The following is a 51,928-nucleotide window of genomic DNA, read 5'->3' on the forward strand; positions in this document are numbered from 1 at the left end:
GACCGGCCTGGCTGGAGGGCGTGCTGCGCGCGCTCCCCGAAGCCGGCGTGCGGGTGACGACGCTGAAGGGCGCGGTGGAAGCCGGACACGTCGGCGAGGCGATCGACCTACCATCGTCGTCGTGGGGGTCGGGCAAGGACTGGCGCGTCTGGGACGGCGAGCAGGTCAGGGACATGGTCGCCGCCAACAGCGCGTTGCAGGACCGGCTGCTCGACCTGGTCCGGGGGCTGGACCGGACGGCGCGGGACGTCGTCGCCGATCAGGCGGTCGCCGAGGCCATGCTGGCGCTGGAAAGCGACTGGGCGTTCATGGTCACCAAGGACTCGGCCGCGGACTACGCCCGTCGTCGCGCGGCGGTCCACACCGAACGCTTCGACGAACTGGCCGGGCTGCTGCGCCGGGGCGATCGCGCCCGGGCCGCGGAGCTCGCCGCGGCCTACCGCGCCGACGACGGACCGTTCGGGCACCTCGACGCCCGGACGCTGAAGCACGACTGAAAGGGACCCACCGGATGGGAATCCACGAAATTCCGCTCAAGACCCTAGACGGGCGGGACGGCTCGCTGGGCGAGTTCGCGGGCAAGGCGCTGCTCGTGGTCAACGTCGCGTCGAAGTGCGGCCTGACCCCGCAGTACTCGGGTCTCGAGCGGCTGCAGGAACGCTTCGGCGACCGGGGTTTCTCCGTTGTCGGGTTCCCGTGCAACCAGTTCGCCGGCCAGGAGCCAGGTAGCGCCGAAGAGATCCAGACGTTCTGCTCGACGACCTACGGCGTCACGTTCCCGCTGTTCGAGAAGATCGACGTCAACGGCGAAGGCCGGCACCCGCTCTACGCCGAATTGACCGAGACCGCCGACGCCGAGGGCGCGGCGGGCGACGTCCAGTGGAACTTCGAGAAGTTCCTGATCGGCGCCGACGGCGAGGTCCTGGCACGGTTCCGGCCGCGCACCGAGCCCGAGGACGAGACGGTCGTCAAGGCGATCGAGGCCGCCCTGCCGGCGTGACAGCACGGCGGGGGACGCCCGTCCCCCGCCGTGGCCGGATTTCACCGGATCGATTGAAAACGGCGGCCGTTCAGGTATCACGCAAACGCAACCGAAAATGATTGTCGTGAGCCGGACGGTCGAATTCCGGGTGATCAGCCTGCCATTTTCCCCAGGTCGCACCGAATAATTCTTCCGACGCCATTCCGGCGTCGTCTCGGGCGAGAAGGGATCACCGATGAGCACAACCAGGCACCGGGTCGCACTGGCCGCACTCCCCGTGGCACTCGGACTGCTCCTGGCCGGCCCCGCGGCGGGCACGGCGTCAGCCGCGCCGCGATCCGGCGCGGACGTCCAAGCCCGGCACTGCCTTTTGGTGTGCACCGGCCACCACCATCACCACGGGCACATCCACATCCTGGGCCTTCACCTCTGGTTGCACCTGTAGGTCCCGACCGTGCCGGGGCGGCCGCCGCCCCGGCACCTTTCACGCATTACGGAAATTCTCCAGCGATACGACTGCCGTAGCCGAAATCACGACGAGCCCAGCTCGATTACCGCTCGCACGCACTTCGCGACCACCCCCGGGTCCACCTTGACCACGCGGCGGTCGTAGGTGAGCAGCCCGTTGACCTCGTTTTCGACATCCGTCGTCTGTGTGTAGACGGCACCGGACAAACCGCGCTCCGCGACGACACGTTCGAGGGCGGCACTCACCTCTGCGTAGCGCTCGGTGAGCCGCTCCCGCGTCGGCGTCATCTCGTACGCGTTCGGCGGGCCGGGCCAGCGGTGGTCGTCCAAAACCAGACCAAGGCCGCCGTACTCGCCGTCGACGATCGCGCGGCCGTCGCGCACCGACGGCGCACCCGGGCCCACGTATGTGTGGTCGTCGTAGACGTCGCCCGCACCACTGTCCGGCCGCGAGAAACAGCAGTTGACGCCGCTGTTCGCGATCACCAGCCGCGTCGGGTCGAGGGTTTTGACCAATTCCGCGACACGGGCGGTGTCGAACTCGCCCCAGCCCTCGTTGAACGGGACCCAGCCGATGATCGACGGGACCGCTCGCAGCTGCGTCACCATTTCGGCGAGCTCCGCCTCGAACCACTCGCGCGCCTGCGGGACCGGGTCCGGCGCGATCCCGGGCGGGCCGTCGAACGACACCGTCAGCGACGGCATGTCCTGCCAGACGACCAGGCCCAGTGTGTCGGCCCAAAAGTACCAGCGGGCCGGCTCGACCTTGACGTGCTTGCGGACGAAGTTGAAGCCCAGCTCCTTCGTCTTCTCGAGGTCGAACCGCAGGGCGTCGTCGGTGGGCGCGGTCGAGATGCCGTCCGGCCAGTAGCCCTGGTCGAGCGGTCCGTGCAGAAAGAGGACGCGGCCGTTGAGCGCGATCCGCGGGCGTCCTTGCGGATCCGGGACCAGGCCGATCGTCCGCAGGCCGGCGTAGCTGCCGACCTCGTCCGAAATCGAACCAGACCCGTCGAGCAGCTGGACGCGCAGCGAATAGAGGTGCGGGTCGTCGGGGCTCCAGAGGCGCGGCGAAGGAATGTCCACACGCACCGACGTCCCCGCCGCGCCCGACGCCCGCGCCACCTCGGTGCCGTTTGCCGAAATGACGACAACAACCTCGGTGCCACCGGTGACCTGCGGGAACACCGTCACGCCGGTCAGGTCCGGCGTCAGGTCCAGCCGCTCGACCCGGATCTCGGGGACCGGCTCCAGCCACACCGTTTGCCAGACTCCGGACGACGGCGTGTAGCAGATGCCGCCGGGCGCGTTGCGCTGCTTCCCGACCGGGAAGGGCTCGATGTCGGTACGGTCCTCCGCGCGGACGGTCAGCTCCTGCGGTCCCGAGGCGCGCAGGACGTCGGTGACGTCCGCACTGAACGCCGTGTAGCCGCCTTCGTGGGTCGCGACGAGCTGGTTGTTGACCCAGACCTTCGCCGTCTGGTCGACCGCGCCGAAATGCAGGAGGACCCGCGAGCCGTGCCAGCCGGAGGGGACTTCGAAGAGGCGCCGGTACCAGAGGACCTCGTCGCGTCGTCGAATTCCGGACAACGCCGATTCCGGCGGGAACGGGACCAGGATGCGCTCGGCGTAGCCGGACGGCCGTGGTTCTTCCGGCGACGACGGCCGGCCCGCGTACTCCCAGACACCGTTCAAGTTCAGCCAGCGAGGTCGCGCGAGCTGGGGCCGCGGGTACTCGGGCAGGGCATTGTCCGGAGCGACGTCGCTGCTCCACGGAGTCGGCAGTGGCGGGTCGAGCCGGCGCCAGCCGGGATCCTCGGAAGAAGTCATCCCGGTCGATGGTGGCAGAGATCGCCAGACCCATCAGTGATCGAAATCACATGTGAACACTTCGCGAGCACGGTCGCGCCGGGGCCTTCCGACTCGCGAGTAACCTCTGCCCATGCGAGTGCTGATGCTGTCCTGGGAGTATCCGCCCGTGGCCATCGGAGGCCTGGCCCGGCACGTCCACGCGCTCGCCACCCACCTAGCCCGCCAGGGCCACGACGTCGTGGTGCTCTGCCGGCACGCCGCCGGTACCGACGCCGGGACACACCCGCGCACCGACCGCGTCGTCGAGGGCGTGCGGATCGTCCGGGTCGCCGAGGACCCGATGCACGTGACCTTCGAACGCGACCTCGTCGCCTGGACGCTGGCCATGGGGCACGCCATGATCCGCGCCGCGCAGGATCTGCTGCGGACCTGGCAGCCCGACGTCGTCCACGCGCACGACTGGCTGGTCGCCCACCCGGCCATCGCGATCGCCGAGGCCGCGCGGGTGCCGCTGGTCGGCACGATCCACGCGACCGAGGCCGGGCGGCACTCCGGCTGGCTGTCGCATCCGCTGAACCAGCAGGTCCACTCGGTCGAGTGGTGGCTGGCGAACCGCGCCGATGCGCTGATCACCTGCTCCCAGGCCATGCGCCGCGAGGTCGCGTATCTCTTCGAGGTCGACGCCGACGACGTCACGGTGATCCACAACGGCATCGAGGAGCGCGGCTGGCAGGTGCCCGCCGACGAGATCGCCCGCGCCCGGGCGGTCTACAGCCCGGCCGGTGCGCCGCTGTTGCTCTATTTCGGACGACTCGAGTGGGAGAAGGGCGTGCAGGACCTGCTGGCCGCCCTCCCCCGCATCCGGCGCCGCCACCCGGGCACCCGCGTGGTCGTTGCCGGAAAAGGACGACACTTCGACGAGCTGGTCGAGCAGTCGCGGAAGCTGCGGGTGCGGCGCGCGGTCGACTTCGTCGGGCACCTCTCCGACCGTGATCTCCGCGCGGCGCTGGCCGCGGCGGACGCCGTGGTGCTGCCCAGCCGGTACGAGCCGTTCGGGATAGTCGCCTTGGAGGCCGCGGCCGCGAAGGCGCCGCTGGTGGCTTCGACGGCCGGCGGGCTCGGCGAGGTCGTCGTCCACGGCGAGACCGGGCTGGCGTTCAGTCCTGGGGACGTCACCGCGCTGGCTGCCGCGGTGACGACCGTGCTCTCCGACGCCGAGGCCGCGGCCGAGCGGGCGCGGGCCGCGCAGTCCCGGCTGGCCGCGGACTTCGACTGGGGCCGGATCGCCGAGGCGACCGCCGAGGTCTACCGGCGGGCGAAGCCGGGCGAACCGGTCGAGCTGCCCCGGCCCAAGATCGCGACCGGCAACGCCTTCGAACCGGTCCCGGCCGAAATCCCGGAAGTCTAGGCAGTTCGGCCTCTCAGAACCGGCAGGGCCGGACGCAGTCCGGACCGGCCGAGACGGTCGTGGTCGTTATTCCGTCCACGGCGAACGCGAGCGAAAACACGACGAAGACGGTGGCGACGGCAGCGCTCAACCTGCTGATCATGGGGACTCCTTGGGAAACGGCGGCGCGATCGGCGCCTCGCAGCGAGCATCCGCGCCGCGTCCCGGGGAAACAATAAGCGGAACAGCAGGGGCCGGTACGTATTCGCCGCCCGGTTCACCGGGTTCCGGTCAGCAGCCGAACCCGGACGCGTTCCCGCAGCGGGCCGTGCGGGGCGACCGCCTCCCGGATCCGCTCGGTGAACGCCGGCCTCGCGTCGGGGCCGGGCAGCTGCTCCGGGCTCATGGCCGAAAAAACACCACCGGCCAAATCGTCGGCGCTGAGCGGGCGCGGAGTACTCGACGACCGTCGAGTTCATGGCGTACCCGGCGGCCGAGAGGGCCTTCGCATACCGCTCCTGACTCGCGTCGTCCGTGCAGCAGGTCCGGTGCAGCGGGGTGCCGAGATAGGCGGAGACGACCTCCCACAACGCGGCCGGCCACGCCGTGTCCTGCAGCCACAGCGGCTCGCCGTTGGTCACCACCGCGACCCGCCGCCGGGACGCAGCAGCGGACGGACCGCCGCGAACAGCCGCTCGTGGTCCATCCGGTGCAACGCCCACGGCCCGGGACGGCCGGACGTCGTTCCGCCGAAAGCGGACTCAGAAGATCGGCAACAGCACGCCGTGCTCCGGCTCCGGTCGCGGACCGAAGATGCGGCGGTCGGCTTCGGCGATCGGGACGTCGTTGATGCTCGCCTCGCGGCGGCGCATCAGGCCTTCGTCGCTGAACTCCCAGAGCTCGTTGCCGTAGCTGCGGAACCACTGGCCATCGGCGGTCCGGGACTCGTACTGGAACCGGACGCCGATGCGGTTGCCGCGAAAACCCCACAGCTCCTTGCGCAGGGCGTAGTCCAGTTCGCGGGCCCATTTCTCGGTGAGGAACTCGACGATCCGGGCGCGTCCGACGACGTACTGGTCGCGATTACGCCAGACCGAGTCCTCGGTGTACGCGAGCGAGACGCGTTCCGGATCGCGGGTGTTCCACGCGTCTTCGGCGGCCTGGACCTTTTGGCGGGCGGTGTCCTCGTCGAAGGGCGGGAATGGCGGGCGCGGGGTCATGGAGCTCCTTCCGGACGTGGAGAACGTTCGTTCTCCACTGCACCCGCTAGACTAGAGAACGTTCATTCTCAGCGCCAGGGCAGGTGACATGGATTCCACGGAGGCGACCGACCGGCTATTGGAGGCCGCCGAAGATCTCTTCTACGCCCACGGCGTGCAGGCGGTCGGGATGGACGCCGTCCGCGAGCGCTCCGGCGTCTCGCTCAAGCGGCTCTACCAGTGCTTCCCGGCGAAGAGTGACCTCGTCGAGGCGTACTTGCTTCACCGCGACGAACGCTGGCGCGGCTCGTTGCGCGATTTCGTCCACGCCCGCGGCGACGACCCCCTGGCCGTGTTCGCCTGGCTGAAGAACTGGTTCGGCGAGCCGGGTTTCCGCGGCTGCGCGTTCATCAACTCCTTCGGCGAGTTCGGCGAGCCCACCCCGGGCATCGCCGCCGCGATCCGCAAGCACAAGGACGAGGTCCGCGCTTACCTGCGTGACCTCGTGCCCAGCCCGGGCGTCGCCGACCAGCTGTTCTCACTCATGGAGGGGGCGACCGTGCTCGCCGCCATCACCGGCGATCCGCGCGAAGCGGAGACGGCCGGCGAGGCGGCGAAAGTCCTGCTGGCCGCTCAGGGGTAGAGCGTCAGCCTCGGATCGAGCGCGACCTCCGCCAGCTGGCCGAGGTCCAGGGGCGGCGACGGCATGTCCGGCGCGTCACCCAGCTTCGCGTCCCGGACCGTGTTCTGGGCCTCGACGATGACGCCGGTGCCGTCGGGCTTGGTGACGTTCGCCCGGTTGACCGTCGGGCCGCCCGGCATGGTGAACGTGTCTTCGACGATCGTCTCGCCGTGGGGACCAGTCCGGCGGTGGCACGAGCCCTGTGTGTTCTCGGGGGCCGGGCTGCACTCGGTCGCCGGGGCGGCGTTGCCGCCGAGCCGGGTGACGATGGCCCAGACACTGCCCTTGTGCGCTTTTTCCGACGTCGAGGCCGCGGCCATGAAGTAGTCCTCGCCGCCACTGCAGGTGCTGTCCTTCTCCACCAGCGCGGAAAAGACGTGATAGAAGGCCAGCGGCCCGTGCTGGGTGCCCTTCGGATACTGCCCCAGCGTGTGGTCGCCGAGCGTCGTACCCGCGGCGACCCGCTGCTGGACGGCGGCGGTGAGCACCGTCGTCAGCCGGTCCGCCACCACCGCTGCCTTTTCCTTCAGCGGAGCGCCGGTCGGCCGCGGGTCGAGCCCGCAGCCGTCGGACGACGGAGGCGGCGGGGCCGCTCCCGGCTGCACGAAGCTCGGCCCAGGATCCCCCGGGGCGAGGACGAGCACCGCGCCGGCGGCCACCGCCACGACGCCCGCGCCCGCTGCGGTCCACGGGTTCGCCACGCGACGCACCCGTGCCCGACGGCGCGCGCGATCCAGTACCGCTTCTACGTCCACTGTGGACGGCGGGGCGACGCCGATCGCCGCGTCGAACTGTTCCCTGCTCATGTTCCCTCCATCAGCTCCGGCTCGCGGCGACGAGCGCGCGCAGCGAGTCGAGCCCGCGCGCGGTCTGGCTCTTCACGGTTCCGGTCGAACACTCGAGGATCTCGGCCGTCTCTTCGACGGACAGGTCGCAGTAGTAGCGCAGCACCACCGCGGCCCGGCGCCGCGGCGGCAGCGCGTCGAGCAGTTCCAGCAGGCCGAGCCGCTCGACGACGTAGTCTTCGGCGGGCAGCATCGGCGGCTCCGGCAACGTCTCCGCCGGCTCCTCCCGCCGCCAGGCCCTGGCCTTCTCGTCCAGCCACGTCCGCACGAGGATCCGGCGGACGTAGGCGTCGAGGTACGCCACCTGCCGGGCGCGCCGCCAGTGCCGGTACAGCTTGCCGATGGTGATCGACACCAGATCGTCGGCGAGGTGCCAGTCCCGGCACAAGAGGTACGCCGTGCGGCGCATGACCTCCATCCGGGTCGTGACGTAGTCGCGGTACCCCGCTTCTTCCGACCGTTTCACCAGTTCCTCCTCGTTGCCCCCACACCTGTCGAACGGGGTGCGTGGGCACGGGGGTTGCCCGGAGAGCGAAATCCGGGCAACCCGCCACCGCACGGGACCCGTTCCACGAACCGGGGGACCCGACAGGGAGGAACCATGCCATGAGAAAACCGATCACCGCGGTCATCGCGGTGACCTTGGCCGCAGGCGTGCTCACCGCGCCTGGTGCGGCGGCCGCGACGGCGGACGGACCGGCGGGGACGCCGAGCCGGATCACGCTGGTCACCGGCGACCAGGTGCTGGTCAGCGGCACGGACGTGCGGGTGCTGCCCGCCCGCCGGGACCGTCCGGTGCCGTTCCGGCAGTACACCCGCCATGGCGACAGCTACGTGCTGCCCGGCGACGCCGCCGGGTTGGTCCGCGCCGGGCGGGTCGACGAGCAGTTGTTCAACGTCACCGGCCTGCTGCGCCAGGGCTACGACGACGCCCACACGCCGCACGTGCCGCTGCTGGTCCGGCAGGCGGGCCCGGCGATCGCCGCCCGGACCGGCGTCGCCGCCTGGCCGTCCGCGCTCGGCTACTCCGCACTCGACGAGCCCAAGTCCGGCGCCGCGGCGTTCTGGAACCGGCTCGCCACGGAACCCACGACGCTCGCGGCAGGCACCTCGAAGGTGTGGCTCAACGCGAAGGTGCACGCGAGCCTCGACCAGAGCGTGCCCCAGATCGGCGCGCCGGAGGCGTGGCAGGCGGGCTTGACCGGCCGCGGCGTGACCGTCGCGGTGCTCGACACCGGCATCGCCGGCGCCCACCCGGACTTCGCCGGCCGAGTAGGCCCGAGCAAGGACTTCAGCGGCAAAGGCAGCGTCGAGGACGGCGCCGGGCACGGCACGCACGTGGCCTCGACGATCGCCGGCTCCGGCGCGGCGTCCGGCGGGAAGTACCGCGGGGTGGCGCCCGACGCGACCCTGGCCGTCGGCAAGGTCCTCGACGACAACGGCGACGGCACGCTCGGCACCGTCCTGGCCGGCATGCAGTGGGCGGTGACCGAGGCACACGCCCGCGTGGTGAACATGAGTCTGGGCGGCGGGCCGTCGGATGGGACCGATCCGGTGTCCGAAGCCGTGAACACCCTGACCCGTGACCACGGCACGCTGTTCGTCGTCGCCGCGGGCAACTCCGGCCAGGACGAATCCGTCGAAAGCCCGGCGGCGGCCGATGCCGCGCTCGCCGTGGCCAGCGTGTCGAAGAAGGACGTCCTGAGCTCGTTCTCCAGCCGTGGTCCCCGGCCCGGCGACGGCGCGGCCAAGCCGGACGTCGCGGCCCCGGGCGAGTCGATCACCGCGGCGCGCCCGGCCGGGATCCCGCCCGCCGGCGAACCCGTCGGCGACGGTTACCAGACGCTGAACGGCACGTCGATGGCGACGCCGCACGTCGCGGGCTCGGCGGCGATCCTGGCCCAGCAGCATGCCGACTGGCCGGCCGAGCGGCTCAAGGCGGCGCTGACCAGCAGCGCCACGCCCGTCGACGCCGGGCCGACCGCAGTCGGCACCGGCCGCGTCGACGTCGCCCGCGCGACGACCACGCCGGTCACCGCCACCGGCGCCGCGTCGGCGTTCCTCCCCTGGCCCAATCACGCGATGACCAAGAAAGCCACGGTCACCTGGTACAACTCCGGCGCCACGCCGGTGACGCTGACGCTCGCCAGTGACCTCGGCGGCCTGGTCACCTTCCCGGCGACCGTGACGGTGCCCGCGGGCGGCAGCACCCCGGTGGAGCTCACCTTCACCGCCCAGGACGGCGCGCCGGGGACCCACTCCGGTGTCCTCACCGCGCGCGGCGACGGCGTCGGCACCCGGACCGCGCTGTCGGTCCGGCAGGAGGGAGAGATGTACGACCTGACCATCGGCCTGATCGACCGTGACGGCAAGCCGTGGGCGCCGACCGGCTACCCGCCGGTGGCGATCTTCGAGCTCGGCACCGGCGCGGTGACCCTCGCCGAGCCGGGCACCTACCGGCTGCCGCGCGGCCGATACGCCGTACACAGTGTGATCGAGACGCCGCGGCCGGGTCAGGAGCCGTCGTACAGCTTCATCAGCCAGCCGGAGCTGGTGCTCGACCACGCCGTCATGCAGACCTTCGACGCGCGCGACGGCAAGCCGATGTCGATCGAGCCGGACAACCCCGCGGCGCGCGGCGGCACATACAGTGCCCAGCGGCTCAGCCTGATCGACGCCTGCTCCTGCGCCTTCGCGGACGGTACGGACCTCGACCCGCGCTTCCACGAAGCCTTCGCCGCGACGGTGCCGGGGACCTCGTCGGCCGCCTTCGCCTTCAGCCAGCAGCGCCGGGCCACCGAACCGGACCTGGAGCTGACCGCGAACGACGGCAAGCCGTTCGCGATCCGGGGCATGTGGCTGGAGTCGGCCGCGCCGGCCGGCAGGAGCACGCTGCCGGTGGTGTCCGGCGGGGCCGGCACACCGGAGGACCTGGCCGGGATCGACGCCCACGGCAAGCTGGTGGTCATCCAGTTGCCGGTGGGCATTTCGGTCATCGAGGCCTACCAGCGGCTCGCGAACGTCGAGCACGCCGGAGCGAAGCTCGGCGTGGTCTCCACCTCGGGCGCCGCGGCCGCGGCCACCGTGCTCGGCGGCGGTGTCCCGACGCTGACCATGCCGACGATCTGGAGCGGGGTGTCGGTGACCGGACAGCGCCTGGCGGAGCTGGCGAAGAAGGGCGGCGCTTCGGCGACGGTGGTCAGCCGTCCGTCGCCGAACTTCCGCTACGAACTCGGCGACGGCGTCGAGCGGGCAGTGACGGCCGCCCGCGTGCAGCGACCGAAGACGCGTGACCTCGCCGAGGTGCGCGCCTCCTACCACGACAACGTCGCCTCGACCATCCGTTACGTCGCCGGACGCGAGTTCTTCGGCCGGATGGTCGGCTACGGCTACACCGAACCCGTCGCCGACCAGCAGGAACGCATCGAGTACTACTCCCCCGGCCGGTGGGAGACGATATGGAACGCCCCTTACTTCGGGGAGCTGACGGAGAAACTCGACCTCGCCGCGGGCCGCAAGTACCAGCTCGCGTGGAACAAGGCCGTGGCCGGGCCGTCGTTGCGCGGGCTGACCGTGACCCACTCCGGCGAGCAGCCGCGGCCGTGGGCGTGGCGCAAGGACGGCGTCTTCGACGTGTGGCTGCCGCTGTTCGGCGACGCCGCCGGACGGCCGCGCACGCCCCAATCGTTCGCCGGGGACACCGGTTCGGTGAGCCTCACGAAGGACGGCGCCGCGATTCCCGTGTCACCGGACGAGCCGGGCCGGGCGTCGATCCCGGTACCGGACGCCGACAGCGCGTACCGGCTCGCCGCGGACGTCCACCGGCACACCGACTGGTGGCCACTGTGGACGGACGTGTCGGCGGAGTGGGGCTTCCGCTCGTCGGCCGCCGCGGACGGCAAGGCCCTGCCGCTGCTGACCGCCCGGTTCGACCCGGCAGTCGACCTCCGCAACCGCGCACCGGGCGGCCGGCTCTTCACGTTCCCGGCGTTCGTCGAGCGGCAAGGCGGTGGCACCGGCAGCAAGCTCGCCGTCGAAACGTCCACGGACGACGGCCGCACCTGGCAGTCCGCAGCGGTCCTGCGGACCGGTGATCACTGGACCGTCGTGGTGCGGAATCCCGCGAGCGGTTTCGTCTCGCTGCGGGCGAGCGCGTCGGATGACGCCGGGAACACCGTGCGGCAGACCGTGATCCGGGCCTACGCGATCTCCTGACGCGGCAATGAACCGGTCCGGTGACGGGGAGCCGCCGTCACCGGACCGGTCCGGACCCACACCATCCCAACAGTGTGGAATCCGGCCTCCCCTCGTCAGGTAGGGGAGACCGGGGCCCTGCTACCGGGCGTCCGTGAGGTACCGCGCGTAGGCACCCGTGGTGAGGAAGCTCGGCAGCTTCTCGCCCAGCGCGGTTTCGGTGAAGATCTCGTACGCGTCGGCCAGGCGGTTGCCCGTGCCGAGCTCCGCGCGGACCGACGCGAGTTCGTCGTCCAGGAATTCGACCGCCAGCTCACGGGTCAGCGCCGTGCCGTCCTCGAGCTTCGTGCCGTTGCGGATCCACTGCCAGACCTGGCACCGCGCGATCTCCGCGGTGGCTGCATCCTCCATCAGGTTGTGGATCGCCGCCGCGCCGGTGCCGCGCAGCCACGCGTCGACGTACCGCAGCGCGACGTTGATGTTCGCGCGCACGCCCGCCTCGGTGACCTCGCCGCCGGCGCTGGCCACGTCCAGGAGGTCCGCGGCGGTGACGTTGACGTCCTCGCGCAGCTTGCCGAGCTGGTTCGGCCAGCCGCCGAGCACGCTGTCGAAGACCTCGCGGCAGACCGGGACCAGGCCGGGGTGCGCGACCCAGGAGCCATCGAAACCGTCGCCGGCCTCGCGTTCCTTGTCGGCGCGGACCTTCTCGACCGCGGTCGCGTTGACCGAAGGGTCCTTGCTCGGGATGAACGCGGCCATGCCGCCGATGGCGTGCGCGCGGCGCCGGTGGCAGGTGCGCACGAGCAGCTCGGTGTAGGCCCGCATGAACGGCACGGTCATCGTGACCTGCGCGCGGTCCGGCAGGACGAAGTCGGCGCCGTGCGCGGCGAAGTTCTTGATCATGCTGAAGATGTAGTCCCAGCGGCCGGCGTTCAGGCCCGCGGCGTGCTCGCGCAGCTCGTAGAGGATTTCGTCCATCTCGAACGCGGCGGTGATCGTCTCGATCAGCACGGTGGCGCGGATGGTGCCGCGCGGGATGCCGAGTTCGCGCTGCGCCAGCAGGAAGACGTCGTTCCAGAGACGCGCTTCGAGGTGGTTCTCCAGCTTCGGCAGGTAGAAGTACGGGCCGACGCCGCGGGCGAGCAGCTGGCGCGCGTTGTGGAAGAAGAACAGGCCGAAGTCGACCAGGCTCGCCGACACCGGGCGGCCGTCGATGCGGATGTGCTTCTCCACCAGGTGCCAGCCGCGGGGGCGCGCGACGATCGTCGCGGGGTCCTCGCCGATGGTGTAGCGCTTGCCGGCCTCGGTCGTGAAGTCGATGTTGCGGCGGATGGCGTCGAACAGGTTGAGCTGGCCGTCGATGACGTTGTGCCACGTCGGCGACGTCGCGTCCTCGAAGTCCGCCAGCCAGACCTTGGCGCCGGAGTTCAGGGCGTTGACCGTCATCTTGCGGTCGGTCGGGCCGGTGATCTCGACGCGGCGGTCTTCCAGGCCCGGCGCGGTCGGGGCGACGTGCCACGACTCGTCGTCGCGGATCCGGCGGGTCTCGGGCAGGAAGCCGAGCGGCTTCTCGCCGGACTGCAGTTCCTCGCGCCGCACGCGGCGGGCGTCGAGCAGCTCGCGCCGGCGGCCGGCGAACGTGTTGTCCAGCTTGGCCAGGAAGTCGAGTGCCGCCGGGGTCAGGATTTCCGCGAACCGGCCCTCGACCGGCCCGGTGACCTCGATGCGGTAGTTCAGCCGATCAACCATGGGGTGCCTCCGCGAGCTGTGGGCAGGGAAGGAAAGAAGGGGGAAGGTCGCGGCCTGACGACGAAGGGGGTTGTCGTCGTCAGGCCGCGGCCGGGATCAGTGGAACTGGGCTTCTTCGGTGGAGCCCTTGAGCGCGGTGGTCGAGCTCTCCGGGTTCAGCGCGGTGGCGATCTTGTCGAAGTAGCCGGTACCGACCTCGCGCTGGTGCTTGGTCGCGGTGTAGCCGCGGCTCTCCGAAGCGAACTCGCGCTCCTGCAGGTCGACGTAGGCGGTCATGCCCTCACGGGCGTAGCCGTGCGCCAGGTCGAACATCGAGTAGTTCAGCGCGTGGAAGCCGGCCAGCGTGATGAACTGGAACTTGTAGCCCATGTGGCCGAGCTCGCGCTGGAACTTCGCGATCGTCGCGTCGTCCAGGTGCTTCTTCCAGTTGAACGACGGCGAGCAGTTGTAGGCCAGCATCTGGTCCGGGAACTTGGCCTTGATCGCCTCGGCGTACTTGCGCGCCACCTCGAGGTCCGGCTCGGAGGTCTCCATCCAGAGCAGGTCGGCGTACTGGGCGTAGGCCAGGCCGCGCTCGATGCACGGCTGGATGCCGTTGGTGACCTCGTAGAAGCCCTCGGCGGTGCGGCCGCCGGTGAGGAACTGCTGGTCGCGCTCGTCGACGTCGCTGGTCAGCAGGGTCGCGGCCTGGGCGTCGGTGCGGGCGACGATCAGCGACGGCACGTTCAGCACGTCGGCCGCCAGACGGGCGGCGTTCAGCGTGCGCTCGTGCTGCTTGGTCGGGATCAGCACCTTGCCGCCGAGGTGACCACACTTCTTCTCGGACGCGAGCTGGTCTTCCCAGTGCACGCCCGCGGCGCCGGCCGCGATCATGCCCTTCATCAGCTCGAACGCGTTGAGCGGGCCACCGAAGCCGGCCTCGGCGTCGGCGACGATCGGGGCGAACCAGTCGATGTCCGTATTGCCCTCGGCCCAGTTGATCTGGTCGGCACGACCCAGCGCGTTGTTGATGCGGCGGACCACGGCCGGCACGGAGTTGGCCGGGTAGAGGCTCTGGTCCGGGTACGTCTGGCCGGACAGGTTGGCGTCGGCCGCGACCTGCCAGCCGGACAGGTAGATCGCCTGCAGGCCCGCCCGGACCTGCTGGACGGCCTGGTTGCCGGTGAGCGCGCCGAGCGCGTGGATGTAGTCCTCGGTGTGCAGCAGGTCCCACAGCTTCTCCGCGCCGCGGCGGGCCAGGGTGTGCTCCTCGACGACGCTGCCGCGCAGCTTGATCACGTCTTCGGCCGAGTAGGAGCGCTGCACGCCCGCCCAGCGGGGGTCGCTCGCCCACTGCGCGGCCAGCTCCGCGGCCGCCTGCTTGGCCTGTTCCGTCATCGGTACTCCCGGTGTTGCGAAGTTTGCGATTGCTCGCCTTGCATGGCCTGACCCTGGCACGCCAGTGAAAACGAGGTCCAGTTGTCCAATTTGCCAATTTGTGCGAAGGGTCCGTACGCTCCTTGCAAAGGTTGCGAATCGGCCGATTCGCAACTGAACGAAAATCCGCGTTCTTGACCGTTCACGTAACCGTTCAGGACCGGAAACCTTCCGGGAAGAAGGGCACGGATGGAGAAGACTTTCGCCGGCGCGCGGTTGCGACACCTCCGCGAAAGCCGCTCGATGAGCCAGGCCGATCTCGCTCGTGTGCTGGAGATCTCACCCAGCTACCTCAACCAGATCGAGCACAACTCGCGCCCGCTGACCGTGCCGGTACTGCTGCGGATCACGCAGGCGTTCGGCGTCGACACCGAGTTCTTCGCCAACAACGACACGTCCCGGCTGGTCGCCGACGTCAAGGAAGCGCTGCTCGACGAGGCCCTGGGCATCGACGTCACCACCGGCGAGCTCAACGACCTGGCGACGAACCTGCCGGCGATCGCCCAGGCGCTGGTCAAGCTGCACCGCAGCTACCGCAACGCCGTCGAGAACACCGCCGCGCTGACCACGGAAAACGGCCTGGGCCTGCACGGCAGCGCCGCGGCGCCGTTGCCGCACGAGGAGGTCCGCGACTTCTTCTACGAGCGCGAGAACTACGTCGCCGAGCTGGACGAACGCGCCGAGAAGATGGCCGCGGACATCCCGCTGCTGCGCGGGCAGGTCCTCGGCGCGCTGAAGGAACGCCTTTCCCAGCGCTACGGCGTCGAGGTCACCAGCGAGGGCATCGACGAGGCTGCCGGCCAGCAGCATCGCTACGAGCCGGCGACGCGGGTGCTGCGGCTGGCACCGAGCCTGCGGGTCGGGCAGCAGGCGTTCCGGATGGCTTCGCAGATCGCCCTGCTCGAATACGACGACCTCATCACCGAGCTGGCCGACTCGTGGGCCTTCTCCGGCCCGGCCGGGCGGTCGCTCGCCCGCGTCGGCCTGGCGAACTACTTCGCCGGGGCGCTGATCCTCCCGTACGGGCCGTTCCTGGCCACGGCCGAGCGCTTCCGCTACGACATCGAACGGCTCTGCGACCACTACGGCGTCGGCTTCGAGACCGTCTGCCACCGGCTCTCCACGCTGCAGCGGCCCAAGCAGCGCGGGGTGCCGTTTTCGTTCGTGCGGGTGGACCGGGCCGGGAACATGTCCAAGCGGCAGTCGGCGGCCGGGTTCCACTTCTCCCGGGTCGGCGGGGCGTGTCCGCTCTGGAACATCTACGAGGCGTTCACCCAGCCGGGCAAGATCCTCACCCAGATCGCCACCCTGCCCGATGGCAAGAGCTACTTCTGGATCGCGCGCACCGTGTCGCGCAACATCGGCGGCTACGGCAGCCCGGGCAAGACCTTCACGGTCGGGCTGGGGTGCGAACTGCGCCACGCCGGCCGGCTGATCTATTCGACCGGCCTCGACCTGGACGAGCCGGCCGCCGCGACGCCCATCGGGATGGGTTGCAAGGTCTGCGAACGCCCGGCGTGCTCGCAGCGCGCGTTCCCGACGATCGGCAAGCAGCTCACCGTGGACGAGAACACCAGCACCTTCGTCCCCTACCCGGCGGTGCCCAAGGGCTGATCACCCGATCACGTGCGTCGTCCACTTCTTCTCGTCCGGGCCGAGCAGCGTGATCCGGTCCAGCAGCTCCTGCGAGGTGATGCCCGCGGCCTGGGGGTGGTCGATCGCGACGCATGCCTTCAGCCCGCTTTTCGTCGTGCACACGGGCTTGCCGAGGCCGTCCGCCTGCCCGCCGGGGAGGGAGACCGTGATCGTCGCCAGCGCGCCGTTCGACGAGTACTGGAGCACCGCCCGCCACGGAACGCCGTCGCTCTCCGGGCGGCGCCACAGGTTGACGTCGGCGACGCGGAACGCCGCCGGCAGGCCGGAGATGTGCAGGGGCAGGGGCACCGCGCGGTTCGCGAACGTCACCTCCCCGGCCACGCGCAGCAAGATCTGCTGCAGGTCGGGAAGAGCGAGGTAGTACGCGTTCAGCTCGGCCCAGCGGCCGTCCGCGGTCGGCCAGCGCAAGTAGCTGTTGCCCTGGTTCAGCGGGTCCTTGGCATCGACTGTGACCCAGTAGCCGTCACGGTCGCCGACCCGGACCGGGACGCGCACCGCCCGCCCGCCCATGTCGTGCCTGCGGTCCAACGGCGGTTCCTGGTCGTACACCGCGAGCCAGATCATCGGCGCCAGGTCGCCACGGCCGATGGCCAGCGCGTAGTCGCCGTGGCCGCCGACGCCGTACTCGACGCCCTTGATGGGCTCCGGCAGCCAGCCGAAGCTCGCCTTGGCCACCAGCGGGTTGTCGGTGGGCACCGCCGCGACCGGCGGCGGCTTGGGCAGGACCGCCGCCGGCGTGATCGGGGGCGTGGGCCGCAACGCCGACACCGCCGTCAGCCCCCCGGCCGTCACCACCGCGGCACACCCCACGACCAGCGCGGTGGTCCGCAAACGGCGACGGCGTCCGCCACCCCGGCGCGCGCGATCGAGGTCGAGCCGAGGCGGCGGGGCGGGTGCCTCGGCCAGTTCCTTCAGCTTGGTGGCCAGCTCGTGGTCGGTCATGCCCGTCCCTCCCGGATCGGTTCGCGCAGCAGCGCGCGGAGCGTGTCCACGGCCTTCGCGGTTTGGCTCTTGACGGTGCCTTCGGAACAGCCCAGCGCCCGCGCCGTCTCGGCGACCGGCAGGTCGCTGAAGTAGCGCAGGACGATGGTCGCGCGCTGCCGGGCGGGCAGCCGATTCAGCGCCGTCCGCAGGTCCAGGGCCTGTTCGATGTCCGTGCGCGGAGCGGGCGGGTCCTGGTCGTTTTCGCGCAAATCCACCCGCCGCCACCACGACGTCCGCTGTTCGGCCAGGAACGTGTTGACCAGCGTGCGGCGCGCGTAGCCGTCCAGGTTGTCGGCGCGAGAGGCCCGCGGCCAGTTCGCGTAGAGCCGAGTGACCGCCGACTGGACCAGGTCGTCGGCCCGGTGCCAGTCGCCGCAGAGCAGGTACGCGACCTTGCGCAGCCAAGCCGCCCGCGCGGTCACGTACTCGGTGAATCCGGCGTCCATCGGCGCCCCCCATCTCGTTCGTCACCCCTTTGATGCGCCCGGAGGCCCGGGCGGTTGCCCGGGACGCGCGAGTCGTAGATTCACCGGGGTGCACGACATCGACACGGTGACCGCGGCAACGATCGAAAAGGCCGCCGAGCGGCTGGCCGGGGTGGTGACCCGGACGCCGCTGGAGCCGAGCGCCCGGCTGTCGTCCCGGGTGGACGCGCAGGTCTGGGTGAAGCGCGAGGACCTGCAGACCGTCCGGTCGTACAAGATCCGCGGCGCCTACAACTTCATCGTCCAGCTCGACGAGGACGTCCGCGCGCGCGGCGTCGTCTGCGCCAGCGCCGGCAACCACGCCCAGGGCGTCGCCTACGCGTGCCGCCGACTCGGGGCAACCGGCCGTGTGTACGTCCCCGGGACCACGCCGCGGCAGAAGCGCGAACGCATCGCGACACTCGGCGGCGCGCACATCGAGGTCGTCGTGGTCGGCGAAACGTATGAAGACGCCTTCGCCGCGGCCAACGAAGACGCCCAGCGCACCGGCGCGACGCTGGTGCCCGCGTTCGACGACGTCCGCACGGTCGCCGGCCAGGGCACGGTCGCGTGCGAGGTGATCGAGCAGCTCGGCTTCGTGCCCGACGTCGTGGTCGTCCCCGTCGGCGGCGGTGGGCTGCTCGCCGGGGTCGGCAGCTGGCTGCGGGAGCGGCACCCGGACGTCCGGATCGTCGGCGTCGAACCCGCGGGCGCGGCCTGCATGGCCGCGGCCCTCGAGGCCGGGCACCCGGTGCGGCTGCCGCAGCTCGACTCGTTCGTCGACGGCGCCGCCGTCCGCGAAGCCGGCGCGGTCACCTATCCCCTGATCCGCGAGAGCGGCGCCGAGCTGACCGCGGTCGCCGAGGGCGCGGTGTGCACCGAGATGCTCGCGATGTACCAGTCCGACGGGATCATCGCCGAACCCGCGGGCGCGCTCGCCGCGGCGTCGCTCGGCACGGTCGTCGAGGTCGAGCCCGGTCAGACCGTCGTCTGCCTGGTCTCCGGCGGCAACAACGACGTCAGCCGCTACAGCGAGATCCTCGAGCGCTCGCTGATGCACGAAGGGCTGAAGCACTACTTCCTCGTCGGCTTCCCGCAGGAGCCGGGCGCGCTGCGGCGGTTCCTCGAGCAGGTCCTCGGCCCCGAGGACGACATCACCCGCTTCGAGTACGTCAAGCGCACCAACCGCGAGATGGGGCCGGCGCTGGTCGGCATCGAGATCGCCCGGTCGGCCGACCTGCCCGGGCTGCTGGCCCGGATGGACGCGAGCCCCCTGCAGGTCGAGCGGATCGAGCCGGGCAGCCCCCTGTTCCACTTCCTGCTCTGAGGCCGTGGTCCACTAGGCGGATGGTGAAGGTCGACGGTGTCCGCAGTGTCGAGGCGTTGCGCGAAAAAGTCCACGAGGGTGCGGAGCCCGAATACCTGCTGTTCTACGGGCACACGCCCTCGACGTCCGGGCGGGTGACGGCGAGCTGCCTGAGCCAGTGGTGGGTCGACCCGTTCGAAGCCGACGGCGCGCTCTACCCGACCGCCGAGCACTACATGATGGCCGGCAAGGCCGAGCTGTTCGGCGACCACGAGAAGGCCGAGCTGATCCGGGCCACGCCCGACCCGAAGGCGGCGAAGGTGCTCGGCCGCGAGGTCGCCGGGTTCGACGCCGCCATCTGGGAGCGGCAGCGGTTCGACATCGTCGTCGACGGGAACCTGGCCAAGTTCCGCGCCCACCGCGACCTGCGCCGGTTCCTGCTCGGGACCGGGGAAGCGGTGCTCGTCGAGGCGTCCAAGAAGGACCTCGTCTGGGGCACCGGCCTCGCGCGCGAGGAGAAGAACGCCACCAAACCGGACTACTGGCGCGGGCTGAACCTGCTCGGCTTCGCGCTGATGGAGGTCCGCGACCAGCTGCGGGCCCGCATCTGACTCACGGCGCCGGGACCGGCGCCCCCGCGCACGACGCCGACGTCGTCTTGCCCGTGTCGAAGAAAGTGACCACGGCGTCGGCGCAGGGCAGCGACGACAGCGAGCCGTGGGCGTCGTCCTCGATGCTCATCAGCGCGCCGCCGATCCGCTGCTGCATCGCGATCGCCCAGCCGATCGGGGTGACCGGCTCGTACACGTGCCCGACCAGCTGTACCGGGCTTGTCCCTTTTTCGAACGACCACGGCCGGGCGTCGAGGGGCCAGCCGATGCAGAGCTGTTCGTAGAAGCCGTAGCCGCCCGCGACCGGGAGGCGCTTCATCCGGTCGAGGCGATGCTGCCAGACCGTCTCGAAGTCACGCGGGCTCGGCGACTCGTTGCAGAGCAGCGCCGTCTGCTGGAAGTGGTTGAACGCGTGCGGCTCGCCATCCCAGGCCAGGCCGCCTGTGGTCGCTTTTTCGGCGACGGGCATTCCGCCGTCCCGGATGGCGGCGAGCTGCTTCGCCAGGCCGGCCCACTCGCGGCGGGGGTTAGCCAGCATGCCGTTCACGGTCGCGCCGCGCTGGTCCCGCAGGTCGAGCAGCGCCTTCGCGACCACGGGCTCCGTGGTCCCGAATCGGTAAATGGCGTCGTACCTGGCGATCCACGCCGCGAAGTCGTGGAAGGTGTTCTCGCCCGCGGTGGCCTGGCCGTCGTCCATCGCGGTGACGTTCAGGTCCGGGGGCATGACGGAGTCGAGCAGCATCTTGTCGACGTGCTCGTCGAAGAGCGACCGGTACTGCGCGCCGAGCGCCGTGCCCCACGAGACGCCGTAGTAGCCGATCTTGTCCTCGCCGAGCGCGGCGCGGATGCGGTCCAGGTCGCGGGCGATCGTCGGCGTGGTCAGATTCCGGACGAAGGCCGGGTGGGCGCCGACGCACTTGCGGTTTGCCTCGGCGGCGCGTTCGGCGGCTTCGCGGGCCTTCTCCTTGTCGGGGGCGCCCGGGTCCGGCTCGGGGAACTCCACCGGGCACGGCAGGTCGGCGCTGTAGCCGACGCCGCGCGGGTCGAACCCGACGAGGTCGTGGTGGACGCCGAGGCCGCCGGCGTGGCTGTCGGCGATGCTGCCCGGCATGGTGAGACCGGACTGGCCGGGTCCGCCCGGGTTGAGGAGTATCGCGCCGGTCCGCGTGCCGGACGCCCGGATCCGGCTGACGGCGATGTCGATTTTCGGACCACCGGGGTCGGCGTAGTCGAGCGGGACCGGGACGAGCGCGCATTCGGTGCGGTGGTCGTCGGGGTCCCAGCCCTTCGCGACGGTGGCGCAGAGCTGCCAGGAAAGCCCGCCCGCGGCGGCGACCGCGGGGACGGCGGGCAGCAGTGCCGCGGCGGCGAGCAACGGGACGGCGAACCGGGTGATCGACATGGGCCCCAGGCTGCTGGGGAGAGGGCGTGGCGGAGATCGGCCGATCAGCCGGTGATCACCGCCGAACGGCCCGGAACAGCCGTGGCCGATTCTCGGCCACACGCAATATCCCCAGGTCAAAGCAGCTTGCGGCGAGAAGGTCAGGGGCAGTCGCTGTCGCCGCCGCTGTGCTCGACGCAGCGGGTCGGCTCCGGGGGCGGCGGCGGGACGGGATGGGTCTCGGCCCACCGGAACGCCGCCACCACGGCGACCACGACGACGCCGACCCCGTAGAACCGGGCCCAGCCCCGGCGCCGCGTGGTCACCGCAACGACCACGCCCACGACCGGGATGCCCGCGCCGAGCCAGCTCGCCCACGTGAAGGTCGAACTCGCCGCGGCGGGGTTACCTGGCCCCAGCCCGATGTCGTACGCCCTCAAGGCGCCATTTACGAACATCAGCGGGACGACGCCCAACCACACGAACGCGCCGATCGTGAGCAAAGCGGACACGGCGACCCTGCGGGACTCCCCCATGCGACCACTATGTCGCGAAAACCGACCACGCCGCCTGAGTAGTCCTACTGCTCGCCGAGGGTCTTCTGCAGAGCTTTGTTCGCCTTGCGGGCCATGTCCGCGACGGCCTCGCGACGGGCGGCGTCGGCCGCGTAGTCCTCTTCGCGGTTACGGACCACCCGGGCCGGCGCGCCGACCGCGATCGAGTAGTCCGGAATGTCACCACGGACGACCGCGTGCGCGCCCAGCACGCTGCCGCGGCCGATCCGGGTGCCCTTGAGCACGCTGACCTTGGTGCCGAGCCAGGTGTCCGGGCCGATCCGCACCGGGGACTTCACGATGCCCTGGTCTTTGATCGGCACGTGGATGTCCGAAATGACGTGATCGAAGTCACAGATGTACACCCAGTCGGCGACGAGCGTGGCCGCGCCGAGCTCGATGTCGAGGTAGCAGTTGATCACGTTCTGGCGGCCGAACACGGACTTGTCGCCGATCCGCAGCGAGCCCTCGTGGCAGCGGATGGCGTTGCCGTCGCCGATGTGGACCCAGCGGCCGATCTCCAGCCGCCCGTAGCCGGGGCGGCAGTGGATCTCGACGTCCTTCCCGAGGAAGAGCATCCCCCGCAGGATGATGTGCGGGTTGGCGAGCCGGAACTTGAGCAACCGGTAGTACCGGACCAGGTACCAGGGCGTGTACGCGCGGTTGCGCAGGACCCAGCGCAGCGAGTCGGCGGTCAGGAACTTCGCCTGCCGCGGGTCGCGGCGGGCGCGGCGCCAGGCCCGCACCCGCGACAGCGCGGGCGCACCCCACATCGACGTCATGCCCGTGACCGTAACCTGTGTGCGGGACGGGTTCGCAGGCAAGGGGAGCGGGATGGGCACGAAGCTGATCATCGACACCGACCCGGGCGTCGACGACGCGCTGGCGATCGCACTGGCGGCGCTGTCCCCGGACGTCGACCTGCTGGGTGTGACGTCGGTTTTCGGCAACGTCCCCCTCGACCGCACGACGTCGAACGCGCGCCGGCTGCTGGAGCTCTTCGGCCGCACCGACGTTCCCGTGGCCGCGGGGGCCGCGCGGCCCCTCGTCTACTCCAAGCCGCGTGACGCGAAAGAAGTCCACGGCGGCGACGGCCTGTCGGGCCACTCCTACACCCTGCCCGAGGCGAGCCGTGCGCTGGAAGAACGGGACGCCGTCCGGCTGATGCTCGACCTCCTCGAAGCCGCCGACGAACCGGTGACCATCGCCCCGATCGGGCCGTTGACGAACATCGCCGCGTTGCTCGCGGCCCACCCGGGCGCGGCGGCGAAGATCGCGCGGCTGGTGATCATGGGCGGCGGCGTGACGTTCGGAAACAGCACGACCGCCGCCGAGTTCAACATCTGGAGCGACCCCGAGGCGGCCCGGCGGGTGCTGGTCGAGGAAGACGTCCCGGTGGTGCTCGTGCCCCTGGACCTCACCCACCGCTGCGCCGTCGACGCCGAGTGGCTGGCGAAGCTCGCGTCGTCGGGTCCCATCGGCGCCACCCTCGAGGGACTGACGTCGACCTACCGGCAGCACTACACGCGCGTGTTCGGCGAGGATCGGATGGTCATGCACGACGCCGTCGCGGTCGCCGAGGCGATTTCGCCGGGCATCCTGCACACCGAGACCTACCGGGTCGACGTCGACTGCGGCCTCGGCCCGGCGCGCGGCCAGACCCTGGTCGACCGGCGGCGGCTCGGCGACGACGATCCGCAGTTCACCCCCGGCCGCCCGATCGAGGTCGCGCTGGACACCGACCTCGACGGCCTGCGCGGCTTCGTCCTCGACCGGCTCACCGGAGCGGCCCGGTGAGCGAGGAGCCCGAGGTCGTCCCGGCCGAAACCGAGATCGAGACCGACACGCCCAGACCCCGCCGCCGGAAGCCCGTGGTGGTGATCGCGGCGGTGGTCGTCGTCGCAGGCGCGCTGGTGGCCGGCATCCTGCTCGCCCCGAAGCAGCAGGAGACCACGAACGCCGCCGCGACGGTCCCCCCGACGTCGGCCAAGCCGACGACGTCCAAGCCACCGACGACCACGCCGCCGCAGACCTCGACGCCGCCGAAGGTGCCCGAAGCGAGCGAGTTCGACGCCTGGGCGTCCAAGACCAGCCAGTGGCTCGACGTCCCGCTGCGCGCGATGGTCGGCTACGCGAAGGCGACGACGAAGCTGAGCAAGGACGTCCCCGGGTGCCACCTTTCGTGGGTCACGCTGGCCGCGGTCGGAAAAGTGACCACGGACCACGGCCGGGCGCGCGGCGGGCAGTTCGGCACCACCGGCGTCCTGGACAAACCGCTCGGCACGATCGAGGTACGCGACTTCTACAACAAGGTCGTCTCGACGGCGAACGCCGCCGGCCCGATGCAGCTCGCCCCGGCGATCTGGGGCAAGTACCAGGCGAGCGCGTCCGGCGGGAAACCCGATGTCCAAAACATCGACGACGCCGCGCTGACCACGGGCCGCGCGCTGTGCGCCGACGGCCACGACCTGTCCCAGGGCCAGACGTGGTGGAACTCGGTGAGCACGCTGCAGCCGGCGCCGCTGTTCCTGCACCGGACGCTGGCCACGGTCAACGTCTACGGCACGGTCGGCCAGGGCTCGGCGGCGCCGAACGCGGCGGTGCTGAGCGCGGTGAACTTCGCGATCGACAAGATCGGCCTGCCGTACATCTGGGGCGGCAACGGCACCGGCGGCAGCGACCCGGGCTTCGACTGCTCGGGCCTGACGACGGCGGCCTACGGGAGCGCGGGGGTCAAGCTGATGCGCACGGCCGACACGCAGTTCCGCAGCGTGCCGCACGTGACCGACCCGCAGCTGGGCGACCTGATCTTCTACGGCGAGCCGGCGACGAAGATCCACCACGTCGGTCTCTACATCGGCAACCAGCAGATGATCGACGCGCCGCAGACCGGCCAGGCGGTGCAGGTCCACTCGTACCGCCGGGACGGCGATGACTACGCGGGAGCGGGCCGCCCGACGGCCTGAACCCGGGCGAGTTCCGCAAGGTCGGCGGGAATCGGCACGTCAGCTTTCGCCGATACGGTGCTGCCGCCGTTGTGCCGCACTCACGACCTGGGGCCAGCTCGGGCCGAGACCATCCTGCAGGGTCGCGGATCGCAACTGCTGCGGCGCGATCGTGTCGAGCAGGTCGGTGGTCTCCGGTTCCCGGCGACGGGCTCGGACGACGATGGGGGCGTCCTCGCCGGAGTAGGCGCGGATGCCCGCCAGGAACAGCAGGTTCGCCACGATCAGCCAGTGGCCGGGCACGCCGATCGGATCGGGTCCAGGCCGGCTGTCCGATGGATCGGGAGCCACGAACCGGACCTGCCCCACCTCGGTGAACTCGCACGCTGCCGCACACATCGCGCACGGCCGGTGGGAGCTCCAGAGCGTCATCGTGGACAGATCCGCGCCGGTGGCAAGGCGAGCGAGCGCGTTCATCTCCGCGTGGGCGATCGGGCTGCCCTGCAACCGGTCAGCGCCGCCGGGTGGGTCATACGCCCGGTTGCGGCCCTCGGCCACCGGCTCACCACCGGGGCCCAGCACCACGGCGCCGACGGGCAGGCCGCCAGCGAGCAACGCCCGATGAGCGAGCTCCAGGCTCCGCGTGACGCCGAGACCGGCGGCACGCCAGGCGGAGATCAGGTCCACGGCCATGGCACGACATCATGCTCCCCGCAGCACTGGCCGGCCACCGGCTTACCGGGCGTCGGCAACGGCGGCGAGAGTCACCGAGCTGTGGTCGCGCGGGCGACCAAAAGGATTGGCGCGCGGTGGCCTGGGCTTGTAGCTTGCCGAAGACCGTGACACCGCCCGAGGAGGTGAGACCCATGAACGCTGGATCGACGTGGGTGCTCCCCCGCCAGTCACGGCCGGGCGATTGACGTAGGTGTCGCCGGGAGCGCCTGACCTCAAGGCACTCCCGAAAGGCACCACCCATGGACTCTTCGCCGTCCACCACCGAGCCGTTCGACGTGATCATCGCCGGCTGCGGGCCCACCGGTGCGACGCTGGCCGCCGAGCTGCGGCTGCACGACGTGCGGGTTCTCGTCCTGGAACAGGACACCGAACCCGCGTCGTTCGTCCGCATCGTCGGGCTGCACATCCGCAGTCTCGAGCTGATGGCCATGCGCGGCCTGCTGGACCGCCTCCTCGAACACGGGAGGCAGCGGCCGGCCGGCGGATTCTTCGCCGGCATCCCCAAACCCGCGCCGCGGGACCTCGATTCCGGGCACGCCTTCCTGCTGGGTATCCCGCAGCCGGTCATCGTCCGGCTCCTCGAAGAACACGCGATCGATCTGGGTGCCGAGGTCCGGCACGGCGCCGCCCTGGTCGATTTCGAGCAAGACGGCGAGGGCGTGACCGTCGAACTGGCCGACGGCGGACGGCTGCGGGCGCGCTACCTCGTCGGCTGCGACGGCGGGCGCAGCACGGTCCGGAAGCTGAGCGGCATCGGCTTCCCCGGCGAGCCCTCGCGGACCGAGACGCTGATGGGCGAGATGGCGGCGACGGCGCCGCCGGCGGAGATCGCCGCCAAGGTGGCCGAGGTCAGTGAGACCCATAAGCCGTTCTGGCTCCGGCCGTTCGGCGAAAGCGTCTACAGCGTCGTCGTTCCCGCCGCCGGCGTCGGCGATCGCGCGGCGCCACCCACCCTGGACGATTTCCGGCAACAGCTGCGGGCCGTCGCCGGGACCGACTTCGGGGTGCACTCCCCGCGCTGGTTGTCCCGGTTCGGGGACGCCACCCGGCTGGCCGAGAACTACCGCGTCGGGCGGGTGCTGCTGGCCGGCGACGCGGCGCACATCCACCCGCCCACCGGCGGTCAGGGTCTCAACCTGGGCGTCCAGGACGCCTTCAACCTCGGCTGGAAACTGGCCGCGCGGATCCGCGGCTGGGCGCCGGAACCGCTGCTGGACACCTACCCGGCCGAACGCCGTCCGGTCGCCGAGGCCGTCCTGGACAACACCCGGGCGCAGACGGAACTGTCCTCGCCCGAACCAGGACCGCGGGCCGTGCGCCGGCTGCTCACCGAACTGATGGACCTCGACGAGGTCAACCGCTACCTGATCGGGAAGATCACCGCGATCGACCTCCGCTACGACTTCGGCGCGGGCCCCGATCTGCTCGGCCGCCGGCTGCGCGACATCGACGTGAAGCAGGGCCGCCTCTACGACCGGCTGCACCGCGGCCGCGGCCTGCTGCTGGACCGCACCGAGCGGCTGTCCGCCGCCGGCTGGCCGGACCGGGTCGACCACCTCGCGGACCCCACCGCGGCCCTGGACGTCCCGGCCGTCCTGCTGCGCCCCGACGGCCACGTCGCCTGGGTCGGCGACGATCAACGGGACCTGGACGACCACCTGGCCCGCTGGTTCGGCTCACCTCTCCGGTGAGGCCTGGTGGACGGCGTCGAGGCGGGCCAGCTCGTCCGGCGTGAGCCGGAGGCCCCCGGCGGCGATGTTGTCCTCCAAATGACCAGGGGTTCCGGTGCCGGGGATGACCAGCACGTGCGGTCCACGCCGGAGGGCCCAGGCGAGCCGGACCTGCGCCGGGCTCGCCCCGTGCGCCCGGGCGGTGGCGAGCACCTCCGCGTGCTCGTCGCCGCCCGCGCCCGCCTCGCGCCCGGCGACGGCGATCACGAAGAACGGCACGAACGCGATGCCCTGCGCTCCGCAGGTGTCGACGAACGCGTCCTGCTCGCGGCGGTAGCCGAGGCCGTAGGCGTTCTGCACGCACACCACCGGCGCGACGGCCTGTGCCTGGGCGAGGTGCGCGGGCCGGACGTTGGAGATGCCGAGGTGCCGGATCAGCCCGGCCTCGCGCAGCCCGGCCAGCACGCCGAAGTGCTCGCTGATCGAGTCGAGCCCGGCGACGCGCAGGTTCACCAGGTCCAGGTGGTCGCGGCCGAGCTGGCGCAGGTTCTCTTCGACCTGCCCGCGCAGTTGCTCCGGACGGGCCAGGGGCAGCCATTCGCCGGACGGATCGCGGCCGGGACCCACCTTGGTGGCGATGACCAGGTCGTCCGGGTACGGGGCCAGCGCGCGGTTGATCAGCTCGTTGGCCGACCGCAGCCGGGAGAAGTAGAACGCGGCGGTGTCGATGTGGTTGACGCCCAGCTCGACGGCCCGGCGCAGCACCGCGATCGCCTGGTCGCGATCGCGCGGGACGGCGTCCGCGGCGAACGCCTGGCCATTTTGCGGCAACCGCATCGCGCCGAAGCCGACGCGGTTGACCGTCAGGTCGCCGAGGGTCCAGGTGCGGGGCGAGGCCGTGATCATCAGCGGATGATGGCACCGGCTCAGCCGAGGTGGTCGTTCGCCCCGCTCACCCAGGCGATGTAGCGCTCCGCGGACCGGCGCACCGCGCCCTTGGCGTCGCCGATGACCTGGCCGCCGAGGAGGCTGTGGAGGCGTTCGAACTCATACGGCTCGAGCCGGTCCACGATCCGCTGCACCAGGCCCGCGGAGAGCGGGATCCGGTTGGGGTAGCTGCGCATGAACGTCACCCAGCCGTCGGCCGCCACCGGGATCATCGTGTCGCCGACCAGCAGGGTGCCACCCGTTTCGTTCTCGACGTGGGCGACCGCGGCGCCGGGGAAGTGCCCGCCGGCCTCGATGAGGGTCACCCCGGGCAGGATCCGCTCGGTCCCGGACCATTCCCGGATGACGGCGTCCTCGCGCTGCACCCAGCGCCGGTCGGCGGTGTGGACGAGGACCGGAACGTTCCCGAGCCGGCGGCTCCAGCTGACCTGGGAGCCGTACATGTGCGGGTGGCTGGCCACGATCACCACGGCCCCGCCGAGCTCGCCGATCTTCGCGGCCAGTGCCGGGTCGAGGTGGTTCGGCGGATCCCACAGGAGGTTGCCGCCGGAGGTCTGTACGAGGTGCGTCCACTGGCCGATCCCGAACTGCGGTTCGCGGTTGAACCCGTGCAGGCCCGGTTCGAGTGCCCGGTGCACGACTTCGTGGCTGCCGTCCGCGAGCTCGTCGAGGGTCGTCCACACCTGGCCCGAGGTGGGCACCCACTGCCGGTCGTCCGCGCAGATCGCGCAGTCGCCGGCCGGGGGCCGGTCGGTGTCGGGGTGCTCGACCCCGCAGGTTCCGCAGATCCAGATCGTCATGGCGCCAGTCTGGGAACTCGACCATGGTGGAGGTCAAGGACACCGGGATAATCCCGTGATGGACTCGGGGACCACCACGCAGCTGATCACCGTGAGCGCCACCCTCGGCGGGGTCGTGCTCACGTTGCTGACCACCACGTTCGTCGAGGGCCGCAAGCTGAAGGCGACCCACCGTGCCGAAGCGCAGAAGCGGGCGGCGGACCACGCGAACTGGCTGCGCGACGAGCGCGTCAAGGCCTACGCAAGCCTGTCGACGGCGAGTGAAGAGGCGTTCCAGCTGGTCCGGTCGGAGTTCATCAACCTGACTGAAGACCGGCCGGGGATCGAGGCGCGCTGGCGCGAACGGCGCACGGAGCTGCGCAAGGCGCACAACCAGGTGGCGCTGTTCGGCACCGAGGAACCGCGACAGCGGGGCAAGGAGCTGTGGAAAGCGGCCCGCAACGGGGTCAACGGCATCTTCGCCGAGCTGGACGCCGGAGCCGAGCAGGTGCCCCGGGAGAGTCTTGATCGGGTGCTGACCGGGATCAGCGATGCCGGGGACCGGTTCCTCGAGGCGTGCCGGGCCGACGTCCAGGGCACGCGCTGAGCGTCAGCCGCGGAGACGGCGGATCGTGGCGCGGAGCGACTCGATCTCTTCCACCATGGCCACGAGCTCGGCTTGGCCCGCCCCACTTCCCGAATTGGTTCCGGATCTTGTCGGGCGAGACCGGCAGCACGCCTGTCTCGGCCAGAGCCGGCAGGAGCGACGGGGTGCAGTCCTCTTCACCACGGACGCGATCGACCAGGGCTTGGGCCTCCGGTGTCAGCTCTACCCGGCTTCGTTCCTCCAACGCACGCATGAACGACTCGGGGGTAAAGGGTTCGGGCGGCGGCCGCAACCGGGCCGCCAGCGCGGCCAGATCCTCTCCCAGCTCCGTCAGCACTCGCAGGGCAACGCCTGCCCCGCGGTCAGCAAGCCGTAGGCCAGCTGCTCGACGGTGATCAGGCCGTCCACGCCGGGCGCGCGGCGCAGCACCTGGTCGAACGGTATGGCCTTTCCACCACGGAAGTTTAGGCCGAACCGGCCCGCGTGGACACGGTTTCCCGGACCCGCAGCGACGGCGCCAGAAAGATGATCCCGAAGGTGACCACGACCGCCGACGATAGGGCCCAGTGCAGGCCGACGCGGGTTGCGAGCGCGCCCACCAGCACCGGCTCCACCAGGAACCCCAGATACCCGCAGGCCGCGACGGCGGCGACCGCGCGGCCCGGTGCGTCCGCCTGCTTGCGGCTCGCCACGCTCCACGCGATCGGCACGATTCCGGCCACGCCGAGCCCGACGACCGCGAAGCCGATCACCACCACGAGCGGCCACGGCGCGGCGAGGACCACGGCGAAGCCCAGCACCGCGACGGCGGCCGCCACGCGGACGAAGCGGTCCGCGCCCGTCCGCGCCACGATGCGGTCGGCGACCAGCCGGACCGCGATCATCGTTCCCGAGAAAGCGAAGTAGCCGAGGGAGGCGAGCGCGGGCGTCGCGCCGGTGACGTCGGCGAGGTACACCGCGCTCCAGCTGTTGACCGCGCCCTCGGCGACGAACCCGCAGAAGGCGATCACCCCCAGCGGCACCAGCGCCCGGCTCGGCCACGCGAACGCCGCCTCGCCTTGGCCGCGGTCGGCGCCGCCGAGGAAGCGGGTGCCGACCGCCCAGAGTGCGAGGGCGAGCAGCGCCGCGCCGGCGATCGGGAAGTGCACGGTCACCGGGACGTGCGTGGCTTCCATCAGCGCGTCGACGCCTGAGCCCACGAGGCCGCCGATGTTCCAGAACGCGTGGAAGCCGGCGAAGATCGGGCGCCCGTAGCCCTCCTCGACGCGGGCTGCGTGGGCGTTCATCGCGACGTCGAGCAGGCTGTTTCCCACGCCCAGCACGACGAGCGCGGTGAAGAACACCGGCGCCGACCACGCGAGCGCGACCAGCGGCAGCCCCGCACACAGCACGACCGCGCCGAGCGCGACGGCCGCCCGGCTGCCGATCCGGGTGAGCAGCGCGCCCGCGCCCAGCAGGGCGAGCACCGAGCCGGCGGCGAGGCCGAACAGCCCGGTCGCCAGCTCGCCGGTGCTCAGCCCGAGCCGGTCCTGCACGGCGGGCACTCGGGCCAGCCAGGTCGCGAAAGCGGCGCCGCACACCGCGAACACGACGGAGACCCCCAGCCGAGCGCGGTTCAGCTCCCCCGTCACCGGATCGATCTTGGTCCCCGGCGAGGCGGCTGTCCAGGTCCCCGGAGGCCGCCTTCGGGGCACTTGATCACGACCCCACGGCCGCCGCCGCACGGCCTACGGTGGCAGGGTGAACTCTTTGAGCCACGACCGGCTGGCGGGCGCCCTCGTCACCGAGGCGGACCGGTTCGGGACGGCGATCGCGGGTGCCGCGCCGGACACGCGCGTCCCGACCTGTCCGGATTGGACACTGCGGGACCTGACCTGCCACGTCGGGGTCGCCTACCACAAGTCCGCCGCGATCATCGCGAGCCGGCCCACGGGTTACGTGCCGTTCGAGGCCGTCACGATCGACGACCCGCCCGCGTTCGAAGCCCTCGGCGGCTGGCTGCGCGACGGCGCGGAGCGGCTCGTCGCCGCGGTGGCCGAGGTCGGTCCCGAGACCCCGACGTCGACGTGGACGCCCGATCGGCGCGCCGGGTTCTGGACGCGGCGGCTGACCCACGAAACGGTCGTCCACCGCGCGGACGCCGCCTTCGCGACGGGCACGCCGTACGACGTCGACGCCGACCTCGCCGCGGACGGAATCTCCGAGGGCCTGTGGCTGGTGGCCCTCTTTTCGCGCCGGCCGCACCCGGCGCTGGACCGCACGTCGCTGCACGGCACCGGTGAGACGCTGCTGTTCCACGCCACCGAACCCGAGATCGGCTGGCTCGTCCGGCGGACGCCGTCGGGGGTCGAGATCAGCCAGGAGACCGCCGCGGAGGCCGACGTCGTCGTCGAGGGCCGCGCTGTCGACCTGCTGCTCGCGCTGACCCGGCGCCTCGCCGCGGACGACCCCCGGCTCACCGTGTCCGGGGACGCGGCACTGTTCGACCACTGGCGGGAGAACACGCGCTTCTAGGCGTCGATGGCGTCGGTCGCCCCGATGTGTAAGGCTCCTGTCATGAGTCCAGCCACGACCGGCGATCGGCCCGGCTACCTGCTCAAACGCGCCCAGCAGGCCCTGCACCAGGCGTGCACCGACCGGCTGCGCCCTCTGGAGCTGTCGATGTCGCAGTACGCCGTGCTGCGCGCGCTCGACGACCACCCCGGCGCGTCGTCGGCGGAACTCGCGCGGATCACCTTCGTCACGCGGCAGTCGCTGCGGGACGTCCTGGTCGGCTTGCGGTCGGCCGGGCTGGTCACCGTCGCCGAGCAGGCGAGCAGCGGCCGGGCGCGCCCGGTGGCTTTGACCCCGGCCGGTCGCGCTCGGCTGAGCGCCGCCGAAGACCTGATCACGCAGGTCGAAGCGCAGATGCTCGACACCCTGTCGGCCGACCAGCGGCACTCACTGGCGGACCTGTTGCGCACCTGCGTCGGCAATCTGGCTTGACGGTGGTCGTATAGTCGGTTCCGACTAATAGGGAGCGACCAGTGCCGCCACGCAAGATCCGCAACACCCTCGCGCTGGCCCTGCTCGGCCTGCTGCTGGAACGCCCGATGCACCCGTACGAAATGGCGTCCACGCTGCGCGAGCGCTACAAGGGCTCGACGTTCAAGATCAACCCGGGATCGCTCTACGACACCGTGGAGTCCCTGGCGAAGCATCGCTGGATCGAGCCCGTCGAGACGGTCCGCGACGGCAACCGGCCGGAACGGACCGTCTACGCGCACACCGAACTCGGCCGCCAGGAGTTCATCGCCTGGCTCGACGAGCTGGTCCGCGAGCCGGTCGCGGAGTACCCGAAGTTCGTCGCGGCGGTGAGCTACCTCGGCGCGCTGGGCCCGGAGCGCGCCGCCGACGCGCTGGAAGAACGTGCCCGCCACCTCGCCGAACGCATCGACGGCGCGGACACGGCGCTGGCCGAAACCGTCGGCAAGGGCGCGCCGCGGCTGTTCATGATCGAGGTCGAGTTCGTCCGGCACGCCTGGCAGGCGGAGCTCGACTGGGCGCGCCGCACGGCGGCCGAAATCCGGTCCGGCACGCTGCCGTGGCCCGAAACCTTCTGAGGGGAACCCCATGTCCGATCCCGACGTCCTCATCTCCGGCGCCGGCCCGGCCGGCCTGCTGCTCGCCGCGGAGCTCGCGCTGGCCGGCGTCCGCACCACGATCGTCGAACGCCTGCCGGAACGTCCGCCGTACTGCCGCGGGTTCAACCTGAACGCGCGCGCACTGGATCTGCTGGCCCGCCGCGGCCTGGCCGAGGGGCTGGTGGCCGAGGGACACCGGGTGCCGCACGCACCGGTCACCGGCCTGCCCGGCCCGCTCCTGCTCGACGGGGCGGCGACGGATCACCCGTTCTCGCTGGGCATCCCGCAGACGCGCGTCGAAGAGGCCCTGGAGGCCCGGGCCCTCGAACTGGGCGTCGAGATCCTGCGCGGCCACGACCTGCGCTCGTTCACCCAGTCCGCCGAGGGCGTCGCGGCCGTGGTCCACAATGGACGTTTCGGCCGGACGATCCACGCCCGCTTCCTGGCCGGCTGCGACGGCGGCCGCAGCACGGTGCGCAAGCAGGCGGGCATCGACTTCCCCGGGGTGGACGCGCGCTGGCACGCGCTGCTCGGCGACGTCGAATGCGAGCTGCCGTACGGGCCTTCGGCGGGCCCGGACGGGCGGAGCGTGTTCGTGATCCCGCGGCCGGGGTACGTCCGGATCGTGGTCCGGGAGGACGACCCGCCGTCGGACAAGGACACGCCCGTCACGCTGGAGCGATTGCAGGCGCAGGTGGACGCGGTCCTCGGCCGCCACGTCGAGTTGCGCGCGCCTCGCTGGCTGAGCCGCTTCGGCGACGCGGCCCGCCTGGCGTCGAGGTACCGCGAAGGCCGGGTGCTCTTGGCGGGCGACGCGGCCCACATCCACCCGCCGGCGGGGGCGATCGGCGTGAACGTCGCACTCGACGACGCGTTCAACCTGGGCTGGAAACTGGCGGCGACGGTGCTCGGTACTGCACCCGAGGGCCTTCTGGATACGTACCACGCCGAGCGGCACGCGGCCGGCGAGCGGATCCTGGCGAACACGCGGGCGCAGGTGGCGTTGGAGGAAGCCGGCGAAGAGCCGTGGGCAGACCTGATGCGGCGCGTGGCGGCGCATCCGGCGGGGAACCGGGCGCTGGCGGAGATCATCACGGGGCTGGACGCGTGTTACGAGCCCGGCGGCCATGCCTGGCTGGGACGGCTGGCTCCGGACGTACCACTGCGGGTTTCCGGGGTGGAGAAGCACTTGGCCGCGCTGCTGCACGCCGGGCGGCCGGTGCTGCTCGATCTGACGTCGTCGGGTTCGTTCGCCGCGTGGTCGGCCGGGATGGCGGTGGTGGCCGCCTCGAGTCCGTCCACTTCGGACGTGGATGCGGTGCTGCTGCGGCCGGACGGGCACGCCGCCTGGGTGGGCACGCCGGGTGCGGGCGATGCGGGCCTGGCGGAGGCCGTGCACCGGTGGGTCGGCGACGTTCCGGTGCCGGCGTCCGCCTGAGCCAGGTTCAGCGCGGGCGGTCCAGGACCGCCCGCTGCTCCGTCCGCCCGTCCAGGACGAACTGGCTGTGCACGGCAAACCCGAGCTTCTCCACCACCCGGGCCGAGGGCTTGTTCACCGGTTCGTACACCGCCAGCAACCGATCCGCCCAGCCCGACGCGAACGCCCTGTCCCGCACCGCCGCCGTCGCTTCCGTGGCGTACCCGCGGCCCCAGCCCGAGGGCGCGATCCACCAGCCCATCTCCACCGCCGGCAGGCCGAGCCCCGACTCCGTCGCGCTGCGCCGCACCAAAGACACCACTCCGTCGAACGAACCCGGCGCCGCCGAGACCGCGAACCAGCCGAAGCCGTGCTCGGCCCAGTGGGCGAGCGTCGCACGGTGCTTGGCCAGCGTGTACTGGTGGCTCCACGGCTCCCCCGTCCCCACATAGCGGACGGTCTCGGGCAGCTGGGCCAACGCGAACAGGGCGTCGAAGCGGTCTTCGGACCACGCGTGCAGCGTGAGCCTCTCCGTCGTGATCAGCACCGCCGCCAGTCTAGTGTTCGCCCAGCAGCACGGCGATCCCGTCGAGCTGACGCCGCAACCCGAACTCGAACGCTTCGTCGAGGTCGACGTCCTCGACGCCGGTCATCACCTCGGTCAGCGTGGGAAACCGGCCCGATTCGAGAAACCGCGTCAGCAGCGCCATGTCCGCCTCCAGGCGCTGGTCGCCGGTGATGCCCGTGTCCTGCTCGGCCTGGACCTCGAACGCGTTGCTCGCCGCCAGGCCGCCGACCCAGCCGTTGAGCGTCATGATCACCTGCAGCTTCACCCGCCGCTTCAGGCCGGTTCCGGCCAGTGCTCGCAGGGACCAGTCGACCAGGCGCAAGCCCGCCACCAGTACCGGTGGACGGACCAGGGAGTTGAGCAGGATCGGCGCCAGCCACGGGTGACGGCGGTACGCCCGCCACTGCGCGCGGGCGGCGAGTTCGAGGCGCGGCCGCCACGGCGCCGGGCCCGGCTCCGGCAGCTCCGCCTCCCCGAGCGCGACGTCGGCCATCAGCCGGAGCAGCTCGTCCTTGTCCGGCACGTGCCGGTACAGCGCCATCGGGCCGACGCCCAGCTCGGCCGCCAGCCGCCGCATCGACAGCGCGGCGAGGCCTTCGGCGTCGGCCAGCGTGATCGCCGCGCGCACCAGCGCGTCGCGGCCCAGCGGCGGCTTGGCCGGCGTCCGGTCGGCGACGACCGTGCCGCTGCCCGGCACCGCGCGCACCCAGCCCTGCTCGCCCAGCGCCGACAGGGCCTTCGCCGCCGTCGCCATCGCGACACCCCACTCGCGGACCAGTGCCCGGGTCGACGGGACGCGGTCGCCCGGGCGCAGTTCGCCCGCGGTGATCCGGCGGCGCAGGTCCGCCGCGATCCGGAGGTAGGGCGCCTCGGCCACGAACGAACTCCGTACTAGAACAGTTGTCATCAGGACCTAGAACGGTTTCAGGGTACTCCCCCAAAGTCCGCAGCAATGATTGTCGAGTGTGAACCGACCTGAATACGGTGCGGATACACCGTACGAACAGGGGGAAATGATGACGACGACCGAAGTCCGACGCCCGAAGCCGTGGGTGCGCCGCCCGTGGGTGTTCCCGCTGGGACTGCTGGTCATGGCGTTCCTGGTCTTCTCGCTCCCGCCCTACCTCGGGCTCGACCCCGCCCGGTCCCGGATCCCGGCCCCCACCGGCTGGTACTACCCGGTGCTGGTCACGCACATCGGCCTTGCGACCGTCGCCATGGTGACCTGCGCGCTGCAGATCTGGCCGTGGCTGCGGCAGAAACACCCGGCCGTGCACCGCCGCACCGGGCGCGTCTACGTCTTCGCCGGCGCGATCCCGGCGTCGATCGCCGGTTTCGCCATCGCGCTCGCGGCGCCGTTCGGTCCGGTCGGGGCCGTGTCGAACGTCCTGCTCGCGACGCTCTGGTTCGGCTGCACCGTGCAGGGCTACCGGATGGCGCGGGCGCGCCGGTTCGGCGAGCACCGCCGCTGGATGATCCGCAGCTTCGCGCTGTGCATGTCGATCATCAGCAACCGGATCTGGGGCGTGCTCTGGGCGGTCGTGCTGACGCCGCAGCTGGAAACGACGTTCGGCGGCAGCGAGATCGCGCTGGGCCAGGCGATCGCCGGGATCACGACGTGGACCGGCTGGGTGCTCCCGCTGCTCGCCGCCGAGTGGTGGCTCGGCCGGGGACGCCGTCGCGCGGCGGCCTGAGCGACGCACCGTGACCGGGGGTAGCCCGTTCGGCCGATGGTCCACACCACGATAAATGGTCTATACCAATAGGGACAGTTCCGCCGCCGCGCTCCGAGTCGTGGAGGTTCCCCATGCGTCTCCGTTTCCTGCTGGCCGCACTGGCCGGTGCCACCCTGCTGTCCCACGGGGTCGCCGGCGCCGCGGCCGGCTCGCCGATCCCGGTCGGTCCCTATGTCGACATGGGCGCCTGGCCGACGCCCAGCCTGTCGGCGATGTCGGCCGCGAGCGGCGTCAAGGGCTTCACGCTCGCGTTCGTCAACTCCTACGGCTGCAAGGCCAGCTGGTTCGACGCCTACGACCCGCGCACGGCGTGGCAGAAGGAGGAGATCGCGAAAATCCGCACCGCGGGCGGGGACGTCAAGATCTCCTTCGGCGGCGCGTCCGGCATCGAACTGGCGCAGGCGTGCAGCACGTCCGCGCAGGTCGCGGCCGAGTACGACGCCGTCGTCAAGGCCTACGGCCTCAAGTACGCCGACTTCGACATCGAAGGCGCGGCCGTTGCGGACCCGGCGTCGATCGCGCGCCGCTCCCAGGCCCTGAAGACACTGCAGAACACCAACCCGGGACTGAAGATTTCGCTGACCCTGCCGGTGCTGCCGAACGGCCTCGACGCCAACGGGCTCACCGTCGTCAAGGCCGCCAAGAACGCCGGGGTGAACCTCGACCTGGTCAACATCATGGCGATGGACTACTACCAGGGCACCGGCGACCAGGGCGCGAAAGCGATTTCCGCGGCCAAGGCCACGCAGGCGCAGCTCAAGTCGCTGTACGGGCTGAGCGACGCGGCGGCGTGGAAGAAGGTCGGCGTCACCCCGATGATCGGCGTCAACGACTCGCAGAACGAGATCTTCCTCCAGAAGGACGCGAAAGCACTGGTGGCGTTCGCGAAGACCGTCCACCTCGGCATGCTGTCGTTCTGGGAGGCGGGCCGCGACGCCAACGCCTGCACCGGCGCGCTCTACAAGTGCACCAACGTGCCGCAGTCGAAGTACGAGTTCGCGAAGATCTTCGCCGGCTACACCGGCTGAGTCACCACCGGGCGGCGTCCGCGAGCAGTGCGTCCCGCACGGCCGCGGGCCCCGCCCGGCAGGGCTCGGTCCGGGTGACCGCGAAGAGCGTGTTGATCGGCGGTTCCTCGGGCTCCAGCAGCGCTTCCAGGTCCCCCGACGCCAGCTCGGCCGCGCACAGGTACCGCGGCAGCACGCTCACGCCGAAGCCCGCCCGTACGCAGGCCAGGACTCCGCGCAGGTCCGGGACGACGACCGCCGGCCCCGCGGGCGGGCGCGTGCCCAGGACCGAACGCCAGTAGCGGCGGATGATCGGCAGCTCCTCGGCGTAGGCCACCAGCGGTGCGGTCCTGAGGTCGCCGGTGAAGCCGCGCGGGCCGACCAGGACGAACTCCTCGTCGGTCAGCGGGGTGGCCGTGAAGCCGCGACCGCGGGGGCGGATCGTCGAGACCACCAGGTCGAAGCGCCGCCGCGCGAGGCCCGCCAGGAGGTCGTCGGCCAGGCCGAACGTCACCCGCAGCTCGAGGCCGCACGCGACCAGGCCGGCCAGTGCGGGCAGGACCCGGGCCGTGGTCAGCTCGGCGGGCCCGGCCAGGTGCACCGGGACCGCGAACGGATCCGGCTGCCGGGCGACGACGTCGGTGAGCGCGTCGATGTGCGGGGCGATCCGGGCCGCCAGCTCGTCGGCCGCCGACGTCGGGGTGACGCCGCGGGCCCGGCGGACGAACAGTTGCCGGCCGAGCTGGTCCTCCAGGGCTCTGACCTGCGCGGTCACCGTCGGCTGGGACAGCCCCAGTGACGGTGCCGCGCCGGTCAGCGAGCCGGCCCGGTGAACGGCCAGGAACGTCCGCAGGAGGTCGAGGTCCAGCTCAGTCCTCGATCAGCTCGATCGAATCCACGACGTTCGGGTAGAACGCCACGTGGTCCTTGATCGGCGCGACCGCGTCGTACGGCTTCTCGTACGTCCAGACCGAGTTCTCGGCCTGCACGTCACCCACGTTGAGCGAGTAGTAGCCCGCCTCGCCCTTGTACGGGCAGTACGTCTCGTGGTCGGTCCGCTCGAGCACGCCCGCGTCGACGTCCGCCAGCGGGATGTACTGGACCGCCGGGTAGGTGGATTCCTGCAGGGTGAACGCGTTGCGGCTGTCCGCGATGACGCGCCCGCCCGCCTTGACCACCACGCGGGCCTTGGTCGGCTCGACGGTGATCGGGTGGTCCGGGCCCGGCTGCAGAACCTGCTTCGCCATCTCAGCTCCCTAAAGAGTTCTGTGTACAGGGAGCAGCACGCCGGGCCCGGCGGTTATTCCGCCCGGGGGATCAGGGCAGGTAGTACATCGGGTTCGGCAGCTTCACCGGACGCAGCGCGTAGCCGCCTTGGAGGTCGCTGAACTGGTCGCCGAGGTTGAGCACGATCTTCGCGCCGGTGGCCTCGATGTGCGCCCGCGTGCCCGACTTGTACTGGACGGTGGTGCAGGTCAGCCCGCACGGCAGGTAGTCCGGCGCCGCCGTCTTCGGCTTGAAGAACGCGCCTGCCGGGGCCGGGAAGCCCTCGTTGGCCAGGTTCTTCAGCGACTGCGGGCCCTGGAACTCGTTGCGGCCGGTCAGGAAGTACACCTTGACGCCGTGCTGCGCGGCCCAGTTGGCCAGCTCCAGCACCGGCTTGTTCGCGACGAACGTGCCGTTGTCGATCGCCTGCTGCTGCTTGACCGGGTCGAAGCCGAAGTCGTTGTCGGCTTCCCAGCCGTAGGTGATTTCGGAGGTGTCGTCGACGTCCAGCACGACCGCCGGGTTCTTCACCCGGCCCAGCTGCTGCTGCAGGAAGCGCTTCGCGTCCGAGACGATCCGGTGGGTGTCCTTCACGAACCGGCTGGTGTCCGAATAGTGGTGTTTGCCCGCGGCGTCGACGTAGTCGCCGTAGTACGCCTTGACGTCCAGTTTGACCTGGCCGATGTTGGCCGGCTCCTTCGAGCGGGCCGCGGTGGCTTCGTCGGATCCGGCCAGCGCGGTGGCTCCGGAGGCGACGGTGGCGCCGATGGCCGCGGCGGCGGCGAGCTTGACGAGACCTGACCATTTTGCGGACACGGCGATCCTCCAGTGAAACTTGGCAACCCGGGGAACCTACGTCAGGTCCACCGGGAGTTCCACCCCTCGAAAGTTTCCGTCACGTGCTGCGTTCGGCGCGGCACAGGAACGCGACGGGCGATCGTCCGATCCGCGTCAGCACGACCGACGCTTCCGCCGCACCACGCGGTTTCAGCCGCCGCCGCAGCGCGTCCGGGTCGACGTCCAGGCCCCGCACCAGGATTTCCAGCCGTCCGACGTCGTGTCGCTTGAGGACGGCCTTCAACCCCTTCTCGGTGTACGGCCCGTGCTCCAGGACGCGGAACGCCCGCACGCCCGGCGGCGGGGTGTCCCCGGTCAGGTACGCGATGCGTTCGTCCAGCTGCCACAACCCGTGCCGCGCCGCGTAGTGGCGGACCAGCCCGGCCCGCACGACGGCGCCGTCCGGGTCGACGATCCACTCCCCCGGCTTCCGCGTGGGCAGTTCGTCCGGTTCGGCGTCGGTGACCGTCCACTGTGTTCCGTCCGTGCGCAGCACGGTCGCCCGGCGGGTGACGCCGGTGCTCAGGCCCCGCCAGAGGCAGGATTCGCGCACTTGGCCGTCCAGGGACACCAGCTCGACCTCTTCGGCCCACGGTGTCAGCGCGAAGTCGAGCCCGGGCGCGCATTTCACAGACAGCGGACGTCCCGGGTAGGCCTCGACCAGCCCGTCCAGGGGCGGGGCGAAGTCGGCGGGTTTCCACGCCCGGCGTCCGGCGGAATCACGCCGGGCCGGGTCCGCGACGACGACGCCGGACCGGCTGACCGGACACAGGGCGTCGGCCCGCGCGAGTCCGAACGCGACACCCGCGGCGAGACCGTTGTGCCGCGCCATCTCCAGCCGCACCGGATCCACATCGGACCCCACGGCCAGCCGCGCCACCCGAGCGATTTCCACCAGGTCGGCGCCCACCGAGCAGGTGACGTCGTGGACGTCGAGCCCGGCGAAGCGGGCGGCCCGGTGCCGCGCCACGATCGACGCGCTCGCCTGCTGGAGCGCGTCGGACGTGAACAGCCAGTCCACCCCGGACAGCTTGCCGACGGCTTTCCGGCGCAGCAGCACGGTTTCCAGGACGGCGGCCGCGTGCTCCTCACCGGCGATGCGACGCGCGGCGGCGACGGCGGCGATCCGATCGGTCAGCGGCAGCGCCGAGACCTCGGCGAGCGCCGCCACGCCCGCGTCCGAACGCAGGTGGGCGACGTCGCCGAGGCTGAACGAATATCCCAACTCAGGACGGCCGCTTGGTCCCGGTGATCATGACGTTGTAGAACAGCTCCCGCGGCAGGATCTTGGAAAGGACCTTCTTGTCCACGGCGGACAGCCGCAGCCACAGGCGGTAGGCGAACAGCCGCCAGCGCACGGTGAGCTTCTCGGCGGGCACCGCCGCCTCGAACGTCCGGATCGGCCAGCCGGCCAGTGCCGCGGCGAACTCCTCGGTGACCGCGCGGACGTCCTGGGCGCCGGCGCCGCGGGCCCACGACTCCAGCTCCGACGGGTCGAAGGTGTGGATGTCGACCACGGCCTCCAAAGCGGCGGCTCGCGAAGATTCGTCCAGTTCCTCCTGCGGACGCCGCCAGCCGCTCAGCGCGGGCAGCTTCGTCACGCGGGTCGTCAGGAACCAGGTGAACTGGCCGAGCTTGCGGGCGTAGAAGTCGCCGACCTTGGTCGGCTCGCCGGCGAAGACGAACCGGCCACCCGGCTTGAGCACGCGCAGCACCTCGCGGAACGCCGCCTGGACGTCCGGGATGTGGTGCAGCACCGCGTGCCCGACCACCAGGTCGAACGTGTTGTCGTCGTAGGGGATGCGCTCGGCGTCGGCGACCCGGCCGTCGACGTCGAGGCCGAGCTTTTCGGCGTTGCGCAGCGCGACCTGGACCATGCCGGGCGAAAGGTCGGTGACCGAGCCCTTCTTGGCGACGCCGCCCTGCATCAGGTTCAGCAGGAAGAAGCCGGTGCCGCTGCCCAGCTCCATCGCGTGCTGGTAGGGCTGGCCGTCCTCGCCCGCGACGGCGTTGAACACGTCGGTGGCGTAGGAGATGCAGCGCTCGTCGTACGAGATCGACCACTTCTCGTCGTAGGTGCCGGCTTCCCAGTCGTGGTAGAGCACGTTCGCCAGCTTGGGGTCGGCCCAGGCCGCCTGGACCTCTTCGGCGGTGGCGTGCGGGTTGGGCGCCGGGTCGTTCACGTCGGTCAAGGCGTCATTTCCCTTCGAAAGTGGCCTTGCCGGGCCCGTTTTCGATGAACGACTTCATGCCGTTCTGCTGGTCTTGGGTCGCCCAGAGGGCGGCGAACAGGTGCGATTCGAGCTTGAGCCCGTTCGCGAGGTCGGTGTCGAGGCCGCCGTCGATGGCCGCCTTCGCCGCGCGCAGCGCGACCGCCGGGCCGTTCGCGAATTGCGCGGCCCACTTGTGCGCCGCCGCGTAGACGTCGTCGGGCGCGACGACCTGGTCGACGATCCCGAGCTGCAGCGCTTCTTCGGCCTTGACGAACCGTCCGGTGTAGACGAGGTCCTTGGTCTTGCTCGGCCCGATCAGCCGGGCCAGGCGCTGGGTGCCGCCCGCGCCGGGGATGACGCCGAGCTGGATCTCGGGCTGGCCGACCTTGACGTTGTCGCCGGCGACCCGCCAGTCGGCGGCCAGGGCCAGCTCGAGGCCGCCGCCGAGGGCGTACCCGGTGATGGCGGCGACGACCGGCTTCGGGATGTTCGCGATGGCCGCGACCGTGCCGGTGAGGGTGGCGCCGAACTTCGCGATCTCCGGATAGGTGCGAGCGGCCATCTCCTTGATGTCCGCGCCGCCGGCGAAGGTCTTCTCGCCGCCGTAGAGGATCACCGCGCGGACGTCGTCGCGCTCGGTCGCCTCTTTCGCCAGCTCGGCGAATTCGGCGGTGACCTGGGCGTTCAGGGCGTTGACCGGCGGCCGGTCGAGCCGGATGGTGCCGACCCCGTCCTTGACCTCCAGGGTTACGAACTCTCCCACGCCCATCCTCCTCATTGACGACCGGCCAACAACGGCACTTTCACGTGAAAGTGCCGTTCTTGACGCCCTGCCAGCACCCTACCGGTCGGTAAGCGTCAGCTTAGCGACGGCGGGCGAAGAAGCGATCCCCGGAACGCTCGAGCACGAGGTCCTGGTCGAACGTCTTCGACAGGTTCTCGCCGGTGATGACGTCGTCGACCAGGCCCGACACCACCGCGTGGCCGTCACGCAGCAGCAGTGCGTGGGTGAACCCCGGCGGGATCTCCTCGACGTGGTGGGTGACCAGCACCAGGGCCGGCGCGTCCGGGTCCATCGCCAGCTCGGACAGCCGCGCGACCAGGTCCTCGCGGCCGCCCAGGTCGAGACCCGCGGCGGGCTCGTCGAGCAGCAGCATCTCCGGGTCGGTCATCAGCGACCGGGCGATCAGCGCTCGCTTGCGCTCGCCCTCGGACAGCGTGCCGAAGGTGCGCTCGGCGAGGTGCCCGATGCCCATCGCGTCGAGCAGCTCGGTCGCGCGGGCCATGTCGAGGGTGTCGTATTCCTCACGCCAGCGGCCGAGCACCGCGTAGCCGGCGCTGACCACGACGTCCTTGACCAGCTCGTCACCCGGCACGCGCTGGGCGATGGCGGCCGAGGTGAAGCCGATGCGCGGGCGCAGGTCGAAGATGTTGACCTTGCCGATCCGCTCGCCGAGCAGGTCGACCTCGCCGGTGGTCGGGTGCAGCTCGGCCGCGGCCAGGCGCAGCAGGGTGGTCTTGCCCGCGCCGTTCGGGCCGAGCACCACCCAGCGCTCGTCCAGTTCGACGGTCCAGTCGAGACCGGCGAGGAGGTCGTTGGTCCCCCGGCGGACGCCGACACCGGCCATCCGGACCACGAGGTCGTCAAGTTCGCTGGGCTGGATCGGCTCGCTCACGAGGCCCATTCTGTCTTCCGTCGCGCGCACGTGCGCACCCGCCCGGGTGAGACGGCGAACGGGCAGGTCGTGGCGTGCCCAGCACGTGGAACGCCCGGGTCGCCGACGGCGGGTTGTGGCACTATCAACGGCATGTCCGCCGACGCGCCCGTGCCCCCGGTGACCCGGGGTTCGTTCTGGCGCCGTCGCGCGATCGACCTGCTCCTCGTCGCTTCGGCCGGGTGTACGCGGGCGCGGCTCCGCTGATTCCTCGCGTCCGCGGACGCGAGCGGTACCGCGCTACCCCGGCGTCCCGATACCTTCGCGTCCGAGGAGCACCCGCGTTGACCACCTCCCTGATTCGCCCGCCCGTCGAAATCCACCCGCAGCTGACCGACCCGCTGCTGCCCGAGCTGCTGCACCCGTCGCGGCTGCTCTGGACGCCGCGTGAGCTGGCCGAGCTGACCACCACCGTCACCACCGAGCTGACCGCGGGCCTGCGCGGCATCCTGCGGTTCGACGAGGACCGCCGCTGGTGGGCGCGGCTGGCGCTCACCGACGGCGTCGAGCTGTGGCTGCTGTCGTGGCTGCCCGGCCAGCACACGAAGCCGCACGACCACGGCGGCGCGTCCGGGTCGTTCACCGTCCTGCAGGGCGAGCTGGGTGAGGAGTACCGCTACCCCGGCGGCCCGATCCGGCGCCGGACGCACGCCGCCGGCGAGGGCCTGGGCTTCGGCGCCGGCCGCGCCCACCAGGTCACCGGGCTCGGCGACCAGCCCGCGGCCAGCGTCCACGCGTACTCACCGCCGCTGGTGGCGACGCGGGAGTACGCCACGCTCGCCGACGTTCCGGCGGAAATCCCGCCGCTGCCCGCTATCGTCCGGTCATGAGCGCTGTCGAATCGCTGCTGGCCTCCGCGCGGTCCGGCCTGGACCGGGTGACGCCCGTCCGGGCCCGCGAACTGCAGGAGGCCGGGGCGCTGGTGGTCGACATCCGGCCGCTGGCGAACCGCGAGGCGGAGGGCGAGATCCCGGGCGCGGTGATCGTCGAGCGGATCCACCTGGAGTGGCGGCTGGCGCCGGACAGCGAGTGGCGGCTGCCTTCGGTGACGCCCGGCTCGACGGTGATCGTGGTGTGCAACGAGGGCTATTCGTCGAGCCTGGCGGCGGCCGACCTGCAGCGGCTGGGGCTGCCCGGCGCGACCGACCTCGAGGGCGGGTTCCGCGCATGGGCTGCCACCGGCCTGCCCGTGCAGGCCGGTGGCAGCCCGGCGGTGCCTTAGCAGCCCCCGTTTTCCACGCTACCGAAGGGGACCGACAGTTCTTTCGGCCGACACTGTCCGGCCGACAGGTTTTCGGCCGACAGGTTTTCGGCCGACGCTGTCAGCCGGCCAGTGCCGGGGCGACGTGCTTGGTGAACAGGTCGATGCCCGACCGGTCGTACGCGGCCTCCGGGAAGTTCAGGATCGCGTACGACAAGCCGCGCTTGCCCAGGGCGGCGAGGTGCTCGGCGACCTGCTCCGGCGTGCCGACCGTCGGGCCGCTCGCGAAGGCGGCGACGGCCCGCTCGGCTTCCTCCGTCGTGACGTACTTCGCGTAGTGTGCCTTCAGCCAGGCCACCTTCTCCTCGGCAGCCTTCTCGGTTTCGCCGAGGACGACGCCGAGGTTGCCCGAGCGCACGATCGCGTCGAAGTCGGTGCCGACGTCCTTGCAGTGCGCCGCCAGGATCTCCGACTTGCGGGTGAACGCCTCCGGCTCGGGGAAGAAGTTCGTGTAGCGCGCGTACTTCGCCGCGATCCGGAGGGTCTTCTTCTCGCCGCCGCCGGCGATCCACAGCGGGGGCCCGCCGTCCTGCAGCGGAAGCGGCCGCAGGATCGCCCCGTTCGTCTGATAGTGCTTGCCGTCGAATGTGGACTTACCGGTCGTCCAGAGGTCCCGCATGATCTGGACGCCTTCGTCCAGCTGGCCGAGCCGCTCGCCGGCGGACGGGAAGCCGTAGCCGTAGGCCCGCCACTCGTGCTCGTACCAGCCGGCGCCGATGCCCATTTCGACCCGGCCGCCCGAGACGAGGTCGGCGGTCGCGGCGACCTTCGCGAGGTAGGCGGGGTTGCGGTAGCCCATGCAGGTGCACATCTGCCCGAGCCGGATGGTCTCCGTCGAGGCGGCGAACGCCGACATCAGCGACCAGGCTTCGTGCGTGGCCTCCTCCGTCGGGACCGGCACGGTGTGGAAGTGGTCGTAGACCCAGATCGATTCGAAGGGGCCCGCCTCCGCGTGTTTCGCGAGGCCGAGCATGGTCTTCCAGTGGTCCGCGGGGTCGATGCCGGCCAGGTCGAGCCGCCAGCCCTGCGGGACGAACATTCCGAAGCGCATGCCTACAACTTAGCTTCCCCGGCAATGCGCGCGGCGCGATTTCCACCTGGAGGAGCTCCAGGTCAGGCCAGCACCACGCGCGCCAGCTCCGCCGGCGTGGCCAGCAGCCCGTGCTTCGGCAGCACCCGGACCGTGTACCCGATCGCCCCCGGCCGCGGCAGCTTCACGCGGGCCGCGAACGCCCCGATGCCGTCGGCGGTCATCGGGACCGTCACCGGGTCGCGGAGCTCGTCGTCGTCGGCCACCCGGCCGACCACCGCCTGGATGTCCACTTCGGACGGATCGAGGCCCGCCAGGTCGATGCGGGCCCGGATCGTCACCTCGGTGCCCACCACCAGCGGTTCGGTCGCCTCCACCAGCAGCTCCGAGTCGAAGATGCGCAGCCGCGGCCACGACACCTCGAGCTTCGTGCGGTAGTCCGCCAGCGACAGGGCGCCGCGGTAGCCGTCGCCGGTGGCCGCCGCGACCGTGCGCGACGCCGGCAGGTAGCCGTTGTCGACGTACTCGCGGACCATCCGGGACGCCTGGACCCGCGGGCCGAGCGTTTCCAGCGTGTGCCACACCATCGACAGCCAGCCCGTGGGCACGCCGCCGTCCGAACGGTCGTAGAACAGCGGCGCGATCTGCTGGCCGAGCAGCTCGTACAGCGCCGCAGCCTCGAGGTCGTCGCGGCGCAGCGGGTCGGCGACGCCGTCGGCGGTGGGGATCGCCCAGCCGTTGCTGCCGTCGTAGCACTCGTCCCACCAGCCGTCGCGGATCGACAGATTGAGACCGCCGTTCAGCGCCGACTTCATCCCCGACGTCCCGCACGCCTCCAGCGGGCGGACCGGGTTGTTCAGCCAGACGTCGCAGCCGCGGTAGAGGTAGCGGGCCATCGACATGTCGTAGTCGGGCAGGAAGACGATCCGGTGCCGGACGTCCGCGCCGTCGACGAACCGGACGATCTGCTGGATCAGCTGCTTGCCGTTCTCGTCGGCCGGGTGCGACTTGCCCGCGACGACGACCTGGATCGGCCGCTGTTCGTGCAGCAGCAGGGTCCGCAGCCGGTCGGGATCGCGCAGCATCAGCGTCAGCCGCTTGTAGGTCGGGACGCGGCGGGCGAAGCCGACGGTCAGCACGTCGGGGTCGAAGACCGAGTCCACCCAGCCCAGCTCCAGCGGGGACGCGCCGCGCTGCAGCCACGCCGCGCGCACCCGGCGCCGCACCTCGTGCACCAGCTTCTCGCGCAGCTCGCGCCGCAGCTGCCACAGCTGGGCGTCGGACACGCCGTCGCGCAGCGGCCCCTCGCCGACGTCGAGGCCCCATTCGCGGCCGAGCAGCGTGCTCAGCTCGCGCGCGACCCACGTCGGGCCGTGGACGCCGTTGGTCACCGACGAGATCGGCACCTCGTCGTGGTCGAACCCGGGCCACAGCCGCGAGAACATCTTCCGCGTGACGCGCCCGTGCAGCTGCGAGACGCCGTTCGCGCGCTGCGCCAGCCGCAGGCCCATGTGCGCCATGTTGAACAGGCCGGGGTTGTCCTCGGCACCGAGCGCGAGCACCCGTCTCGGGTCGATGTCCGGCACCAGCCTGCCGTCGTTGAAGTAGCGCTGCACCAGGTCCACCGGGAACCGGTCGATGCCCGCGCTGACCGGGGTGTGCGTGGTGAACAGCGTCCCGGCGCGGACCGCGGGCATGGCCTCGTCGAACGCGAGGCCGTCGGCCTGGACGATCTCGCGGGCGCGTTCGAGGCCGAGGAAGCCCGCGTGTCCCTCGTTCGTGTGAAACACCATCGGCTGCGGGTGCCCGGTCAGCTCGCAGTACTTCCGCACCGCGCGGAACCCGCCGATGCCGGCCAGGATCTCCTGCCGCAGCCGGTGGTCGGCGTCGCCGCCGTAGAGCCGGTCGGTGACGCCGCGCAGGTCCTCGTCGTTGGCCTCGGTGTCGGTGTCGAGCAGCAGCAGCGGCACCCGCCCGACGCGGGCCTGCCAGATCTGCGCGCACAGCTCGCGCCCGCCCGGCATCGCGACGCCGATCAGCACCGGCCGCCCGCCCGCGGTCAGCAGTTCGAGGGGGAAGGCGTTCGGGTCGATCACCGGGTAGTGCTCGACCTGCCAGCCGTCCAGCGACAGGGACTGCCGGAAGTAGCCGTTGCGGTAGAGCAGCCCGACGCCGACCATCGGCACGCCCAGGTCGGACGCGGCCTTGAGGTGGTCGCCGGCCAGCACACCGAGGCCGCCGGAGTAGTTCGGCAGCGCTTCGGTGACGCCGAACTCCATCGAGAAGTAGGCGACCGCGGAGGGCAGCTCCGGGTCCTCGCGGCGCTGGTACCAGCGCGGCTCGGACAGGTACTTCTCCAGGTCCTCGGCCGCTTCGCGCGCCCGGGAGAGGAAGTCGTCGTCGACGGCGAGCTCGTCGAGCCGGGCCGGCGGCAGCGCGGTGAGCATCCGCAGCGGGTCGCGCACGGCGTTGAAGAGCTCGGCGTCCATCGACGCGAACAGGTCGCGCGTCGGCGGGTGCCACGTCCAGCGCAGGTTGGTGGCCAGCGCGCCCAGGCCGGACAGCGAATCCGGGAGACTGGCGCGGACGGTGAACCGGCGGACTGCACGCATGGGAAGCGACGATATCGGGCCGCAGGCCGCCCTGCGCAGGGAGGACTTCGGGGATAACGTGCACGCTCCGCGAATGCCCTGGGTATGGTCCTGCCCGTCGGGTAACGGGTGGGTACGAGAGCGAGTTGGACAGATGATCCCAGGGGGAGGACGGCGGGCGCTGGTCGCGCTGCTGGCCGTTGCGGCGGTCGCCGTGAGCGGGTGCACCGGCAAGGGCGGTGCGAGCGGGGACCCGGCCAAGGACAACGGCGCCGGATCCGTGTCCGGGCTGCCGGTGACGCACTTCGAGAGCGGCCTCAAGCCGGACGCGCCGACGCCGAGCCTGAACGTCCGCAACGCCGACGGCGGCGAGGACGACAAGCTCGCCACCGCCGCGATCGAGGACGTCCAGACCTACTGGGGCGAGATGCTGCCGTCGAACTTCGGCGCGCAGTTCGAGCCGGTCAAGTCCCTGCTGTCCTACGACGCGCAGACCGACACCGAGAAGACCGGCTGCGGCAGCGTGAAGAAGCTCGTGAACGCGTTCTACTGCCCGGTCGACGACTCGGTGGCGTGGGACCGCGGCGTGCTGCTGCCGATGCTGCGCCAGCGGTTCGGCCCGATGTCGGTGGTCGTGGTGCTCGCGCACGAGTTCGGCCACGCCGTGCAGTACCGGCTCGGCGACAAGGCGGGGATCGCCAAGAACACCCCGACCGTGGTCAAGGAGCAGCAGGCCGACTGCTTCGCCGGCGGCTACTTCCGCTGGGTCGCCGAGGACAAGAGCAAGTACTACCGCGTCTCGACGTCCGAAGGCCTGAACCAGGTGATGGCGTCGATGTTCCTGATCCGCGACCAGGCCGGCACCAGCGCCGCCGACAAGGGCGCGCACGGCACGGCGTTCGACCGCACCTACGCGTTCCAGGCCGGGTTCGAGAAGGGCCCGAAGGAGTGCGCGGGGATGACGGCCGAGAACATCAAGCCCCGGCTCACCGAGCGCCCGTTCGACAAGGGCGACAAGGGCAAGGGCGACGCGAAGTTCACCGCGCAGACCGTCGAGCTGCTGAAGAAGAGCCTCGACGAGGCGTTCAAGGGCGCCGGGGTGGCCGCGCCGGAGATCACCGACGGCGGCAGCTGCCAGACCACGCCGCCGGCGTCGTACTGCCCGGCGGACAACACCGTCAGCGTCGACATGGCCAAGCTGGCCCAGCTCGCCCAACCGATCGACCGTGACGCCGAGATGAAGGGCGAGGACCCGGGCGGCATGGGTGACTTCGCGGCGTTCTCGGAGGTCGCGGCGCGGTACGCGCTGGGCATCCAGAAGGGCGTCGGCGCGTCGATCGACAACGCGAACGCGGGCCTGCGCACGGCGTGTCTGGTGGGTGCCTGGGCGGCGTTCACCAACCGGCCGGGCGACCTGCGCCTGTCGGCGGGCGACCTCGACGAGGCCATCGCGGACCTGCTGCAGCCGGAGAGCCTGGTGTCGGCGGACGTCAACGGGAAGCGCCCGGACAGCGGTTTCGACCGGGTCGAGGCGCTGCGCAAGGGCTACCTCGAGGGCTCCTCGGTCTGCTCGAAGCAGTACGCCTGACCAAAGCCGTGAAGGCCACCTTCAGGAACTTGAAGTTCCTGAAGGTGGCCTTCACGGCTTTGCGGCTCAGAAGAGAGCGCTCGCGAGGTCGCGGCGGGCCTTCATCACGCGGTCGTCGGCCGGGTCGAACAGGTCGAACAGGGCCACCAGGTGCTCGCGGACCTTGTTGCGGTCCTCGCCCGCCGTGCGGCGGACGGTGTCGATCAGGCGCTTGAAGCCGGCCTCGACCTCGTTCGCCGCGATCTCCAGGTCGGCCGCGTCGAGCTGGGCCGCCAGGTCCGACGGGTCGGCGTCCGCCTTGGCGCGCGCGTCCGGGTCGGCGCTTTCGGCGCGGGCGGTGAACTTGACCTGGGCCAGAGCGTTCTTCGCCAGCTCGTTCGCCGGTTCGACGTCGAGGATGCGCTCGTACGCGGCCTGCGCGGCAGCGAAGTCGCCGCGCTCGAAGGCCTCTTCCGCCTCGGTGAAGCGCGGGTCCTCCGGCTCTTCGACCGGGCCGCCGGCCGCATCCGCGTCGCGGATACCCGGCAGCTTGTCGCGCAGGGCGTCGAGCAACGAAGTGATCCACTTGCGGATCTCGGGCTCGGGCAGCGCGCCGGAGAAGGCGTCGACCGGCTGGCCACCGGCGATGGCGACGATCGTCGGGATGGACTGCGCGCCGAACAGCTGCGCGATCCGCGGGTTGGCGTCGACGTCGACCTTCGCGACGACCCACGCGCCACCGGACTCGGCGGCCATCCGCTCCAGGACCGGGGACAGCTGCTTGCACGGGCCGCACCACTCGGCCCACAGGTCGACGACCACGAGCTGGTGCAGGGACCGCTCCACGACCTCGGCCTGGAAAGTGGCCTCGGTGACATCGATCACGGCATCGCCCGAGGCGGGCCGCGGCGGCCCGTCACCCCCGCCCGGGCCGGCGGGCGGGGCCGGCTGTCGTTGCGCCGCTTCGGCACGGGCCTTGAGCGCGGACAGGTCGACCGCGCCGGAGAGGGCGGCGGACAGGGCCGCTGACTTCGCTGCAGATCCGCGTGGTTGTGTCACGGTTCCATCCTGGCACGCGTGCCGGAGGAGTTTCACCGGGTGCCCGGCCACCCACGGCTTGGCAGGACGGCGGCGCTGAGGCAGGCTCGGCCGGGTGCACATCCGGCGTGACGTGAAGGTGGGCCTGTCGATCACGGCCGCCGTCGTCTGGATCGGCGCGGTGACGCTGCTCATCGTGCACGAGCCGGACCCGGGCGCGGCTTCACCCGCCGAACTGCGCGACCGGCTCGCCGCGGCGCTCTCCGGCCACGACGCGGACGCCTTCGCCGGCCTCCTCGACTACCCCGGCTCGGGCGGCGACGACTTCGCGAAGGACTACGTCTCGGTGCTCGCCGGCCGCGGCGCCCACGACGTGCACGTCGAGCTGAGCCCGGACGCTAACTCGCCGACCCGCGCCACGGTCTCGGGCGCGCTCGGCGACGGCACGCCGTTCAGCTACCCGCTGACGGTGACGAGCGAAGACGGCCGCTGGACGGTCGCCTTCACCCCGCCTCTCCCCTGACCTGACCCGAGCGCCCCAAGGCGGCCTTGGTTGCGTCAGACCCGGATCCACCGATTTGATTTTTGGTGATCTTGAGGCTGGGTTGTTGATCTTGTTGTGGGTGGTGGGCGTGCTGGGTCGTGCTGGCTGGTCCAGCACGTCCACGGTGAGGTCTCCGGTCGTCGG

The 51,928-nt window shown here is 71.3% G+C and carries 52 protein-coding genes (1 of these 52 running past the window's edge); 23 read left to right on the plus strand and 29 right to left on the minus strand.

The genetic code is table 11. The features are described from left to right. The 3 genes from ACLJQF_RS42290 to ACLJQF_RS42300 form a co-directional block, all read left to right on the plus strand. Positions 1 to 497: the 3' end of a 1,4-alpha-glucan branching protein domain-containing protein gene (locus tag ACLJQF_RS42290; protein ID WP_410615942.1), read on the plus strand. It extends 1,009 nt beyond the left edge of the window; the window shows 497 of its 1,506 coding nt (coding positions 1,010-1,506); the start codon falls outside the window, past its left edge; it ends in the stop codon at positions 495 to 497. Between the two features lie 14 nt (positions 498 to 511). Beyond that, entirely contained in the window at positions 512 to 1,000 is a 489-nt protein-coding gene (locus ACLJQF_RS42295; protein ID WP_410615943.1) for a glutathione peroxidase, read from the plus strand. A gap of 217 nt (positions 1,001 to 1,217) precedes the next feature. Beyond that, on the plus strand, positions 1,218 to 1,427 hold the full coding sequence (locus ACLJQF_RS42300) for a hypothetical protein (protein WP_410615944.1): 210 nt from the start codon (positions 1,218 to 1,220) through the stop codon (positions 1,425 to 1,427). Positions 1,428 to 1,513: 86 nt separating this feature from the next. Here the strand turns inward: ACLJQF_RS42300 and ACLJQF_RS42305 are convergent, their stop codons facing one another. Continuing rightward, on the minus strand, positions 1,514 to 3,277 hold the full coding sequence (locus ACLJQF_RS42305; RefSeq protein WP_410615945.1) for a glycoside hydrolase family 2 protein: 1,764 nt from the start codon (positions 3,275 to 3,277) through the stop codon (positions 1,514 to 1,516). Between the two features lie 112 nt (positions 3,278 to 3,389). Between ACLJQF_RS42305 and ACLJQF_RS42310 the strand changes: the two genes are divergently transcribed. After that, a complete protein-coding gene (locus ACLJQF_RS42310; protein WP_410615946.1) occupies positions 3,390 to 4,667 on the plus strand; it encodes a glycosyltransferase family 4 protein in 1,278 nt (425 codons plus the stop codon). Positions 4,668 to 4,680: 13 nt separating this feature from the next. On the opposite strand, the gene ACLJQF_RS42315 is transcribed toward ACLJQF_RS42310, so the two are convergent. From ACLJQF_RS42315 to ACLJQF_RS42325, 3 genes are all read right to left on the minus strand, one after another. Next, positions 4,681 to 4,809: a hypothetical protein gene (locus tag ACLJQF_RS42315; protein ID WP_410615947.1), complete on the minus strand. Its 129-nt coding sequence runs from the start codon at positions 4,807 to 4,809 to the stop codon at positions 4,681 to 4,683. Positions 4,810 to 4,923: 114 nt separating this feature from the next. Then, entirely contained in the window at positions 4,924 to 5,052 is a 129-nt protein-coding gene (locus ACLJQF_RS42320; RefSeq protein WP_410615948.1) for a hypothetical protein, read from the minus strand. A 355-nt stretch (positions 5,053 to 5,407) separates the two neighbouring features. After that, positions 5,408 to 5,866, minus strand: a complete 459-nt coding sequence (locus tag ACLJQF_RS42325; RefSeq protein ID WP_410615949.1) for a nuclear transport factor 2 family protein — start codon at positions 5,864 to 5,866, stop codon at positions 5,408 to 5,410. A gap of 88 nt (positions 5,867 to 5,954) precedes the next feature. Here ACLJQF_RS42325 and ACLJQF_RS42330 point away from each other — a divergent pair, with 88 nt between their 5' ends. Continuing rightward, positions 5,955 to 6,488 (plus strand): TetR/AcrR family transcriptional regulator, encoded by a 534-nt coding sequence (locus ACLJQF_RS42330; RefSeq protein WP_410615950.1) that lies wholly within the window; start codon positions 5,955 to 5,957, stop codon positions 6,486 to 6,488. Here ACLJQF_RS42330 and ACLJQF_RS42335 read toward each other — a convergent pair. After that, positions 6,479 to 7,333: a hypothetical protein gene (locus tag ACLJQF_RS42335; RefSeq protein WP_410615951.1), complete on the minus strand. Its 855-nt coding sequence runs from the start codon at positions 7,331 to 7,333 to the stop codon at positions 6,479 to 6,481. The two genes, ACLJQF_RS42330 and ACLJQF_RS42335, sit on opposite strands and share 10 nt — an antisense overlap. 10 nt (positions 7,334 to 7,343) lie before the next feature. After that, positions 7,344 to 7,838 carry a SigE family RNA polymerase sigma factor gene (locus tag ACLJQF_RS42340; RefSeq protein WP_410615952.1) on the minus strand — a complete coding sequence of 165 codons (495 nt, stop codon included), beginning with the start codon at positions 7,836 to 7,838 and terminating at the stop codon, positions 7,344 to 7,346. A gap of 140 nt (positions 7,839 to 7,978) precedes the next feature. On the opposite strand from ACLJQF_RS42340, the gene ACLJQF_RS42345 reads away from it, so the two are divergent. Beyond that, positions 7,979 to 11,587, plus strand: coding sequence for a S8 family serine peptidase (locus ACLJQF_RS42345; RefSeq protein WP_410615953.1), 3,609 nt, complete (start codon positions 7,979 to 7,981; stop codon positions 11,585 to 11,587). Positions 11,588 to 11,707: 120 nt separating this feature from the next. On the opposite strand, the gene aceB is transcribed toward ACLJQF_RS42345, so the two are convergent. Beyond that, positions 11,708 to 13,315, minus strand: coding sequence for a malate synthase A (gene aceB, locus ACLJQF_RS42350; protein WP_410615954.1), 1,608 nt, complete (start codon positions 13,313 to 13,315; stop codon positions 11,708 to 11,710). A gap of 96 nt (positions 13,316 to 13,411) precedes the next feature. Next, positions 13,412 to 14,692: an isocitrate lyase gene (aceA, locus tag ACLJQF_RS42355; RefSeq protein WP_410615955.1), complete on the minus strand. Its 1,281-nt coding sequence runs from the start codon at positions 14,690 to 14,692 to the stop codon at positions 13,412 to 13,414. A gap of 228 nt (positions 14,693 to 14,920) precedes the next feature. On the opposite strand from aceA, the gene ACLJQF_RS42360 reads away from it, so the two are divergent. After that, positions 14,921 to 16,345 carry a short-chain fatty acyl-CoA regulator family protein gene (locus ACLJQF_RS42360; protein ID WP_410615956.1) on the plus strand — a complete coding sequence of 475 codons (1,425 nt, stop codon included), beginning with the start codon at positions 14,921 to 14,923 and terminating at the stop codon, positions 16,343 to 16,345. On the opposite strand, the gene ACLJQF_RS42365 is transcribed toward ACLJQF_RS42360, so the two are convergent. Further along, positions 16,346 to 17,329: a hypothetical protein gene (locus ACLJQF_RS42365; protein ID WP_410615957.1), complete on the minus strand. Its 984-nt coding sequence runs from the start codon at positions 17,327 to 17,329 to the stop codon at positions 16,346 to 16,348. Continuing rightward, entirely contained in the window at positions 17,326 to 17,817 is a 492-nt protein-coding gene (locus ACLJQF_RS42370) for a SigE family RNA polymerase sigma factor (protein WP_410615958.1), read from the minus strand. The genes ACLJQF_RS42365 and ACLJQF_RS42370 overlap by 4 nt, the downstream gene beginning before the upstream one ends. 88 nt (positions 17,818 to 17,905) lie before the next feature. Here ACLJQF_RS42370 and ilvA point away from each other — a divergent pair, with 88 nt between their 5' ends. Both ilvA and ACLJQF_RS42380 read left to right on the plus strand, forming a co-directional pair. Further along, complete coding sequence (gene ilvA, locus ACLJQF_RS42375) at positions 17,906 to 19,162, plus strand: threonine ammonia-lyase IlvA (protein ID WP_410615959.1); 1,257 nt, start codon at positions 17,906 to 17,908, stop codon at positions 19,160 to 19,162. Positions 19,163 to 19,182: 20 nt separating this feature from the next. Then, positions 19,183 to 19,752: an NADAR family protein gene (locus ACLJQF_RS42380; RefSeq protein ID WP_410615960.1), complete on the plus strand. Its 570-nt coding sequence runs from the start codon at positions 19,183 to 19,185 to the stop codon at positions 19,750 to 19,752. 1 nt (position 19,753) lies between these two features. Here the strand turns inward: ACLJQF_RS42380 and ACLJQF_RS42385 are convergent, their stop codons facing one another. The 3 genes from ACLJQF_RS42385 to ACLJQF_RS42395 all read right to left on the minus strand — a co-directional run bounded on the left by ACLJQF_RS42385 (position 19,754) and on the right by ACLJQF_RS42395 (position 22,469). Next, positions 19,754 to 21,154, minus strand: a complete 1,401-nt coding sequence (locus ACLJQF_RS42385; protein WP_410615961.1) for an alpha/beta fold hydrolase — start codon at positions 21,152 to 21,154, stop codon at positions 19,754 to 19,756. A gap of 140 nt (positions 21,155 to 21,294) precedes the next feature. Next, complete coding sequence (locus tag ACLJQF_RS42390) at positions 21,295 to 21,669, minus strand: hypothetical protein (RefSeq protein ID WP_410615962.1); 375 nt, start codon at positions 21,667 to 21,669, stop codon at positions 21,295 to 21,297. A 44-nt stretch (positions 21,670 to 21,713) separates the two neighbouring features. Continuing rightward, a complete protein-coding gene (locus ACLJQF_RS42395) occupies positions 21,714 to 22,469 on the minus strand; it encodes an acyltransferase (protein ID WP_410615963.1) in 756 nt (251 codons plus the stop codon). Between the two features lie 52 nt (positions 22,470 to 22,521). Here ACLJQF_RS42395 and ACLJQF_RS42400 point away from each other — a divergent pair, with 52 nt between their 5' ends. Both ACLJQF_RS42400 and ACLJQF_RS42405 read left to right on the plus strand, forming a co-directional pair. After that, positions 22,522 to 23,484 (plus strand): nucleoside hydrolase, encoded by a 963-nt coding sequence (locus tag ACLJQF_RS42400; protein ID WP_410615964.1) that lies wholly within the window; start codon positions 22,522 to 22,524, stop codon positions 23,482 to 23,484. A gap of 74 nt (positions 23,485 to 23,558) precedes the next feature. Beyond that, complete coding sequence (locus ACLJQF_RS42405; RefSeq protein WP_410615992.1) at positions 23,559 to 24,653, plus strand: NlpC/P60 family protein; 1,095 nt, start codon at positions 23,559 to 23,561, stop codon at positions 24,651 to 24,653. 39 nt (positions 24,654 to 24,692) lie between these two features. On the opposite strand, the gene ACLJQF_RS42410 is transcribed toward ACLJQF_RS42405, so the two are convergent. Then, entirely contained in the window at positions 24,693 to 25,325 is a 633-nt protein-coding gene (locus ACLJQF_RS42410) for a nucleoside deaminase (RefSeq protein WP_410615965.1), read from the minus strand. A 281-nt stretch (positions 25,326 to 25,606) separates the two neighbouring features. Between ACLJQF_RS42410 and rox the strand changes: the two genes are divergently transcribed. Next, complete coding sequence (gene rox / locus ACLJQF_RS42415; RefSeq protein WP_410615966.1) at positions 25,607 to 27,058, plus strand: rifampin monooxygenase; 1,452 nt, start codon at positions 25,607 to 25,609, stop codon at positions 27,056 to 27,058. Here the strand turns inward: rox and ACLJQF_RS42420 are convergent. Beyond that, complete coding sequence (locus tag ACLJQF_RS42420) at positions 27,044 to 27,943, minus strand: oxidoreductase (protein ID WP_410615967.1); 900 nt, start codon at positions 27,941 to 27,943, stop codon at positions 27,044 to 27,046. The genes rox and ACLJQF_RS42420 overlap by 15 nt on opposite strands. Positions 27,944 to 27,963: 20 nt before the next feature. Beyond that, entirely contained in the window at positions 27,964 to 28,785 is an 822-nt protein-coding gene (locus ACLJQF_RS42425) for a hydrolase (RefSeq protein ID WP_410615968.1), read from the minus strand. Between the two features lie 58 nt (positions 28,786 to 28,843). Between ACLJQF_RS42425 and ACLJQF_RS42430 the strand changes: the two genes are divergently transcribed. Further along, a complete protein-coding gene (locus ACLJQF_RS42430) occupies positions 28,844 to 29,371 on the plus strand; it encodes a hypothetical protein (RefSeq protein WP_410615969.1) in 528 nt (175 codons plus the stop codon). A gap of 464 nt (positions 29,372 to 29,835) precedes the next feature. On the opposite strand, the gene ACLJQF_RS42435 is transcribed toward ACLJQF_RS42430, so the two are convergent. Beyond that, complete coding sequence (locus tag ACLJQF_RS42435) at positions 29,836 to 31,002, minus strand: MFS transporter (protein ID WP_410615970.1); 1,167 nt, start codon at positions 31,000 to 31,002, stop codon at positions 29,836 to 29,838. A 109-nt stretch (positions 31,003 to 31,111) separates the two neighbouring features. On the opposite strand from ACLJQF_RS42435, the gene ACLJQF_RS42440 reads away from it, so the two are divergent. Genes ACLJQF_RS42440 through ACLJQF_RS42455 form a run of 4 tightly spaced genes read left to right on the plus strand, consistent with a single transcriptional unit; the run spans position 31,112 to position 34,432 of the window. Continuing rightward, a complete protein-coding gene (locus ACLJQF_RS42440) occupies positions 31,112 to 31,885 on the plus strand; it encodes a maleylpyruvate isomerase family mycothiol-dependent enzyme (RefSeq protein ID WP_410615971.1) in 774 nt (257 codons plus the stop codon). A gap of 42 nt (positions 31,886 to 31,927) precedes the next feature. Continuing rightward, complete coding sequence (locus ACLJQF_RS42445; RefSeq protein WP_410615972.1) at positions 31,928 to 32,356, plus strand: MarR family winged helix-turn-helix transcriptional regulator; 429 nt, start codon at positions 31,928 to 31,930, stop codon at positions 32,354 to 32,356. A 41-nt stretch (positions 32,357 to 32,397) separates the two neighbouring features. Next, positions 32,398 to 32,973: a PadR family transcriptional regulator gene (locus tag ACLJQF_RS42450; RefSeq protein ID WP_410615973.1), complete on the plus strand. Its 576-nt coding sequence runs from the start codon at positions 32,398 to 32,400 to the stop codon at positions 32,971 to 32,973. A 10-nt stretch (positions 32,974 to 32,983) separates the two neighbouring features. After that, positions 32,984 to 34,432 (plus strand): FAD-dependent monooxygenase, encoded by a 1,449-nt coding sequence (locus ACLJQF_RS42455; RefSeq protein WP_410615974.1) that lies wholly within the window; start codon positions 32,984 to 32,986, stop codon positions 34,430 to 34,432. A 7-nt stretch (positions 34,433 to 34,439) separates the two neighbouring features. Here ACLJQF_RS42455 and ACLJQF_RS42460 read toward each other — a convergent pair whose 3' ends face one another. Both ACLJQF_RS42460 and ACLJQF_RS42465 read right to left on the minus strand, forming a co-directional pair. After that, entirely contained in the window at positions 34,440 to 34,958 is a 519-nt protein-coding gene (locus tag ACLJQF_RS42460) for a GNAT family N-acetyltransferase (RefSeq protein ID WP_410615975.1), read from the minus strand. A 10-nt stretch (positions 34,959 to 34,968) separates the two neighbouring features. Next, complete coding sequence (locus tag ACLJQF_RS42465) at positions 34,969 to 35,856, minus strand: TetR/AcrR family transcriptional regulator C-terminal domain-containing protein (protein ID WP_410615976.1); 888 nt, start codon at positions 35,854 to 35,856, stop codon at positions 34,969 to 34,971. A 139-nt stretch (positions 35,857 to 35,995) separates the two neighbouring features. Between ACLJQF_RS42465 and ACLJQF_RS42470 the strand changes: the two genes are divergently transcribed. Together ACLJQF_RS42470 and ACLJQF_RS42475 are read left to right on the plus strand one after the other, a co-directional pair. Further along, positions 35,996 to 36,673, plus strand: coding sequence for a DUF2306 domain-containing protein (locus ACLJQF_RS42470; protein ID WP_410615977.1), 678 nt, complete (start codon positions 35,996 to 35,998; stop codon positions 36,671 to 36,673). Between the two features lie 113 nt (positions 36,674 to 36,786). Then, positions 36,787 to 37,743, plus strand: a complete 957-nt coding sequence (locus ACLJQF_RS42475) for a chitinase (protein ID WP_410615978.1) — start codon at positions 36,787 to 36,789, stop codon at positions 37,741 to 37,743. A gap of 1 nt (position 37,744) precedes the next feature. Here the strand turns inward: ACLJQF_RS42475 and ACLJQF_RS42480 are convergent, their stop codons facing one another. From ACLJQF_RS42480 to ACLJQF_RS42510, 7 genes are all read right to left on the minus strand, one after another. Then, positions 37,745 to 38,590 carry a LysR family transcriptional regulator gene (locus ACLJQF_RS42480; protein ID WP_410615993.1) on the minus strand — a complete coding sequence of 282 codons (846 nt, stop codon included), beginning with the start codon at positions 38,588 to 38,590 and terminating at the stop codon, positions 37,745 to 37,747. Between the two features lies 1 nt (position 38,591). After that, a complete protein-coding gene (locus tag ACLJQF_RS42485) occupies positions 38,592 to 38,969 on the minus strand; it encodes a DUF427 domain-containing protein (protein ID WP_410615979.1) in 378 nt (125 codons plus the stop codon). Between the two features lie 70 nt (positions 38,970 to 39,039). Then, entirely contained in the window at positions 39,040 to 39,804 is a 765-nt protein-coding gene (locus ACLJQF_RS42490; protein WP_410615980.1) for an HAD family acid phosphatase, read from the minus strand. A 79-nt stretch (positions 39,805 to 39,883) separates the two neighbouring features. Beyond that, positions 39,884 to 41,050, minus strand: coding sequence for a THUMP-like domain-containing protein (locus ACLJQF_RS42495; RefSeq protein ID WP_410615981.1), 1,167 nt, complete (start codon positions 41,048 to 41,050; stop codon positions 39,884 to 39,886). A 1-nt stretch (position 41,051) separates the two neighbouring features. Beyond that, positions 41,052 to 42,017, minus strand: coding sequence for a class I SAM-dependent methyltransferase (locus ACLJQF_RS42500; RefSeq protein WP_410615982.1), 966 nt, complete (start codon positions 42,015 to 42,017; stop codon positions 41,052 to 41,054). A gap of 4 nt (positions 42,018 to 42,021) precedes the next feature. Further along, positions 42,022 to 42,801: an enoyl-CoA hydratase/isomerase family protein gene (locus tag ACLJQF_RS42505; RefSeq protein WP_410615983.1), complete on the minus strand. Its 780-nt coding sequence runs from the start codon at positions 42,799 to 42,801 to the stop codon at positions 42,022 to 42,024. Between the two features lie 100 nt (positions 42,802 to 42,901). Further along, positions 42,902 to 43,723 (minus strand): ABC transporter ATP-binding protein, encoded by an 822-nt coding sequence (locus tag ACLJQF_RS42510; protein WP_410615984.1) that lies wholly within the window; start codon positions 43,721 to 43,723, stop codon positions 42,902 to 42,904. Between the two features lie 314 nt (positions 43,724 to 44,037). On the opposite strand from ACLJQF_RS42510, the gene ACLJQF_RS42515 reads away from it, so the two are divergent. Both ACLJQF_RS42515 and ACLJQF_RS42520 read left to right on the plus strand, forming a co-directional pair. Next, positions 44,038 to 44,583, plus strand: a complete 546-nt coding sequence (locus ACLJQF_RS42515) for a cysteine dioxygenase (RefSeq protein WP_410615985.1) — start codon at positions 44,038 to 44,040, stop codon at positions 44,581 to 44,583. Further along, positions 44,580 to 44,975 carry a rhodanese-like domain-containing protein gene (locus ACLJQF_RS42520; protein ID WP_410615986.1) on the plus strand — a complete coding sequence of 132 codons (396 nt, stop codon included), beginning with the start codon at positions 44,580 to 44,582 and terminating at the stop codon, positions 44,973 to 44,975. The genes ACLJQF_RS42515 and ACLJQF_RS42520 overlap by 4 nt, the downstream gene beginning before the upstream one ends. A 100-nt stretch (positions 44,976 to 45,075) precedes the next feature. On the opposite strand, the gene ACLJQF_RS42525 is transcribed toward ACLJQF_RS42520, so the two are convergent. Next, on the minus strand, positions 45,076 to 46,065 hold the full coding sequence (locus ACLJQF_RS42525) for an LLM class F420-dependent oxidoreductase (RefSeq protein WP_410615987.1): 990 nt from the start codon (positions 46,063 to 46,065) through the stop codon (positions 45,076 to 45,078). A gap of 62 nt (positions 46,066 to 46,127) precedes the next feature. Next, complete coding sequence (glgP, locus tag ACLJQF_RS42530; protein WP_410615988.1) at positions 46,128 to 48,656, minus strand: alpha-glucan family phosphorylase; 2,529 nt, start codon at positions 48,654 to 48,656, stop codon at positions 46,128 to 46,130. A gap of 133 nt (positions 48,657 to 48,789) precedes the next feature. Here glgP and ACLJQF_RS42535 point away from each other — a divergent pair, with 133 nt between their 5' ends. Continuing rightward, entirely contained in the window at positions 48,790 to 50,223 is a 1,434-nt protein-coding gene (locus tag ACLJQF_RS42535) for a neutral zinc metallopeptidase (RefSeq protein WP_410615989.1), read from the plus strand. A 66-nt stretch (positions 50,224 to 50,289) separates the two neighbouring features. Here ACLJQF_RS42535 and ACLJQF_RS42540 read toward each other — a convergent pair whose 3' ends face one another. Next, a complete protein-coding gene (locus tag ACLJQF_RS42540) occupies positions 50,290 to 51,261 on the minus strand; it encodes a tetratricopeptide repeat protein (RefSeq protein ID WP_410615990.1) in 972 nt (323 codons plus the stop codon). 94 nt (positions 51,262 to 51,355) lie between these two features. Between ACLJQF_RS42540 and ACLJQF_RS42545 the strand changes: the two genes are divergently transcribed. Continuing rightward, entirely contained in the window at positions 51,356 to 51,763 is a 408-nt protein-coding gene (locus ACLJQF_RS42545) for a hypothetical protein (RefSeq protein ID WP_410615991.1), read from the plus strand. The last annotated feature ends 165 nt before the right edge of the window (positions 51,764 to 51,928 follow it).

Source organism: Amycolatopsis sp. lyj-109, assembly GCF_046548995.1.
Lineage (GTDB): Bacteria > Actinomycetota > Actinomycetes > Mycobacteriales > Pseudonocardiaceae > Amycolatopsis.

Excerpts from the sequence above, each read along its gene's own strand:
- ACLJQF_RS42335 (WP_410615951.1), bottom strand. The coding sequence starts at position 7,333 with ATGAGCAGGGAACAGTTCGACGCGGCGATCGGCGTCGCCCCGCCGTCC.
- ACLJQF_RS42535 (WP_410615989.1), top strand. The coding sequence starts at position 48,790 with ATGATCCCAGGGGGAGGACGGCGGGCGCTGGTCGCGCTGCTGGCCGTT.
- ACLJQF_RS42390 (WP_410615962.1), bottom strand. The coding sequence starts at position 21,669 with ATGGGGGAGTCCCGCAGGGTCGCCGTGTCCGCTTTGCTCACGATCGGC.
- ACLJQF_RS42345 (WP_410615953.1), top strand. The coding sequence starts at position 7,979 with ATGAGAAAACCGATCACCGCGGTCATCGCGGTGACCTTGGCCGCAGGC.
- ACLJQF_RS42385 (WP_410615961.1), bottom strand. The coding sequence starts at position 21,154 with ATGTCGATCACCCGGTTCGCCGTCCCGTTGCTCGCCGCCGCGGCACTG.
- ACLJQF_RS42520 (WP_410615986.1), top strand. The coding sequence starts at position 44,580 with ATGAGCGCTGTCGAATCGCTGCTGGCCTCCGCGCGGTCCGGCCTGGAC.
- rox (WP_410615966.1), top strand. The coding sequence starts at position 25,607 with ATGGACTCTTCGCCGTCCACCACCGAGCCGTTCGACGTGATCATCGCC.
- ACLJQF_RS42455 (WP_410615974.1), top strand. The coding sequence starts at position 32,984 with ATGTCCGATCCCGACGTCCTCATCTCCGGCGCCGGCCCGGCCGGCCTG.
- aceA (WP_410615955.1), bottom strand. The coding sequence starts at position 14,692 with ATGACGGAACAGGCCAAGCAGGCGGCCGCGGAGCTGGCCGCGCAGTGG.
- ACLJQF_RS42525 (WP_410615987.1), bottom strand. The coding sequence starts at position 46,065 with ATGCGCTTCGGAATGTTCGTCCCGCAGGGCTGGCGGCTCGACCTGGCC.
- ACLJQF_RS42295 (WP_410615943.1), top strand. The coding sequence starts at position 512 with ATGGGAATCCACGAAATTCCGCTCAAGACCCTAGACGGGCGGGACGGC.
- ACLJQF_RS42330 (WP_410615950.1), top strand. The coding sequence starts at position 5,955 with ATGGATTCCACGGAGGCGACCGACCGGCTATTGGAGGCCGCCGAAGAT.
- ACLJQF_RS42475 (WP_410615978.1), top strand. The coding sequence starts at position 36,787 with ATGCGTCTCCGTTTCCTGCTGGCCGCACTGGCCGGTGCCACCCTGCTG.
- ACLJQF_RS42400 (WP_410615964.1), top strand. The coding sequence starts at position 22,522 with ATGGGCACGAAGCTGATCATCGACACCGACCCGGGCGTCGACGACGCG.
- ACLJQF_RS42485 (WP_410615979.1), bottom strand. The coding sequence starts at position 38,969 with ATGGCGAAGCAGGTTCTGCAGCCGGGCCCGGACCACCCGATCACCGTC.
- ACLJQF_RS42445 (WP_410615972.1), top strand. The coding sequence starts at position 31,928 with ATGAGTCCAGCCACGACCGGCGATCGGCCCGGCTACCTGCTCAAACGC.
- ACLJQF_RS42360 (WP_410615956.1), top strand. The coding sequence starts at position 14,921 with ATGGAGAAGACTTTCGCCGGCGCGCGGTTGCGACACCTCCGCGAAAGC.
- ACLJQF_RS42310 (WP_410615946.1), top strand. The coding sequence starts at position 3,390 with ATGCGAGTGCTGATGCTGTCCTGGGAGTATCCGCCCGTGGCCATCGGA.
- ACLJQF_RS42315 (WP_410615947.1), bottom strand. The coding sequence starts at position 4,809 with ATGATCAGCAGGTTGAGCGCTGCCGTCGCCACCGTCTTCGTCGTGTTT.
- ACLJQF_RS42370 (WP_410615958.1), bottom strand. The coding sequence starts at position 17,817 with ATGGACGCCGGATTCACCGAGTACGTGACCGCGCGGGCGGCTTGGCTG.
- ACLJQF_RS42325 (WP_410615949.1), bottom strand. The coding sequence starts at position 5,866 with ATGACCCCGCGCCCGCCATTCCCGCCCTTCGACGAGGACACCGCCCGC.
- ACLJQF_RS42365 (WP_410615957.1), bottom strand. The coding sequence starts at position 17,329 with ATGACCGACCACGAGCTGGCCACCAAGCTGAAGGAACTGGCCGAGGCA.
- ACLJQF_RS42420 (WP_410615967.1), bottom strand. The coding sequence starts at position 27,943 with ATGATCACGGCCTCGCCCCGCACCTGGACCCTCGGCGACCTGACGGTC.
- ACLJQF_RS42300 (WP_410615944.1), top strand. The coding sequence starts at position 1,218 with ATGAGCACAACCAGGCACCGGGTCGCACTGGCCGCACTCCCCGTGGCA.
- ACLJQF_RS42410 (WP_410615965.1), bottom strand. The coding sequence starts at position 25,325 with ATGGCCGTGGACCTGATCTCCGCCTGGCGTGCCGCCGGTCTCGGCGTC.
- ACLJQF_RS42510 (WP_410615984.1), bottom strand. The coding sequence starts at position 43,723 with ATGGGCCTCGTGAGCGAGCCGATCCAGCCCAGCGAACTTGACGACCTC.
- aceB (WP_410615954.1), bottom strand. The coding sequence starts at position 13,315 with ATGGTTGATCGGCTGAACTACCGCATCGAGGTCACCGGGCCGGTCGAG.
- ACLJQF_RS42395 (WP_410615963.1), bottom strand. The coding sequence starts at position 22,469 with ATGACGTCGATGTGGGGTGCGCCCGCGCTGTCGCGGGTGCGGGCCTGG.
- ACLJQF_RS42470 (WP_410615977.1), top strand. The coding sequence starts at position 35,996 with ATGACGACGACCGAAGTCCGACGCCCGAAGCCGTGGGTGCGCCGCCCG.
- ACLJQF_RS42380 (WP_410615960.1), top strand. The coding sequence starts at position 19,183 with ATGGTGAAGGTCGACGGTGTCCGCAGTGTCGAGGCGTTGCGCGAAAAA.
- glgP (WP_410615988.1), bottom strand. The coding sequence starts at position 48,656 with ATGCGTGCAGTCCGCCGGTTCACCGTCCGCGCCAGTCTCCCGGATTCG.
- ACLJQF_RS42425 (WP_410615968.1), bottom strand. The coding sequence starts at position 28,785 with ATGACGATCTGGATCTGCGGAACCTGCGGGGTCGAGCACCCCGACACC.
- ACLJQF_RS42305 (WP_410615945.1), bottom strand. The coding sequence starts at position 3,277 with ATGACTTCTTCCGAGGATCCCGGCTGGCGCCGGCTCGACCCGCCACTG.
- ACLJQF_RS42430 (WP_410615969.1), top strand. The coding sequence starts at position 28,844 with ATGGACTCGGGGACCACCACGCAGCTGATCACCGTGAGCGCCACCCTC.
- ACLJQF_RS42320 (WP_410615948.1), bottom strand. The coding sequence starts at position 5,052 with ATGAGCCCGGAGCAGCTGCCCGGCCCCGACGCGAGGCCGGCGTTCACC.